The organism is Jeotgalicoccus huakuii, from assembly GCF_036665975.1.
In the GTDB taxonomy this organism is placed as follows: domain Bacteria; phylum Bacillota; class Bacilli; order Staphylococcales; family Salinicoccaceae; genus Jeotgalicoccus; species Jeotgalicoccus marinus.
In genome coordinates this window covers 1-57,671 of the sequence record NZ_JAVIYN010000016.1, presented here as the reverse complement: position 1 = coordinate 57,671, position 57,671 = coordinate 1, and the positions used below count along the sequence as shown (strand labels likewise).

58 protein-coding genes (1 of these 58 running past the window's edge) are annotated in these 57,671 nt (G+C 37.5%); 39 read left to right on the top strand and 19 right to left on the bottom strand.

The window, feature by feature from the left end:
* Both glmS and V6E76_RS09135 read left to right on the top strand, forming a co-directional pair.
* On the top strand, positions 1-991 hold the 3' portion of the coding sequence (gene glmS / locus V6E76_RS09140) for a glutamine--fructose-6-phosphate transaminase (isomerizing) (protein ID WP_026866979.1). Its footprint begins 812 nt before the window's first position; only the last 991 of its 1,803 coding nucleotides appear in the window; its start codon lies beyond the left edge, outside the window; it ends in the stop codon at positions 989-991.
* Positions 992-1,082: 91 nt separating this feature from the next.
* Positions 1,083-1,703 carry an NAD(P)-dependent oxidoreductase gene (locus tag V6E76_RS09135; protein ID WP_198687098.1) on the top strand — a complete coding sequence of 207 codons (621 nt, stop codon included), beginning with the start codon at positions 1,083-1,085 and terminating at the stop codon, positions 1,701-1,703.
* Between the two features lie 162 nt (positions 1,704-1,865).
* On the opposite strand, the gene V6E76_RS09130 is transcribed toward V6E76_RS09135, so the two are convergent.
* Positions 1,866-2,087 (bottom strand): hypothetical protein, encoded by a 222-nt coding sequence (locus V6E76_RS09130; RefSeq protein ID WP_247352200.1) that lies wholly within the window; start codon positions 2,085-2,087, stop codon positions 1,866-1,868.
* A gap of 217 nt (positions 2,088-2,304) precedes the next feature.
* Here V6E76_RS09130 and V6E76_RS09125 point away from each other — a divergent pair, with 217 nt between their 5' ends.
* Positions 2,305-3,024: a tyrosine-protein phosphatase gene (locus tag V6E76_RS09125; RefSeq protein ID WP_247352202.1), complete on the top strand. Its 720-nt coding sequence runs from the start codon at positions 2,305-2,307 to the stop codon at positions 3,022-3,024.
* 482 nt (positions 3,025-3,506) lie between these two features.
* On the opposite strand, the gene V6E76_RS09120 is transcribed toward V6E76_RS09125, so the two are convergent.
* Positions 3,507-4,121 (bottom strand): LysE family transporter, encoded by a 615-nt coding sequence (locus V6E76_RS09120; protein ID WP_247352204.1) that lies wholly within the window; start codon positions 4,119-4,121, stop codon positions 3,507-3,509.
* 316 nt (positions 4,122-4,437) lie between these two features.
* On the opposite strand from V6E76_RS09120, the gene gcvPA reads away from it, so the two are divergent.
* From gcvPA to V6E76_RS09105, 3 genes are all read left to right on the top strand, one after another.
* Complete coding sequence (gene gcvPA / locus V6E76_RS09115) at positions 4,438-5,790, top strand: aminomethyl-transferring glycine dehydrogenase subunit GcvPA (protein WP_247352206.1); 1,353 nt, start codon at positions 4,438-4,440, stop codon at positions 5,788-5,790.
* Entirely contained in the window at positions 5,783-7,246 is a 1,464-nt protein-coding gene (gene gcvPB / locus V6E76_RS09110) for an aminomethyl-transferring glycine dehydrogenase subunit GcvPB (RefSeq protein ID WP_247352208.1), read from the top strand. The genes gcvPA and gcvPB overlap by 8 nt, the downstream gene beginning before the upstream one ends.
* 187 nt (positions 7,247-7,433) lie before the next feature.
* The gene (locus tag V6E76_RS09105) at positions 7,434-8,267 is read left to right on the top strand and encodes a SurA N-terminal domain-containing protein (protein ID WP_247352209.1); all 834 of its coding nucleotides are present in this window, start codon (positions 7,434-7,436) and stop codon (positions 8,265-8,267) included.
* Positions 8,268-8,340: 73 nt separating this feature from the next.
* On the opposite strand, the gene V6E76_RS09100 is transcribed toward V6E76_RS09105, so the two are convergent.
* Both V6E76_RS09100 and V6E76_RS09095 read right to left on the bottom strand, forming a co-directional pair.
* Entirely contained in the window at positions 8,341-8,496 is a 156-nt protein-coding gene (locus tag V6E76_RS09100; RefSeq protein WP_166626206.1) for a hypothetical protein, read from the bottom strand.
* Positions 8,496-9,323 carry a MerR family DNA-binding transcriptional regulator gene (locus V6E76_RS09095; protein WP_247352211.1) on the bottom strand — a complete coding sequence of 276 codons (828 nt, stop codon included), beginning with the start codon at positions 9,321-9,323 and terminating at the stop codon, positions 8,496-8,498. Before V6E76_RS09095 ends, V6E76_RS09100 begins: the two co-directional genes overlap by 1 nt.
* Positions 9,324-9,434: 111 nt before the next feature.
* On the opposite strand from V6E76_RS09095, the gene V6E76_RS09090 reads away from it, so the two are divergent.
* From V6E76_RS09090 to V6E76_RS09070, 5 genes are all read left to right on the top strand, one after another.
* A complete protein-coding gene (locus V6E76_RS09090; RefSeq protein WP_247352213.1) occupies positions 9,435-10,928 on the top strand; it encodes an MDR family MFS transporter in 1,494 nt (497 codons plus the stop codon).
* A 295-nt stretch (positions 10,929-11,223) separates the two neighbouring features.
* Positions 11,224-12,186, top strand: a complete 963-nt coding sequence (locus V6E76_RS09085) for a tRNA dihydrouridine synthase (RefSeq protein WP_247352217.1) — start codon at positions 11,224-11,226, stop codon at positions 12,184-12,186.
* An 82-nt stretch (positions 12,187-12,268) separates the two neighbouring features.
* The gene (locus V6E76_RS09080; RefSeq protein ID WP_247352224.1) at positions 12,269-13,204 is read left to right on the top strand and encodes a DMT family transporter; all 936 of its coding nucleotides are present in this window, start codon (positions 12,269-12,271) and stop codon (positions 13,202-13,204) included.
* Positions 13,205-13,214: 10 nt separating this feature from the next.
* Positions 13,215-14,162, top strand: a complete 948-nt coding sequence (locus V6E76_RS09075) for a VOC family protein (RefSeq protein WP_247352256.1) — start codon at positions 13,215-13,217, stop codon at positions 14,160-14,162.
* A gap of 17 nt (positions 14,163-14,179) precedes the next feature.
* On the top strand, positions 14,180-14,602 hold the full coding sequence (locus V6E76_RS09070; RefSeq protein WP_247352263.1) for a hypothetical protein: 423 nt from the start codon (positions 14,180-14,182) through the stop codon (positions 14,600-14,602).
* A 48-nt stretch (positions 14,603-14,650) separates the two neighbouring features.
* Here the strand turns inward: V6E76_RS09070 and V6E76_RS09065 are convergent, their stop codons facing one another.
* The 3 genes from V6E76_RS09065 to V6E76_RS09055 are packed head-to-tail and all read right to left on the bottom strand — an operon-like array spanning position 14,651 to position 16,581.
* Positions 14,651-15,352: a hypothetical protein gene (locus tag V6E76_RS09065; RefSeq protein ID WP_499797794.1), complete on the bottom strand. Its 702-nt coding sequence runs from the start codon at positions 15,350-15,352 to the stop codon at positions 14,651-14,653.
* Positions 15,339-16,220 carry an ABC transporter ATP-binding protein gene (locus V6E76_RS09060; RefSeq protein WP_035856351.1) on the bottom strand — a complete coding sequence of 294 codons (882 nt, stop codon included), beginning with the start codon at positions 16,218-16,220 and terminating at the stop codon, positions 15,339-15,341. The genes V6E76_RS09065 and V6E76_RS09060 overlap by 14 nt, the downstream gene beginning before the upstream one ends.
* Positions 16,213-16,581 (bottom strand): GntR family transcriptional regulator, encoded by a 369-nt coding sequence (locus tag V6E76_RS09055; RefSeq protein WP_247352280.1) that lies wholly within the window; start codon positions 16,579-16,581, stop codon positions 16,213-16,215. The genes V6E76_RS09060 and V6E76_RS09055 overlap by 8 nt, the downstream gene beginning before the upstream one ends.
* Positions 16,582-16,866: 285 nt before the next feature.
* Between V6E76_RS09055 and V6E76_RS09050 the strand changes: the two genes are divergently transcribed.
* Entirely contained in the window at positions 16,867-18,990 is a 2,124-nt protein-coding gene (locus V6E76_RS09050) for an ATP-dependent Clp protease ATP-binding subunit (RefSeq protein ID WP_247352282.1), read from the top strand.
* 246 nt (positions 18,991-19,236) lie between these two features.
* Here V6E76_RS09050 and ybaK read toward each other — a convergent pair whose 3' ends face one another.
* The gene (ybaK, locus tag V6E76_RS09045) at positions 19,237-19,692 is read right to left on the bottom strand and encodes a Cys-tRNA(Pro) deacylase (protein WP_499797795.1); all 456 of its coding nucleotides are present in this window, start codon (positions 19,690-19,692) and stop codon (positions 19,237-19,239) included.
* Positions 19,693-19,815: 123 nt separating this feature from the next.
* On the opposite strand from ybaK, the gene V6E76_RS09040 reads away from it, so the two are divergent.
* The 3 genes from V6E76_RS09040 (at position 19,816) to V6E76_RS09030 (ending at position 22,247) form a co-directional block, all read left to right on the top strand.
* A complete protein-coding gene (locus tag V6E76_RS09040; protein ID WP_247352286.1) occupies positions 19,816-20,226 on the top strand; it encodes a hypothetical protein in 411 nt (136 codons plus the stop codon).
* A 55-nt stretch (positions 20,227-20,281) separates the two neighbouring features.
* Positions 20,282-21,031 carry a DeoR/GlpR family DNA-binding transcription regulator gene (locus V6E76_RS09035; RefSeq protein ID WP_247352288.1) on the top strand — a complete coding sequence of 250 codons (750 nt, stop codon included), beginning with the start codon at positions 20,282-20,284 and terminating at the stop codon, positions 21,029-21,031.
* Between the two features lie 277 nt (positions 21,032-21,308).
* On the top strand, positions 21,309-22,247 hold the full coding sequence (locus V6E76_RS09030) for a LysM peptidoglycan-binding domain-containing protein (RefSeq protein ID WP_247352290.1): 939 nt from the start codon (positions 21,309-21,311) through the stop codon (positions 22,245-22,247).
* Positions 22,248-22,722: 475 nt separating this feature from the next.
* Here V6E76_RS09030 and V6E76_RS09025 read toward each other — a convergent pair whose 3' ends face one another.
* The 5 genes from V6E76_RS09025 to trhO form a co-directional block, all read right to left on the bottom strand.
* A complete protein-coding gene (locus V6E76_RS09025) occupies positions 22,723-23,721 on the bottom strand; it encodes a sensor histidine kinase (RefSeq protein WP_247352292.1) in 999 nt (332 codons plus the stop codon).
* Entirely contained in the window at positions 23,711-24,376 is a 666-nt protein-coding gene (locus V6E76_RS09020; RefSeq protein WP_247352294.1) for a response regulator transcription factor, read from the bottom strand. The genes V6E76_RS09025 and V6E76_RS09020 overlap by 11 nt, the downstream gene beginning before the upstream one ends.
* A gap of 325 nt (positions 24,377-24,701) precedes the next feature.
* The gene (locus V6E76_RS09015) at positions 24,702-26,012 is read right to left on the bottom strand and encodes an LLM class flavin-dependent oxidoreductase (protein WP_247352299.1); all 1,311 of its coding nucleotides are present in this window, start codon (positions 26,010-26,012) and stop codon (positions 24,702-24,704) included.
* Positions 26,009-27,010 carry an MsnO8 family LLM class oxidoreductase gene (locus V6E76_RS09010; RefSeq protein WP_247352301.1) on the bottom strand — a complete coding sequence of 334 codons (1,002 nt, stop codon included), beginning with the start codon at positions 27,008-27,010 and terminating at the stop codon, positions 26,009-26,011. The genes V6E76_RS09015 and V6E76_RS09010 overlap by 4 nt, the downstream gene beginning before the upstream one ends.
* Before the next feature lie 165 nt (positions 27,011-27,175).
* On the bottom strand, positions 27,176-28,159 hold the full coding sequence (gene trhO, locus V6E76_RS09005) for an oxygen-dependent tRNA uridine(34) hydroxylase TrhO (RefSeq protein ID WP_247352304.1): 984 nt from the start codon (positions 28,157-28,159) through the stop codon (positions 27,176-27,178).
* 170 nt (positions 28,160-28,329) lie between these two features.
* Between trhO and V6E76_RS09000 the strand changes: the two genes are divergently transcribed.
* A complete protein-coding gene (locus V6E76_RS09000) occupies positions 28,330-28,965 on the top strand; it encodes a DsbA family oxidoreductase (protein ID WP_247352306.1) in 636 nt (211 codons plus the stop codon).
* 524 nt (positions 28,966-29,489) lie between these two features.
* Here V6E76_RS09000 and V6E76_RS08995 read toward each other — a convergent pair.
* Entirely contained in the window at positions 29,490-29,771 is a 282-nt protein-coding gene (locus V6E76_RS08995) for a hypothetical protein (RefSeq protein WP_026866950.1), read from the bottom strand.
* 112 nt (positions 29,772-29,883) lie between these two features.
* Here V6E76_RS08995 and V6E76_RS08990 point away from each other — a divergent pair, with 112 nt between their 5' ends.
* From V6E76_RS08990 to V6E76_RS08965, 6 genes are all read left to right on the top strand, one after another.
* Positions 29,884-30,387 carry a GNAT family N-acetyltransferase gene (locus V6E76_RS08990; protein ID WP_247352308.1) on the top strand — a complete coding sequence of 168 codons (504 nt, stop codon included), beginning with the start codon at positions 29,884-29,886 and terminating at the stop codon, positions 30,385-30,387.
* Positions 30,388-30,453: 66 nt separating this feature from the next.
* Complete coding sequence (locus V6E76_RS08985; protein WP_247352310.1) at positions 30,454-31,644, top strand: dicarboxylate/amino acid:cation symporter; 1,191 nt, start codon at positions 30,454-30,456, stop codon at positions 31,642-31,644.
* A gap of 93 nt (positions 31,645-31,737) precedes the next feature.
* Complete coding sequence (locus tag V6E76_RS08980; RefSeq protein ID WP_247352312.1) at positions 31,738-32,889, top strand: MFS transporter; 1,152 nt, start codon at positions 31,738-31,740, stop codon at positions 32,887-32,889.
* A gap of 10 nt (positions 32,890-32,899) precedes the next feature.
* Positions 32,900-33,811, top strand: a complete 912-nt coding sequence (locus V6E76_RS08975) for a Rossmann-fold NAD(P)-binding domain-containing protein (protein ID WP_247352315.1) — start codon at positions 32,900-32,902, stop codon at positions 33,809-33,811.
* A 25-nt stretch (positions 33,812-33,836) separates the two neighbouring features.
* Positions 33,837-34,556, top strand: coding sequence for a YebC/PmpR family DNA-binding transcriptional regulator (locus tag V6E76_RS08970; protein WP_247352316.1), 720 nt, complete (start codon positions 33,837-33,839; stop codon positions 34,554-34,556).
* Positions 34,557-34,613: 57 nt separating this feature from the next.
* Positions 34,614-35,387: an SDR family oxidoreductase gene (locus V6E76_RS08965; RefSeq protein WP_247352319.1), complete on the top strand. Its 774-nt coding sequence runs from the start codon at positions 34,614-34,616 to the stop codon at positions 35,385-35,387.
* 68 nt (positions 35,388-35,455) lie between these two features.
* On the opposite strand, the gene argF is transcribed toward V6E76_RS08965, so the two are convergent.
* On the bottom strand, positions 35,456-36,457 hold the full coding sequence (gene argF / locus V6E76_RS08960) for an ornithine carbamoyltransferase (RefSeq protein WP_247352321.1): 1,002 nt from the start codon (positions 36,455-36,457) through the stop codon (positions 35,456-35,458).
* 203 nt (positions 36,458-36,660) lie between these two features.
* On the opposite strand from argF, the gene V6E76_RS08955 reads away from it, so the two are divergent.
* The 8 genes from V6E76_RS08955 (at position 36,661) to V6E76_RS08920 (ending at position 43,256) form a co-directional block, all read left to right on the top strand.
* On the top strand, positions 36,661-37,053 hold the full coding sequence (locus V6E76_RS08955) for a GntR family transcriptional regulator (RefSeq protein ID WP_247352323.1): 393 nt from the start codon (positions 36,661-36,663) through the stop codon (positions 37,051-37,053).
* Positions 37,037-37,942 (top strand): ABC transporter ATP-binding protein, encoded by a 906-nt coding sequence (locus V6E76_RS08950; protein ID WP_247352325.1) that lies wholly within the window; start codon positions 37,037-37,039, stop codon positions 37,940-37,942. Before V6E76_RS08955 ends, V6E76_RS08950 begins: the two co-directional genes overlap by 17 nt.
* Positions 37,914-39,851, top strand: a complete 1,938-nt coding sequence (locus V6E76_RS08945) for a hypothetical protein (protein WP_247352327.1) — start codon at positions 37,914-37,916, stop codon at positions 39,849-39,851. Before V6E76_RS08950 ends, V6E76_RS08945 begins: the two co-directional genes overlap by 29 nt.
* Positions 39,852-39,948: 97 nt before the next feature.
* The gene (locus tag V6E76_RS08940) at positions 39,949-40,485 is read left to right on the top strand and encodes a DUF402 domain-containing protein (RefSeq protein WP_247352329.1); all 537 of its coding nucleotides are present in this window, start codon (positions 39,949-39,951) and stop codon (positions 40,483-40,485) included.
* Between the two features lie 44 nt (positions 40,486-40,529).
* Positions 40,530-41,387 carry a LysR family transcriptional regulator gene (locus V6E76_RS08935; protein ID WP_247352331.1) on the top strand — a complete coding sequence of 286 codons (858 nt, stop codon included), beginning with the start codon at positions 40,530-40,532 and terminating at the stop codon, positions 41,385-41,387.
* A gap of 17 nt (positions 41,388-41,404) precedes the next feature.
* Positions 41,405-42,610, top strand: coding sequence for an MFS transporter (locus tag V6E76_RS08930; protein ID WP_247352334.1), 1,206 nt, complete (start codon positions 41,405-41,407; stop codon positions 42,608-42,610).
* Positions 42,610-43,092: a DUF456 family protein gene (locus tag V6E76_RS08925; RefSeq protein WP_247352336.1), complete on the top strand. Its 483-nt coding sequence runs from the start codon at positions 42,610-42,612 to the stop codon at positions 43,090-43,092. The genes V6E76_RS08930 and V6E76_RS08925 overlap by 1 nt, the downstream gene beginning before the upstream one ends.
* A gap of 26 nt (positions 43,093-43,118) precedes the next feature.
* Complete coding sequence (locus V6E76_RS08920; RefSeq protein ID WP_247352339.1) at positions 43,119-43,256, top strand: hypothetical protein; 138 nt, start codon at positions 43,119-43,121, stop codon at positions 43,254-43,256.
* Positions 43,257-43,319: 63 nt separating this feature from the next.
* Here V6E76_RS08920 and V6E76_RS08915 read toward each other — a convergent pair whose 3' ends face one another.
* The 4 genes from V6E76_RS08915 to V6E76_RS08900 are packed head-to-tail and all read right to left on the bottom strand — an operon-like array spanning position 43,320 to position 47,271.
* Positions 43,320-44,417, bottom strand: a complete 1,098-nt coding sequence (locus tag V6E76_RS08915; RefSeq protein WP_247352341.1) for an ABC transporter ATP-binding protein — start codon at positions 44,415-44,417, stop codon at positions 43,320-43,322.
* Positions 44,407-45,414: an ABC transporter ATP-binding protein gene (locus tag V6E76_RS08910; RefSeq protein ID WP_247352343.1), complete on the bottom strand. Its 1,008-nt coding sequence runs from the start codon at positions 45,412-45,414 to the stop codon at positions 44,407-44,409. Before V6E76_RS08910 ends, V6E76_RS08915 begins: the two co-directional genes overlap by 11 nt.
* Before the next feature lie 15 nt (positions 45,415-45,429).
* The gene (locus V6E76_RS08905; protein ID WP_026866936.1) at positions 45,430-46,350 is read right to left on the bottom strand and encodes an ABC transporter permease; all 921 of its coding nucleotides are present in this window, start codon (positions 46,348-46,350) and stop codon (positions 45,430-45,432) included.
* A 12-nt stretch (positions 46,351-46,362) separates the two neighbouring features.
* Entirely contained in the window at positions 46,363-47,271 is a 909-nt protein-coding gene (locus V6E76_RS08900) for an ABC transporter permease (RefSeq protein WP_026866935.1), read from the bottom strand.
* 384 nt (positions 47,272-47,655) lie between these two features.
* Between V6E76_RS08900 and V6E76_RS08895 the strand changes: the two genes are divergently transcribed.
* The 9 genes from V6E76_RS08895 (at position 47,656) to V6E76_RS08855 (ending at position 57,641) form a co-directional block, all read left to right on the top strand.
* Positions 47,656-49,323 carry a glutathione ABC transporter substrate-binding protein gene (locus V6E76_RS08895; RefSeq protein WP_247352345.1) on the top strand — a complete coding sequence of 556 codons (1,668 nt, stop codon included), beginning with the start codon at positions 47,656-47,658 and terminating at the stop codon, positions 49,321-49,323.
* A 103-nt stretch (positions 49,324-49,426) separates the two neighbouring features.
* On the top strand, positions 49,427-50,692 hold the full coding sequence (locus V6E76_RS08890) for an alcohol acetyltransferase (RefSeq protein ID WP_247352348.1): 1,266 nt from the start codon (positions 49,427-49,429) through the stop codon (positions 50,690-50,692).
* A gap of 1 nt (position 50,693) precedes the next feature.
* Positions 50,694-51,359: a DUF6320 domain-containing protein gene (locus V6E76_RS08885; protein WP_247352350.1), complete on the top strand. Its 666-nt coding sequence runs from the start codon at positions 50,694-50,696 to the stop codon at positions 51,357-51,359.
* Positions 51,360-51,380: 21 nt separating this feature from the next.
* Entirely contained in the window at positions 51,381-52,349 is a 969-nt protein-coding gene (locus V6E76_RS08880) for an alpha/beta hydrolase (protein ID WP_247352352.1), read from the top strand.
* A gap of 196 nt (positions 52,350-52,545) precedes the next feature.
* Positions 52,546-54,219 (top strand): glutathione ABC transporter substrate-binding protein, encoded by a 1,674-nt coding sequence (locus V6E76_RS08875; RefSeq protein WP_247352355.1) that lies wholly within the window; start codon positions 52,546-52,548, stop codon positions 54,217-54,219.
* Between the two features lie 404 nt (positions 54,220-54,623).
* Entirely contained in the window at positions 54,624-56,306 is a 1,683-nt protein-coding gene (locus tag V6E76_RS08870; protein WP_247352357.1) for a glutathione ABC transporter substrate-binding protein, read from the top strand.
* Positions 56,307-56,429: 123 nt separating this feature from the next.
* Positions 56,430-56,711, top strand: coding sequence for a hypothetical protein (locus V6E76_RS08865; RefSeq protein WP_247352359.1), 282 nt, complete (start codon positions 56,430-56,432; stop codon positions 56,709-56,711).
* 11 nt (positions 56,712-56,722) lie between these two features.
* Positions 56,723-57,058, top strand: coding sequence for a hypothetical protein (locus V6E76_RS08860; protein ID WP_247352360.1), 336 nt, complete (start codon positions 56,723-56,725; stop codon positions 57,056-57,058).
* Between the two features lie 19 nt (positions 57,059-57,077).
* Positions 57,078-57,641, top strand: coding sequence for a GNAT family N-acetyltransferase (locus tag V6E76_RS08855; protein WP_166626235.1), 564 nt, complete (start codon positions 57,078-57,080; stop codon positions 57,639-57,641).
* The last annotated feature ends 30 nt before the right edge of the window (positions 57,642-57,671 follow it).

Genomic DNA, 57,671 nt, shown 5'->3' with positions numbered 1-57,671 from the left:
AGATGAAAATGGGAACTTGAAAATTGATGATGCCATCATCAAACAGCTAAATGATGCAGATCGCTTATATATTATCGCTGCTGGAACGAGTTACCATGCTGGTTTAATTGGTAAAGAATATATCGAGAAATGGGCAGGTGTACCAACCGAAGTACATGTTGCATCTGAGTTTGTGTATAACACACCATTACTTTCAGAAAATCCACTATTCATCTTTATATCACAGTCAGGTGAAACTGCCGACAGTCGTGCAGTATTAGTGGATATTAAAGAAAAAGGTTATCAGGCTCTTACGATTACGAATGTACCTGGATCAACACTTTCACGTGAAGCGGACCAGACTTTAATCTTACATGCAGGTCCAGAGATTGCTGTAGCATCTACTAAAGCTTATGTTGCACAAATAGCAGTACTTTCAATTGTTGCAGCTGTGACAGCAAGAGAACTTGGTAGAAAGAGCGACTTAAACTTGATGTCAGAGCTTGGTAAAGTGACGACAGCGATTACTTCAGTAATCGATGATGCATCAACAATTGAAGGCATTGTTAAAGACTTCTTAGAAACGACTAGAAATGCGTTCTTTATCGGAAGAACAATGGATTATTATGTCGGCTTAGAAGGCGCCTTAAAACTTAAAGAAATCTCCTATATTCAAGCAGAAGGCTTTGCTGGTGGAGAATTGAAACATGGTACAATCGCATTGATTGAAGACGGTACACCAGTCTTTTCACTGGCAACACAAGAGAATGTAAACCTAAACATCCGCGGTAATGCACAAGAAGTTGCAGCACGTGGTGCCAATGTTTGTATGATTGCCATGGAAGGACTAGAACAAGAAGGTGACACTTATGTTATCCCTCACGTTCATGAAATGCTGACACCATTAGTATCTGTAGTAGTTTATCAGTTAATTTCGTACTATGCAGCACTTCACAGAGGTAATGATGTCGATAAACCACGTAACCTCGCTAAATCAGTTACAGTAGAATAGATACAAGAACAAAAGGTTCAGAGTAAATCACTCTGAACCTTTTGTTCATACATGTATATCTAAATATAATGAAAGCAGAGGAGTGAATTTAATGAATATATTAGTTTTAGGTGGCACGGGACGAGTTGGGTGTAAAATAGTTAAACATGCACTTCGTGATCAGCATCATGTGACTACACTAGTCCGTAGTCCAGAAAAGCTACAAATAAATCATAGAAATTTAACAATTATTGCAGGCGATGTATTAAATAAAGAGGATGTCATAAACGTAATGGAAGACATTGATGTGGTTATTAGTGCACTCAATACCGATGGTGGAACTACACTATCAAAAAGTATTCCGTATATTATAGAATCTATGGAAAGAAACGATGTAAAACGCATTATTACCATAGGCACGGCGGGGATTTTACAAAGTAGAGTAAATCCTGAGATACTACGTTATCAATCAAGCGAGTCAAGGCAGAAGTCAACACGTGCTGCTGAGGAACACAATAAAGTCTTTGACGTGCTTAGAAATTCTAACTTGGACTGGACGATTGTTTGTCCTACATATTTACCTGATGAAGAAAGCGTAGGTAAATATAGAATAGAAAGTGGCTTTTTACCGAACGGTGGAGTAAAAATTTCAGTTTCGGATACAGCAGAATTTGCATTTAACCAAATTAATAGTAGAGAGTTTATAAAAAAACGTGTAGGCATTGCTTACTAAAACAATTTTCCAAACCTCATACCTATGGATGTGACTTGTCAGTCGACGGTAAAAAGTTTGCAATAAAAAATAATGCATGATTGAATAGAGATGTTTTAATTATAAAAAGGACTTGATTGCTGTGTGTTTTTACCAAGTGAGGTTAAAAGATTCAGAGTGATGTCACTCTGAATCTTTATTTTTTATAAGGCTATAGATGTATATAATAGGTGCTAAAATATAGGCGGAAATTAGTGTGAATTTAGAATTAGGTATCTTAGTTTGTGAAAATTTGTCTTCAGTTTCTAGACCATTAAATGGGTGTGTTAAGGTTGCGACAATGAAATATATCGTTAAGATGACGTATGGGAAAGCCATGTAGTCAACCCCTACAAATTCTGCCATGATAGTTATGTAAAAAGAAAAAAGAATACATCAATAAATAATATAAGTAGACGAAAAATTCTATCTCCCATTCACGAAACCTCCAATGAATCATTTCAGGTATTATTTTAAAAATGAAAAGCACTAAAGTAAACACATATTTACTAAATAATCGATAGACCTTAACATTCCATTGGTAAAATGATCTTTATGATTAAAATTATTGTGGAGGTTACTAATGAATAACAAAGCACAATTGAACTGGGTGCGTTTACCTTTAACAAACTTGGAAAATTGCCGCGAGCTAGGTGGTTATGAAACAGGGAATGGTAGTCAAACAAAGTGGCACACATTTCTACGATCGGATAATATGGCAAACATCAATGCTGAAGAGATCGAGTTTCTAAAAGATTATGGTGTGAAGACTGTAATCGATTTAAGGGGCGATGATGAAACTTCTATTCATCGTAATCCTTTAAGTACTGAAGACTTTTGTGATTATCATAATATCCCCTTAGCCGTTCAGCCTGTTTCTGAACTAAATGCAGATGTGGCAGAAACGATGGGTGAATTCTATGTGTCAGTTTTAGAAGAATCCAAAACCATTAAGGAAGTATTTGATGTGATTGCGAATTCTGAAGGTGGTTTGATCTTCCATTGTATGGCAGGTAAAGACCGAACAGGTATTATTGCAATGTTATTGCTAGGGCTTGTGGGTGTGAGTAAAAAAGACATTGTGTCGAATTATGAAGTGACGTATACAAACTTAGAGTCTTTCCAGAATATTAAAGGATTACCAGCGAGAATCCCCGAATCTTATTTGTATTCTAATAGAGACTATATTTTAAAGGCTTACAATCATATTATGGATAATTATCAATCGATTGAGAATTATTTACTTAGTAAGGATATTGCTCAAGAGAGTATCGATAAAATTAAAGATAAATTTACTGCGTAGATTAAAAGAGGCAGGTTACTTGTTATGGTAATCTGTCTTTTTATTAAAAGGAGCTGATTTAATGGTGTAGGTCCGCTTTGAAATAAAAACGAAGCGGATGAATGGGTGAAGCTCCGCTTCGAAGATAAAACGAAGCTGATGTAATGGTGAGGCTCCGCTTCGAAAGTAAAACGAAGCTGATGTAATGGTGAGGGTCCGCTTCGAAGTAAAAACGAAGCGGATGAAATGGCGGGTCTCCGCTTCGAAGATAAAACGAATCTGATGTAATGGTGAGGGTCCGCTTCGAAGTAAAAACGAAGCGGATGAAATGGCGGGGCTCCGCTTCTAAGATAAAACGAAGCGGATGTAATGGTGTAGCTCCGCTTCGAAAATAAAACGAAGCTGATGTAATGGTGAGGGTCCGCTTCGAAGTAAAAACGAAGCGGATGAAATGGCGGGTCTCCGCTTCGAAATATAAACGACTTCGCGCAACCTACCATAACCTAAAAGATCAACTCAATAATGTTTTTCAGAATAACCAAGCTGACGATTAAGACAATAATACTTGAGAATTTATTTAGTATTAATATGTACTTCCCTGTTTTGTCAATATTCCCAACAACCCGTCCGACTATAGATAACAAGATAAACCAGAGCCATGACACAATAATGGTTGAAGCGGTGAAGACAACTTTATCCCCACCGTCATAGACTGTGGCACTTGTACCAATGACGCCGATAGTATCCATGATGGCATGCGGATTTAATAAGGAAACAGATAGTGCGAAACCGACTTGTTTCTTACCACTCATCGATTGCTGTTCTTCTAGATGAGTTGGCTTTTCATGCCAAAGTGACCAGGCCATATATATGAGAAAGACAAAACCGATTATATAGATAACTAATTGTAGGGCAGGTAAGGATATCAAGATTAATGAAACGCCGAGTACTGCCATTAATATAAGGAAGGTATCCGCTAGACCTGCTGTTATAACGACAGGTAATGCGCCAGTGAGTTTCTTATGATTTGCGCCTTGATTAAAGACGAAAACGTTTTGTGCGCCGAGCGGTAAAATTAATCCTAGTGCAAGTAAAAATCCATGTAGTATAGGTTGCATAAAGTGATGCTCTCTTTCTATAAGAAGTTAATTCATATTATTATAATGGACTATATATGTTCTGACTACAAAGGGTTCACAATGTAACATAATTATTTGTGCAAAATGTACAAAAGTATAATAACAAATACTTTTAATATCTGTGACTTATCGTTATAATAATGAATGTATGGATAAATATTCAGAAACTAATCATTTTCTGAAAGCGCTCTAAATAGTAGCGTCTCCATGAGTAAATTCTACTTCTGGAGCGAACTCCAGACTAGATACAATAATAATAATATTATTATACAGGAAGAATAGGGAGGAAAATGTAATGGATTTTCGTTTTTTACCAGCTACAGAAGCTGATAAAGCACAGATGTTAGAAAAAATCGGTGTAAAATCCACAGACGAACTTTTTTCTGATATTCCAGAAAAAGTTAGACTGAAGAGAGAGCTAGACCTGAAAGAACCTAAGAATGAGTACGAGCTGAAGAAAGAATTGAACGCCATGGCATCTAAAAATGCTAACCTTCAAGAGTACACTTCATTCCTTGGTGCTGGTGTTTATGACCATTTTATTCCATCAGTCGTAGACCATGTTATTTCTAGACAGGAGTTCTATACTTCTTACACACCATACCAACCGGAAATGACCCAAGGTGAACTTCAGGCAATGTTCGAGTTCCAAACAATGGTTTCTGAAATTACAGGAATGCCTATTGTAAACTCTTCATTATATGATGGTGGTACAGCTGTAGTTGAAGCTATGTATTTGGCTAACGTTCAAACTAAGAAGAGCCGTCTACTTGTTTCAAAAGCATTACATCCTGAGTACCGTGAATTAGTTAAGACAGCATCTAAAGGTAAAAACATTGAAATTGTTGAAATTGACCTTGTAGATGGACGTACGGACCTTGACCAACTTGAAAAAGAAGTGAATGAAGACACAGCAGGTGTTATCGTACAATATCCTAACTTCTTAGGACAAATTGAACCTCTCGATAAAATAAATGAAATTGTTAAATCATCACCAAAAGCGATGATGATCGTTTCAAGTAACCCATTAGCTTTAGGTTACCTTACACCACCTGCAGAGTTCGGTGCAGACATCGTTGTCGGTGATACTCAAGTATTTGGTATTCCTGCTCAACTTGGTGGGCCACACTGTGGTTACTTCGCAACAACTGAAAAGTTAATGCGTAAAGTACCTGGCCGTTTTGTTGGTGAAACAGTTGACGAAGATGGTCAACGTGGATTCGTGCTTGCTTTACAAACACGTGAGCAGCACATCAGACGTGAGAAAGCGACTTCTAACATCACTTCTAACCAAGCATTAAACGCAGTAGCAAGTTCTGCAGCGATGAGTGCTTTAGGTAAGAATGGTGTGAAAGAAATGTCAGAGTTAAACTTACAAAAATCACGTTACACTAAACAACAACTTGCAGACGCAGGTATTAAAGCAGCATTTGACGGTGCATTCTTTAACGAATTTGTTGTTGAGTTAAACAAACCTGTTCAGGAAGTTAATGAACAATTATTCGAAAAAGGAATCGTTGGTGGTTTTGATCTTGGACGTATCTACCCAGAATTTGAGAACCACATGCTAATCGCAACGACTGAGATCCGTTCTAAAGATGAAATCGATGCATTCGCTAAAGAATTGGGGGCAATTAACAATGGCTAATGAAAACTTTCCATTAATTTTTGAACGCAGTAAAGAAGGACGAGTAGGATACCACCTACCAAGCCTTGACGTTCCTGAGACTGATTTAAAAGCTGAAATTGGTGAAGCTTATATTCGTAAAGAGCCAGCTAACCTTCCAGAGGTAGACGAATTAGAATTAATGCGTCACTACACTGGGCTTTCTAACCGAAACTTCGGTATCCACACTGGTTTTTATCCATTAGGATCATGTACGATGAAGTACAACCCAGTAATCAACGAAGATGTTGTTAGACACCCTGGTTTCAGTCATATTCACCCATACCAAGACACTAAAACAATCCAAGGTGCTTTAGAGTTAATGTACGATCTACAAGTTCACCTTGAGGAAATCACTGGTATGCATGAAATCACTTTACAACCTGCAGCAGGTTCACAAGGTGAATGGACTTCACTAATGGTGTTTAAAGCATTCCATGAAGCAAATGGTGAAGGTCATAGAAACGAAATTATTGTTCCTGACTCAGCACACGGTACAAACCCTGCATCTGCAGCAGTTGCTGGATTTAAAGTAGTAGAGGTTAAGTCTAACAGTAAAGGTCTAGTAGACGTAGAAGACCTTAAAAAAGTTGTTAACGAAAACACAGCAGCTCTAATGTTAACGAACCCGAATACTTTAGGGTTATTTGAAACTGAGATCGTTGAAATGGCTGAAATCGTCCACGAAGCTGGCGGTAAAATGTACTATGATGGTGCGAACCTAAACGCGATCATGGGTTACACTCGTCCAGGCGACATGGGCTTTGACGCGGTTCACTTAAACTTACACAAAACATTCACTGGCCCACACGGCGGTGGTGGACCAGGTTCAGGTCCAATTGGTGTAACAGAAGAGCTCGCAAAATTCTTACCAAAACCACAAGTTGTTGAAAACGACGGCGTCTATGAATTAGATTATAACCGTCCAGATTCAATCGGTATGGTTAAGAACTTCTACGGTAACTTTGGAATCAACGTACGTGCATACACTTATATCCGTACACTTGGTGCTGAAGGACTTAAGAAAGCAAGTGAGTATGCAGTTCTTAATGCGAACTACATTATGCGCAGCCTACAAGATAAATACGAACTTCCATTTACACAACACTGTAAACACGAATTCGTACTATCTGGAAATAAACAAAAAGCACAAGGTGTGAGAACATTAGATATCGCTAAACGTCTAATGGACTTTGATATTCACCCGCCAACAGTTTACTTCCCATTAATCGTAGCTGAAGCATTAATGATTGAGCCGACTGAAACTGAATCTAAAGAAACATTAGATCACTTCATCGACACAATGTTACAAATTGCGGATGAAACTGAGAATAACCCAGAGATCATTCATGAAGCACCACACAAAACTTCAGTTAAACGCTTAGATGAAACTAGAGCTTCTCGTAAGCCTGTACTCCGTTGGCAAAAAGAAGCGTAAGTGAATAATAGAAGCAGCAAACACCTTGTCGTGTTTGCTGCTTTTTTATTTCTACATAGAAATTTATGGTCACGAAACAGTCAAAATCGATGAAATTATTTTTATATACACCCCTTTTTACATGATTTTTTAATTTGTGTACGTTAGAATGACCTCTAACACTTTATTAAAAGGAGTTATCTTAAATATGAAAAAATGGATATCGGGATTAACAATAATAGGATCATTATTAGTTGTCTCTGCATGCAGTAATGATGAAGGTGCAGAAGATACAAGTGCAGAAGAAGAAAATGCTACTGAAGAAACAGCTTCGTCAGAAGAATCTGGTGGAGCAGCTGCTGAAGGAGAACAGTCAGCAGAAGGCGAGTCAGCACAAGGTGAAGGCGGAGAAGGCGAACAAGCAGAAATGCCTGAACCAGATTTAGAAGATGTACCTGATGTCGTAGCAGAAGTGAACGGTACACAAATCGAAAAACCTGAGTTCGAAGAAGCGTATAACGCTCAGTTCCAGCAGATGGCAATGATGTCTCAAATGTCTGGTGAAGAGGTCAATCAGGATGATCTTAAAACCCAAGTGGCTGATGGCTTAGTTTCACAAGAGCTACTCGTTCAAGAAGCTGATAATAGAGAACTTGAAGCATCAGAAGAAGAAACGACAGAACTTCTAGATCAGCTCACAGAACAAGCTGGTGTTGAATCACAAGAAGAACTTTACACAATGTTTGAAGAGCAAGGTATGAATCAAGAAGAAGTCGATGAACAAATTCAACTTCAAGTCAGAGTAGATAAACTCATTGCTGAAGAAGCTGGAGAAATCGAACCTTCAGAAGATGAACTAAAAGAATTGTATGATCAGCAAGTCGAACAGTTAGAGCAGATGGAAACTGAAGAAGAGCCGCCTTCATTTGATGAGCTGAAACCTCAACTAGAAGAACAATTGGTCAGTCAAAAAGAAGGTGAAGCTGCTCAAAAATTAGTTGAGACGCTTAAAGAAGATGCAGAAATTGAAATGCATGTTTAATTATTAACATATAAACAAAAGCTATGCAGAACCATTAGGTAATCTGCATAGCTTTTTTTATTGTATAAGAATCTTACCTCACAATTATATAGTAAATAACATAGAACCATGAGAAGATGCCATGGATAATTGCCCATAGTATAGATTGGTGTAAACTCCAAGAAATTGTGACGGCTAATACAGTACCGAATCCAACACCAGTTTTTACAACACTTGTCGATTTACTCATTACATACTCCCTTCTGTCTCTTCAACCGGGACAGTTATTTTTGTCACGTACTGTGATGCATCTTTTACTGCAATACGATCATATACAGGCTCGCAGTATATCTTGTCTTTAATCTCTAGTTGATGATTATTTATAAACGCTTTTATTTTATCGAAAGTTTGATACATTTTACGGTACTCACCTATATGATAAGCGACCACATCTTGACACTTATCTTTTTTAACCAAGGGCAGTTCTTTTGTATACTCTGTTCTAACGAACAAATGCTTGAAATTATTTTCAGTCGATAGATTAAAATCATCTTTTCTTAAGATAACACCAATTGCGTATTTCTCATTCAAAGTATCCATACTTGTATGGTAAAAGTCTGCAATTACCTTTTTGTTGTAGTCTTCATCATCGTATACTAGTTGATGACTCACATATAGGTATTCAATATCTGAGTTTTGTACGACAATCTCAGAGAAATCTTGTTGTTGTGCTTCTTTGGTTAGAGTAATTTTCTTTTCTATTGAATTTTGGATGGACTGTAAGTTTTCAATTTTCTTAGATATCTGTTCAGACTTTTTCTTAAATAAATCAATCATGGACTCAGGGTTTGTATTATTTATAAAGATCTTAATTTCCTTTAGTGGTGTTTCCATTTCTTTTAACGATTCAATTAAGAACATGGTGTCACACTGTGTAATTGAATAATAGCGGAAACCGTTTTGATCCTTATGGATCGGTTCTAGAAGATTGATTTTGTCATAATAAAATAAGGTTTGCTTAGAAACATTACAAAGATTTGCGAAATCACCAGTTGAAAAATATATTTCTGAATTCATTAAATCACCTCTTGCCTATATAGTTACTATATACTTTATATTTAATTAGGTCACTAATTATGCTGTTAGTCGACAAAACGTTTATAGAAAAAAACAGATACGAGGTGTATTATGACGACCGAAAACGTAAAGTATGAGTTTCTTTCAGAAAATCCGAATGTTAAAACCAAGCCTATTATGATTGCTTTAATCATCGGGGCATTTTTTGCGATACTCAATGAAACATTACTAAATATTGCATTAACGACTTTAATGCAAGAATTTGATATTACGCTACCCACAGTTCAGTGGATTGCGACAGGATTTATGTTGGTGATGGCTATAGTTATGCCAATATCGCCACTCTTAATTGGTTGGTTTACCACACGACAGTTATTTATCGGTACCATGGTGACTTTCTTAATCGGTACCATAGTAGCAGGTTCAGCACCAACATTTGGTGTCCTACTATTCGGTAGAATGATTCAAGCTGTTGGTACAGGTTTGATTATGCCAATTATGTTTAACGTATTCTTACTATTATACCCACCTCACAAAAGAGGTAAGATCATGGGGATTGTAGGGCTTGTCATAATGTTTGCACCTGCAATTGGACCAACGCTTTCAGGTGTAATCGTCGAGTATTTAGGTTGGAGATTCCTCTTCTTCCTAGTTGTGCCATTTACCATATTCTCGATTCTATTTGCAATGAAGTTCCTAGTGAACGTTACTGAAATTACAAAACCTAAGATTGACTGGTTATCAATTGTTTTCTCTACAATTGGTCTTGGAGGTACAATATACGGATTCAGTCATGCTGGTGAAAGTGCAAATGGATTTATGACAGCATCTGTATTCATTCCTATAATTATTGGTGTAATCAGTCTTGTACTCTTTGCCATGCGTCAATTTAAACTTGATGAACCGCTTATGGATTTAAGAGTATTTAAGTTTCCAATGTTTGCCCATGCTGTAATCATGTTCATTATTATTATTATGGTTATGTTTGCTTCAGAGCTAATTCTACCTGTATTTATGCAGGGACCAATGGGCTTGACTGCAGCAGCAGCAGGACTTTTACTATTACCTGGTAGTATTCTTAATGGTTTAATGAGTCCATTTATGGGTGCCTTATTTGATAAGGTAGGACCGAAAGTCATGATGGTTCCAGCAACCATTGTCTTGGCAGCAGTTATGTTTATGTACAGTAATCTGACTGCAGATACACCAGAATGGGTCATCATTGTCGGCTTTATGTTGATTATGTTAAGTGTTTCAGCAATGATGATGCCTGCAGAAACGAACGGTTTGAATCAGTTGCCTAAACACATGTATTCACATGGTACTGCACTAATGTCTACTTTACAGCCATTATCCGGTGCAATTGGTGTGTCAGTATTTCTTGGTTTATTGAACTCTAAACAAGCGAGTTACTTAAATGGTGTGGAAGATCCAACCTCACCACAAGCCATTACTGATGCGATGGTTGCAGGAACAGAATTTGTATATTTCGTCATCTTTATTATTACGATTGTTGCATTTATCTTAGCTTTATTTGTTTATAGAGCAAGACCACTTGAAGCTGTTGTACCTGCACCAAAGAAGACAGAAGAAAATAATGACTAATTAGCGAAATCACTCCATATTTACTCTGGAGTGATTTCTTATCATGTATAATTGATATATGGCTAGTTAAAGGAGACTAAGTATGAATAAGTGGTATTTATTATTCTTAACCATAGTGCTCGTAGCACTTCTACTATTTACAGTGTTCTTATCACTGGGTGGAGTGTAGGCTCAAAATCACACCTGCAGATATCGATCTGCAGGTGTTTTCATTGCTTTGTCTAATTAGGTATTATGTGGTAATATTCATCATGGATTATACGAGATATTTTAAAGATAAGAAGGTCAGACATATATGAAAGAAAATTTTTGGCAGACGCTACCGCGTCCATTTTTTGTGCTTGCACCAATGGAAGATGTCACTGATGTTGTCTTTAGACACGTCGTTGCAAAAGCGAGTGCACCTGATGTTTATTTTACAGAGTTTACGAATACGGAAAGTTTTTGCCATCCTGAAGGCATACACAGTGTAAGAGGCAGATTGACTTTTACGGAAGATGAGCAACCAATTGTTGCACATATTTGGGGCGATAAGCCTGAACATTTTAGAGAAATGAGTATCGGCATGGCTGAAATGGGCTTTAAAGGTGTCGATATTAATATGGGATGTCCAGTACCGAATGTAGCGACAAAAGGTCGTGGTTCTGGATTGATATTAAGACCAGAAGTCGCAGCTGAAATTATTCAAGAAGCTAAGGCTGGAGGTATTCCAGTCAGCGTCAAAACCCGTCTTGGTTATACAGATATTGATGAGTGGAGAGATTGGTTAAGGCATGTTCTAGAGCAAGATATTGCAAACTTATCCATTCATTTAAGAACGAGACGTGAAATGAGCAAAGTAGATGCCCACTGGGAATTAATTGGTGAAATCAAAGCGCTTCGTGATGAAGTTGCGCCGAATACACTACTTACAATTAATGGTGATATACCAGATAGAAAGACAGGGCTTGAACTCGTTAGTAAGTATGGTGTGGATGGTGTTATGATTGGTCGAGGTATTTTCCAAAACCCATTCGCTTTTGAAGTTGAGCCAAAAGAGCATAGCCCTGAAGAACTGCTCGATCTATTAAGATTGCACTTAGATCTTTTTGATAAGTATTCAGAAGATGAGCCGAGACTATTTAAGCCGCTCCGTCGTTTCTTTAAAATTTACGTTAAAGGTATACGTGGTGCAGGGGAACTTAGAAATCAACTGATGAGTACAGAAACTACAGATGAGGTACGTGCGCTACTAGATGAGTTTCAAAATAATAAGTAAGACGATTTGTCCCTTTTGGTTTCCAAAAGGGATTTCTTTTTGAAATCGTGATACCATAAAGGAAAATACAGGAGATGAGAACATGATTGGAATATTAGGCATTGTAATAGGTAGTGGAATGTCCTTTCAGTCCGCTGTCAATTCACAACTGAGAAATTACGTTTTCTCTCCTTACATAGCTTCTATGTTGTCATTTTTAGTCGGAACCATTCTCTTAGCTTTGGTTGTACTCTCACAGGGCTTACCATTATTTCCTACGTTTGAGATTATAACAAATCACCCTTGGTGGATATGGCTTGGCGGACTTTGTGGTGTGATTGCATTAACAGGGAATATTATCATCTTCCCTAAGATCGGCAGTATAGAAACTGCAGTGATGCCGATTATTGGAATGATTATTACAAGCATGTTGATTGACCATTTTGGTTGGTTTGAGTCTACGATATTACCATTCAGTTTAAATCGATTTGTTGGCGTAATTTTTATACTGGTCGGCGTGGTATTTGCGGTCGTCCTGAGAGATACCTTAATGAATCGTAAATTAACGAAAGATACAAATAGCAATATTAATAAGAATCCGTGGCGCGCGGTTGGCTTATTTGGCGGTGCCATGCTCGCTGTTCAAGCGGCAGTCAATGGCCAGCTCGGGGTTGCAGTAAATTCACCGTTAACAGGTGCATTCCTATCATTTTTAGTAGGAACAATTATTCTGTTTCTGCTAGTAATTTTTATCGATAAAAACCTGAAGCCCGTGAGTCGTCCATTTACCGAGAAAGCACCTATATGGGTTTGGTTAGGTGGTGTATTTGGTGCCTGCTACGTATCGATTAATATTTTACTAGTCGGTATCATCGGTACTGGTCCAACTGTCGTACTCGTTCTATTTGGACAAATTACAGGCAGTATACTCGTGCAACAATTTGGATTGTTCCGTTCAGTTAAAACACCAACAGCTCCAATCCAAGTGCTTGGTTTAATCGTTATGCTGGTCGGTGTAGTTTTAATCAACTTATTCTAGGAGGATTTATATGAATTCAGTACTCGGGCATCACCATATTTCAATGATGACAAAAGATGCAGAAGAGAATAATCGATTTTATAATGAAGTACTCGGTTTAAGACGTTTAAAAGTAACAGTCAATCAAGATGATCCGTCTATGTATCATATATTTTTTGGCGACAAGAAGGGCACACCAGGTACTGAACTTACCTTTTTTGAAATGCCTAATATCGGACAGACACATAAAGGCACCAATGCGATAACTAGAATTGGCTTATTGGTTAAAGACGAAGCAGCTTTAAATTACTGGCAACAACGTTTTGACGAATATGGGGTAGAGTACGGTGATATCAAACAGTACGCTGGTAAAAGAGGCTTACCGTTTGTAGATCCAGATGGCTTACATTTAGTGCTTCAAGTGGCAGACCAAGTCGACGGGAACTATCTTCCTTGGGCAGACTCAGCAGTCCCTGTAGCACATCAAATTATTAGTATGGGTACTGTTGAGTTGACGGCAAAACGATTGGATAAGCTTGAAAAAACACTGATTGCACTGTTCGATTATGAAAAGGTAGCAGGTGGTGACAACCAACGCCTTTATAGGCCGAAAAATGGTAATCATGAAGGTGAAATTTTAACTGTTTACAAAGATGGACTAAGAGAAAAACCTGGGCGTGGTAGTGTACATCATCTAGCAATTAACGTTCAAAATGATGATGAACTAAAGTACTGGCATGAGATGGTAACTAAGAGGGGCTTTCGCTCAACTGGTGTCATTGACAGACACTTTTTTAAGAGTATGTATTTCAGAGAATCAAACGGCATCATGTTTGAAATTGCAACTTTAGATGGGCCTGGAATGACAGATGATGAAGCAAATCAATCACTAGGTAATCACTTAGACTTGCCGCCATTCCTAGAAGAGAAAAGAACACAAATAGAAGAAGATTTAATCAAACTATCATTTATTGAATAACATGTGAGGAATTTCAAATGACACAACTATTAGATACTTCAAAATTAGAAGATGTAAGCATTCATACAATTACGTATATTGATGACATTGTCGGTCTGGGAGAAAAAAGACTGTCGATTGATCGTAAACATTTTGATGACTTAGAAATTTCAGAGTCAGTATTGAAAATGCACATTAATAGAGCATCACTAGAAGAATTCACTAAGGAAAGAAATAAAGAGCTACTAGAATATGAGAATTACTCAGAATTTGATCATCTTAATAGTATGGTCGCTATGCTAGAGCACGATTTCTTTAGTATCGACAAAGTGAAGTTTTTCTTTAGAGATGAAAACCATCTATCCGGTGAAGCGGTCATCGATACTTCAGATGAAGAACAAGTAAAAATGACTAGTGAGGTCAGTGGTAAATCGCTTATATTAACAATAGAATTACGATAAAAGAAATCCGTACATGTGATCGTGACCACATGTACGGATTTTATCTTACTATTTAATTGAAGGTTTAACGATTTTACGATCTCCACGTTCTAATGGCGCATTTCTCATCATGAAGTATGACAGGACGAGTAGGATTAGTGATCCGCCTGCAAGTATATGAATGAATAATGTGTAGTCTGTCATGATGAATTCAAACAGTGGTCCAAAATCAATATAGAAGTAGATTGAAATTGAAGCGAGTATAACTAGGCCAAGCAGTATCAATGTTCGCATTGTTCCCATATTAAAATTGATAACTTGTGCAAACATTCCGATACCAAATAGAATGAATAGCCATAGGAAATCTATCCAAAAGTACATAAATATATTTGCGTCAGTTAAAATGTCTGCCATGTGAAACACAGAATAAGAATCCTCGAATAAATTTGTCCCTATAAAGTGTAATAAAGTCAGTACGACTGATGCAGCTATTATAAATAAAATGCTTGATAGGTAAGCTGATAACATAAACTGAGTTCTAGTTCCGCCTAAGCCGAGTATGAATCGATACGCTTTAAAGAATATAAATGGCAGTGTCAGAAACACTATATAAAAGGGACCGAAAAGTGCGCCAACACTATTAGCGCCAGATGATAACGAGCTTAAAAAAATAAAGAGAGCAAAAATGGCGACTGTAACAAAAATATTAATATAAAATGTTATGCCAGTTTCTTTTGCGACGATTTTAAAAGGACCATTAAGCGTGTGCATGTAATTTTGCCTCCTTTTTAGTTAAATTGACTAGATAATCTTGGAAGGGAGCTTTTTCTATAGAAACACCGTGAGAAAAAGCTTCTTGCTTTAATGCTTCTGTATACGGTGCATCAATCATAACGTTGAGCTGTTTGCCGAGCTTTCGTTCTTCTAAAATTGTGTACTGTTCTGCAATAGCATTCACAGCATCACTTGTACCGCTTAAGTGAACACCACGTGTCTTAAGTGATTCCGTATCCTGATAGGTTAGAAGCGTATTGTTATCTATAATTGCAATTTTTTCACACAGTGGTTCAACTTCTTCAATATGGTGTGTTGATAAGAGAATCACCCTTGGATCTTCTTCAAATGAATCGAGTAGGATATCGTAGAATTGCTTTCTCATATGCGCATCTAAACCGTTTGATGGCTCATCGAAAATTGTTACGGGTGCTTTACTCGCGAGTCCGATTGCGATAGTTAACATCGTCTTCATACCTTTAGAAAATTTACGAATTTTTTTCTTTCTTGGAAGTTGAAAAATTTCTATTAATTGATCAGCTAAAGCTTGATCCCACTTATCATTAAAATTTGATGCGTAATTTAAGGCGTCATTAACATTCCACAAGTCACTATAAGGGTGGTCTTCTTGCATAAATGCAACATGGTTCATCGCTTCAATATTATTGTAAGGTATTTCACCATCGACATGGACCGTGCCAGAAGTCGGGTGTTCTAAACCTGACAATAGTTTCATAAGGGTTGTTTTACCAGAACCATTCCTTCCCCATAAACCAATAATGACCGGATTATTTTCTATAAGATTGATATCTTTTAAAATATATTTGTTGTCATAAGCAAATGCGACATTGTCTAAATTAATCATTATTATCCTCCTTTAAAAACTTAATCACTTCATCAAGCCCCATATCTAAGCGTTTAGATTCTTCTAACATAGGTTTAATATATTGCTTTCTAAATTCATTTTTTCTCTTCTCTAATAATTTAGACCGGGCATCTTTAGAGACGAATATACCGAGACCACGTTGTTTATAAGCATATCCTTCTTCAACAAGGACACTGAGACCTTTCTGTGCAGTTGCACGGTTAACTTGATAGAATTTCGAAATCTCCGTCGTTGAGGGGATTTGGTCACCTTCTTGGAGTTCACCTTCAATTATGTCGTCCTCTATCATTTCGTGTATTTGTTGGAATATAGGTTTTGAGTCATCTAGTACTGCTTTCACACATGAAGACCTCCTTTTGATGAGTGGTTGATTAGTTGTGTAATCAACTATACATACGAAGATAGATTTTGTAAAGAAAAAGTATAAAAAACTTGAAAGTCAAACAAGGTCAATGTATAATAAAATTATAAGTCAAAGATAGTCAAACTTCTCGGTATGATTATAAATTTGATAAGCACATAATTTGAAGTCACTGATATCAGGCTTTATACTATAAACATAGTCAAATATAGTCAAAGTCAAAACGAACTATGATTGAAAAACTTTTAAAAGGAGGAAACACACATGAAATGTCAAAATTGTGGTATTAACGAAGCAAATGTTAACCTTGCAATGAATTTTAATAACCAAAAAATGCAGGTTCATTTATGTGACAGCTGTTTCCAAGAAATCCAAGGACAAATGATGAACTCTAACGATTTCTTTAAAGGTCAAAATAATGCAATGAATAACAATAAATACTTTAACGGACAAGGAAACAGTGCAACGAGCACTAGAACAAGAGAAGAAAGCAATAGAGACGGACTTTTAGATCAATTAGGTAATAATATTTCCGACGAGGCGAGATCTGGGAAAATTGATCCTGTAATTGGTCGTGACAAAGAAGTTAAGCGTGTCATTGAAACACTTAATAGAAGAAATAAAAACAACCCAGTACTCATTGGTGAACCTGGTGTTGGTAAAACTGCCATTGCTGAAGGCTTAGCACTTAAAATTGTTGAGGGCAACGTTCCTACGAAATTGATGGACAAAGAAATTTACGTTTTAGATGTTGCTTCACTAGTCGCGAACACTTCTATGCGTGGACAGTTTGAAGAACGTATGAAGCAATTAATATCTGAATTAAAAGAACGAAAAGAAGTCATCTTATTTATAGATGAAATTCACCAAATCGTTGGAGCAGGGTCTGCAGAAAGTTCACAAATGGATGCTGGTAACATTCTAAAACCAGCACTTGCTAGAGGTGAACTACAAATCATCGGTGCAACAACGCTAAAAGAATATCGTCAAATTGAAAAAGATGCAGCGCTTGAGCGTCGTCTACAACCGATCATTGTTAAAGAACCAAGTTTAGAAGAGTCTGTATTAATTCTTAAAGGTATTAAAGATCGCTATGAAAAATTCCATGAGGTCAATTACTCTGATGACGTAATTGAGGCTTTTGTTAACCTATCTCATAGATATATTCAAGATCGTTTCTTACCAGATAAGGCAATTGACTTAATGGATGAAGTCGGTGCAAGACTTAACCTTTCAAATGCTGAAAATGATACGGACTCTATTAAACAAAAATTAGACAAAATTGCGAAAGAGAAAGATGAAGCTGCTGAACAAGAAGACTATGAAACTGCAGCACACTTAAAATATCAAGAATTACAACTACAAAAACAATTGGATGCAGCAGAGGATGAACAAAAGACTTTAGATGTTGATGTCACAGATATTCAATTAATTGTTGAAGAGAAAACAGGTATTCCTGTAACAAAAATACAAGCAGAAGAACAAAATCAGATGAGACTTCTAAGTGAAAATCTTAGTGCTAAAGTGATTGGGCAAGAACAGGCAGTAGATAAGGTAGCGAAAGCGGTCAGAAGAAGCCGTGCAGGACTAAAATCTAAATATCGTCCAATAGGTTCCTTCCTATTCGTTGGCCCAACAGGTGTCGGTAAAACTGAATTAACCAAAGCATTAGCTGAGGAAATTTTTGGTACAAGAGACTCTATGATTAGATTAGATATGTCTGAGTACATGGAAAAACATGCTGTCTCTAAAATTATCGGTTCACCTCCAGGTTACGTTGGTCACGAAGAAGCAGGACAATTAACAGAAAAAGTACGTCACAATCCTTATACAATTATTCTTTTAGATGAGATTGAAAAGGCACACCCTGATGTACAAAATATGTTCCTTCAAATTATGGAGGATGGTCAGCTTACTGATTCTCATGGTCGTACTGTTAGCTTCAAAGAAACAGTGATTATCATGACAAGTAACGCTGGTACAGGAGACAATAACGCTAGTGTTGGATTTAATGCGAGTCAACATGAGTCAGTAACGACACTTGAGAACTTAAGTGATTACTTTAAACCTGAATTCTTAAACAGATTTGATGCAATTATTAACTTCAATGAATTGTCTGAAGAAAATCTGATGGAAATTACTGATTTAATGCTTAATGAGTTATCAGAGACACTTAAGGAAAATGATATTAGCATCACTGTTACTGAAGACGCTAAGAAAAAATTAGTGAGCCTCGGTTACGACAAACGCTTTGGTGCAAGACCATTGAGAAGAGTGATTCAAGATAGAATTGAAGACCAACTTACTGATTTAATATTAGAATCTGATGATTTAGAACAAGTCAGAGCTCACATTAAAAATGGTGAAATTGTCGTATCTAAAGCTTAGGTTATTATAGGACTACTGAAATTTTAAATATTGAAAAGGGGTTGGGACAAAAACCATCCTCTTCATAAATAAGCCGGACGTTAGCAATTCTTAAGGCATCGCGTGAGCCTGTAGTCTCACGCAGAATGCTATTCCCCTAGAAGTCTAACGTCCGGCTTTTTTAGTATAATTTATTATTTCCCTATATATTCAGTTTTTTGTCCCAGTATCTTTTTTTTGTTGTTCTATTTTTACTTAGTAATCAAATCACTTATCAGTTATATCTACAAGTGATCCATTAGTAATGCTCAGTAAATCATCAGGTGTCACTTCGACCTGCATTCCTCTTTTACCAGCAGACACAACCATCTTATCAAGTGACTTAGCTTCAATAGCAATAAAGGTAGGAAAGTGTTTCTTCATACCGATAGGTGAGCAACCGCCTCTAATATAACCGGTCGTTTTCTCCAAGTCCTTCATATGCAACATGTCTACTTTCTTATTACCACTTTCCCTTGCAAGTGCCTTTAAATCCAATTCTTTTTTGGCTGGAATACAAGCAACAATTGGCCCTGTGATATTACCAACTGCGACAAGCGTCTTAAATATTATTTGTTCTGACACTTCAAGTGTGTCGACTGAACGATCAGTATCTTTATGGTCCTCTGACCAAGCATATTCGTGAATTAAATAAGGGATTTTCTCTTTATCTAACTGTCGCATGGCATTCGTCTTTTGAACTTTCTTTTTCTTCAAGATGTCATACCTCCGTATTGTTATCTTAGCGCTTAGCATATCATATCTTTTCTAGTATAATAGGTTTGAAGATTTAACAAGGAGATGCCTATGTTTCTAAAATCCCAAGAAGACGAAAGAACACCTATAAAAAAGAAATATCATTTTGATCCGATCAAGGTAATGATTGGTATGGCTATTGGTTTTGTGACCCCGGAAGTTGCTCAGTTTTTATCGGAAAATGTTATAAAGACAAATACCTTAAACAATATCACCAATGTTTCACCAATTGGTCTTGCTGTAATTTTTGGACTTGTTGCTTTGTTTTTAACCTTCCAAGTCGAGCGCATATATGAAGAAGATATAGAGCAGGACAGAAAGAAACAAGTTTCAAAAGGTGAGCAAAATGAGGTAACGGATAAGTTAGCAGAATATCAAGCAGCAAAAAAAGCGGGCGACACAGACCGAATGAAAGAGATTGAAGTTTGGCTAAAAGCACACAAAGTGACATTGAAGAAATAGGACACTTCATAGAGGAGCGTCAATTTTTCTTGGTAAAATGTCTAAGGGGATGAATATGAAAGAGAAAAGAAAACGTTACATTTTAAATAAAGTTTCTGAGAGTCGTGAAGTAACAATAGAAGAATTAGCTGTGGAACTTTCAGTATCTGAGATGACGGTGCGTCGAGACTTAAAGGAACTTGAGGAAAATGAACAAATTATACGGACATCGAATTCAATATTACTGAAGGACTCATTTTTGAATGAAGTGCCTTTTGTTAAAAAGCAACTCGTTAATATTAAAGATAAACGCGTAATTGCTAGAAAGGCACTGGACTTTATACACCCGGATGATACGGTCCTACTAGACGCGGGTACGACCACTTTAGAAATTTGTAAGTTACTCAAAAAACAAAATTTTCAAGTGAGAATTGTGACGAACGATATTAAAGCAGCGGCAGAGCTCATCGATAGCCAACACGAAGTGATAATTTTAGGTGGCAAAGTGCAGAGGAATATTGGCTCAATGTATGGTGTGCAAACCATTGATATTTTGAGATCTATCAAAGTTAATATTTCTTTTGTAGGCACTCAGGCAATGGATGTTGATGAAGGTGTTTATGCGCCAACTATTGAAAAAGCAACCGTGAAGCGCTTGATGATGAAGTGCGGCCAGGTATCTTATTTGGTTGTTGACTCTAGTAAGTTTGGAAGTACAGATTTCTCAAAGGTATGTAACCTCAGAGAATTTTCAGGAATTATTACTGAAGATTCTCTTGATGAAGAGACCATAGAACTTTTAAAGCAACATACAACGGTAATTTAATTATTACAGTCAAATTACGTTATCTTACATGCTTCAGAAGCAAAAATACACACTTAATAGCTAGAACCTTGATATACAAGGCTTCTAGCTATTTTTATATATTATTTTAGGACGGAAAAACATATTTTTGAGAATGTGAATGTTCTGCGATTTTTCACTTTAATTACAAGTTGGTTACAAAGGACAAATTAGCAATATCATGTGCTATAGTAGGACTCATGGAAATCGCACGTGACGCGAATTTAAAAAATACATCCAAATTACGGAGGCTTTATCAATGAAAAAAACTATTATTTCTGCAGCATCACTTACAGCATTATCAGCAGTGGCTGCAGCTAACATATCTGCATCAGAAGTAACGGTAGATTCAGGAGATACACTTTGGAGTTTATCTAGTGAAGCTGGTAAATCAGTTGAGGAAGTTAAATCATTAAACAACTTAACTTCAGACATCATCTTCCCTGGTGACGTTCTTAAGATCGATGGAGAAGCTCCAGCAGCAGCACCGGCTGAAGAAACAACTGAAGAAGTAAGCTCAGACGCGACTACATATACAATTGAAGCAGGCGATACTTTATTCTCAATCGCTAACCAATTTGACGTATCAGTTTCTGAACTACAAGAGTGGAACAACCTTACATCAGACCTAATCTTCGTTGGAAAAACTATCAACGTTGCAGGTGGATCAGAAGAAGCTGAAGAAGCTCCAGCTGTAGAAGAAACATCAGCACCTGCTGTTGAAGAAGTAGAAGTTGAGGAAGTTGAAGAAACTCCTGAAGTTCAAGATGCAGAAGAAGTTGAAGCTCAAGTTGAAGAAGTAGAAGAAACTGAAGAAGTTTCAGAACCAGCACCAGCACCTGCACCAGAAGTATCAGGTGGAAATGCAGCATCAGTTGCTCACTCAGTAGCAGCAGGTAAGAGCTACGTATGGGGAGGAAACTCTGCAACAGCAGTAGACTGCTCAGCATTCACTCAACAGTTCATGAAAGCATTCAACGGTAAAGATATTCCTAGAACAACTTATGGTCAGCAAGCAGCAGGTACACAAGTATCTAACCCACAACCAGGTGACCTAGTATTCTTTAACAACTACTCACACGTAGGTGTTTACATTGGTAATGGCCAAATGGTAGATGCACTTAACCCTTCAGAAGGTGTTGGTGAGCGTGCAGTATCTTACGTACATGGTCACGTTGACGGTTACTACAGATTCTAATAATATTAATATGATGAGAAAAGACTTGGATCCTTTAAGATCCAAGTCTTTTTTGTTGGTTTAAGTGGGATTGGGTGAGACGAAATGTTGTTAGATGAGCTTCGAAATAAAAACGAATCTGATGTAATGGTGGTGCTCCGCTTCGAAATAAAAACGAATCTGATGTAATGGTGGTGCTCCGCTTCGAAATAAAAACGAATCTGATGTACTGGTGGTGCTCCGCTTCGAAAATAAAACGAAGCTGACGTGATGGTGTAGCTCCGCTTCGAAAATAAAACGAAGCTGACGTGATGGTGTAGCTCCGCTTCGAAATAAAAACGAAGCTGACGTAATGGTGTAGCTCCGCTTCGAAATAAAAACGAAGCTGACGTAATGGTGTAGCTCCGCTTCGAAGTAAAAACGAATCTGATGTAATGGCAAACCTGCAACTAGAATCCAAAACGAATACCATTTACCTAGCACTAAACGTCTACATTTACTTCTGTGATAATCGATAAGCTGTACCCGCATTTGTTGACTCAATATCCAATTGAATATTAAGCTTCTGACAAATATTTTTGATTACTGAAAGACCTGTTGTTTCATGATCTCTATCAATTTCAAAACCAACGCCGTAGTCTTTAATTATTAAGGTTTCATCAATAGTTATTTCAATTTGATTCGTAGCTGAATGTTTGAAAATATTAGAGATGATGTTTTCAAATAATCGGTCCAGCCACAGTTCATTGGCTTGCCATATCAGATTATTTTGCACGTCAATTGTATATTCTATATTATTCTTGTTCAGTAAATATGACCACTTGTTAATGGTTTGTTTTAAAGACTTATGGACAGAAATATCTTCTTTAAAAATATAATAGTTATCGATATCAAATAATGCTTCACTTGATATTGAATTCACCAGTTTACTAATGTAATCAACTTTTTGATAGAGTACATCTACCTCTTCTTTTGGTACATTATGATTTTGGCTATACAAATATAATTCAAGATTTAGCGCATTTAATGGTGTGTTAATATCATGAGATAATTGTTTTAAATATTCGCGTTTTAAATCTTCCATCTGTGATAATTCGATTTCTTTTGCTCTTAGTCTGTCGATCATGGTATTGATTGATGCAGCAAGCTTATTCAACTCGTCCTCACTTTCTTCAATGACTGCGAGCTTTTCAGGAAATGCATCGTCTTCTGCAATTTTTCTGACCGTCTGTTCCATTGTATTTATACGATTAATAATCTTCTTAAAGTATCTAGCAGCAATAAACATTAATCCAAACAGAATGCCAAAAAAGACAATATAAAAATAAGTGGTCAGTATACTACCAGAAAAATGACCATCGATACTAAATAATGAGGTAATGCCAAGGTGAGTGAAGAACATTGCATAGGACAACAGGATAAAAACCACTGGGATGGCAGCTATTGATAAGGACATGACGACATAAAATTTGTAGCTTAGATTTTTATTTTTCATGAGCATTCATCCTATATCCTATTCCATGAATAGTAGAAATAATCGTGTTGTCGTGATCATTAGTTTTTTGTCTAATCTTTTTAATATAAACGTTCAAGGAATTATCGTAGATATCTCCATCTGGCCAAACGTATTGTAGTATCTGTTCTTTTGTTAATGTTGTACCGATGTTAGAAAATAAGTAAAAGAACAACCGTTTTTCAATTTTTGTAAAAGGAATTTCATTATCTTCCTGGTCAAAAACTTCAAATTTGTATGGATCTATAGTCAAGTTGAATAGAGTTGTCGGTGTTTTATCGTAAAAGCGATCTAAGATATTGTTAATCCTAGAAATCAACTCGGTCGGATGAAAGGGTTTAGTAATGTAGTCATCCCCAGCACGTAAACCTGTAATCTTACTATCCATGTCGTTTCTTGCTGATAGAAAAATGATTGGCGTATCGATATGCTGATGAATATAATCAGCAATCGATAGGCCATCGTCATATGGCAACATGATATCTAATAAAATAAGGTGAACATCTGTGAGTTGTTCTAAGACATGTTCACCAGTGTGATTCAATTTTACTTTAGCCCCTTGTTGGACTAGTATCTTCTTTAAATTTTTAGCAGAACTGATATCATCTTCAACGATTAAAATATTGAAATCTTTCATTTGTAAACCTCATTTCTGTTGCTATAGATATAAGTTTACTAAAATGAGGAAGGCGATTAAACTAATGAAAGTCACCACTCCAAATATATTTACATAAGTAAACTTTCTCTCTTTAGGTCCCTTCATTAATATTTCCAAGACTAATAACCCCACAGTTATAAAAAATGAAATAATCATGAGGTAAACAATAATCATTAGTAAAATTTCCATCATATTTTCTCCTTTCAAAATTTCTATACTGTGAGTATATAAACCAGTTCTGAAAAATTTATGAATAAGGAGAAAAAAACTATGACCACTTTAAAAGTAGCCATAGTTTGAGCGTTTACTGCTGATATCTATTCTCTTTGAATTTTAAACCGAGTTCATCGCGGAGTGTTTGACCACTGTATTCATTATCATAGTAGCCTCGTTCTACAAGGATTGGAATCACCTTATTAATAAAGTCTTCAAATATTTCACCAAAGACATGAGGGATTAAAACGAAACCGTCTGCTGCACCGTGATCGATCCACTCAATAATTTGATCGGCAATCTCTTCATAGGTACCCATAAAGGCACTTTCTCTCGTCGTTTCTTCCATTGCAACTTGTCGAAGCGTTAAATTATTTTCTTTAGCGCGCTTTTTAATTTCATCTGTCGTAGATCTAAAGCTGTTTTTGCCGACATCACCTAGTTCTGGGAACGGGGCATCAACATTGTATTGACTGAAGTCGTGGTGGTCGAAGTAGCGTCCTAAATAGGTGAGGGCTTCTTCAATTGTTACTAGGTTTTTAATGTATTCATAACGTGCACGAACCTCTTCGTGATCCTTACCAACGATAGGCTGTAGGGTAGGGAAAACTTTAATGTCCCCTGGATTTCTACCACTATCAACAGCTTTTTGTTTCAGTTGTTCATAAGTCTCTTTGGCATGTTCTAGTGTACTCGCATTTGTAAATACCGCATCTGCGTGGCGGGCTGCAAATGCGGAACCTTTTGGTGACGCACCAGCTTGGAAGATAATGGGTTGCCCCTGAGGAGAACGTTCGATATTTAAAGGACCTGCAATATTGAAGAAATCTCCTTCAAAATTTAATTCATGCATCTTATTTTTATCGAAATACTGTCCACTCGCTTTGTCACGAGTAAAGGCATCATCTTCAAATGAGTCCCATAACCCTTGAACTGATCTTAAATGTTCGTCAGCAATATCATAACGTAAACTGTGCTCTGGATGCTTGTCCTTACTGAAGTTGTTGGCACTGCCTTCTAATGGAGATGTCACAACATTCCATCCCGCACGTCCGCCTGATATATGGTCAATCGACATCAGTTGTCTGGCGATTGTATATGGCTCACTGTATGAAGTTGAGACTGTACCGACTAGGCCGATTTTTGAAGTAATTGGTGCCAAAGCAGCTAGTAATGTTAGGGGTTCAAAGCGGCTTAAGAAATGAGGAATGGATTTCTCATTTATATATAAACCATCTGCTACAAATATAAAGGAAAATGCAGCATCTTCAGCCTTTTGGGTTACAGATTTTAAGTAATCGAAGTTGATGCTTGCATCTGCTGGAACATCTTCACTGCGCCAAGCATTCATATGACCTCCTGGGCCATTTAACATTACACCAAATTTTACTTTCTTACTCATATTATCCCTGCCTTTTCTGTTTGTCTTAACTGGTTTGGAGCAAGCGTTTCTATAGTGTAATCTCTAATTTCACTACGACTAGTTGGGAGATGGAACATGAACTCATCAATTTCTATATCCTGGCTCAATTTATTTAAAGCTTCTAGTATTTCTTCTTTGTTTCCAATAATCATATCTGCTTCCTTTTTATTAACTTCTACTTTTTCATCAGTATTTTTAATAAAGTCATTAACTTGATTTTGATTGATAACAGTTAAAGTTTTGCCACTTTGATAAGTAATGGTATAAAGTTCGTTTTCTTTTCTTAACAGTGCTTTATCTTCTTCGTTATCTACCGCTAAGACTGACAGGGCGACAATAATTTCACCTTCTGGATAATGCTTTCTATAGACATTAACCACTTCTTTTAAAAGTCCTGGGTCATTTTTAATAAAATGTGCAAAGATAAAGTTCGCCTTATTTTTAGCAGCAAACTGAGCAGAATCAGGACTACCACCAAGGAGGAAGATGCTTGGGCGACTTGATTTTGTATCTAAAGAAATTTGTAGACTATGAGCATTGTCATGAGTCCCGTCGATATAAGACTTCAACTTTAAGAAACGATCGTTGAAAGTTTCAATATCATCTTTTAATTCTTCTTGTAGGGCCTGTGTAGCTAATGGAGTGCCTCCTGGAGCTTTACCAACACCAAGGTCAACACGTTCAGGTGCGAGATGACTCATGAGTTGAAATTGTTCTGCAACATGAAACGGGTTGTGATGAGATAACATGACCCCACCTGCACCAACCTTAATGCGCTTTGTCTGACTCAATAGGTGAGTAACAAGGACTTCAGGAGATGTTCCAATAATATGATCCATATTATGGTGTTCTGAAACAAAATAACGGCGATAACCTAAGTCATCTGCTTTTTTCGCAAGTTCGGTTGTATGAGCAAGTGACTCCTGTACATTATGATTTTCTAAAAGTGGACTTTGGTTCAAAATACTAAACTGCATATCTTTTCCCTCCGATAATATGTAAATTATCCTAGTGGCAAACTATGAATTAACAGTAATCATAACATGAATTTAGAATTATTCAACAATTAATTCCTAGTAATATACCTGGTATTATACATAAAAAAAGCCCGAAAATCTTAAATAGATTTCCGAGCGAAATACTTAGCCCTTATGGCTTAGCATCGGTTCTGTTTTACTAAAGTCTGTTTGTTTTAATTCTTCTATTCGTGATTGTACAAACTCTGATGACAGATTATGTTCAACAATATAACGATTACGAGGGTGCTCAGCACATTCCATAGAGCAACCACCTAAGTGATATGCTTGGTTTTCCTCTGAGGCTAAAATTTGTGCATTACATTCTGGATTCGCACAATTGATATAGCGTTCACATGGTGTCCCGTCGTAGTGATCTTTACCAACAACAACATGTTCAACTTGGTTAATTGGGACAGTAAGTCTTTCATCGAAAACATACATTTGACCATCCCATAGCTGACCTTTTGCTACTGGATCCTTAGAATAAGTTGCTACACCACCATGAAGTTGTGCAACATTGTCAAAACCTTCTTCTTTTAACCAACCTGAGAATTTCTCACAGCGAATTCCACCTGTGCAGTAGGTTAAAATTTTCTTGCCTACAAATAGATGTCTATTATTTCGAACCCATTCCGGAGTATCTCTAAACGTTTCTACATCTGGCTTGATCGCACCACGGAAGTGACCGACATCATATTCATATATATTTCTTACATCTAATACGACTGTATCGTCTCTTTGCATTTCTTCATAAAATTCAGCAGGGCTTAAATATTCACCCGTTTGCTCACGAGGATCGATGTCCTTGTCCAAACTTAAATTAACAAGTTCAGGTCTCGGACGTACAAACATTTTCTTAAAGGCGTGGCCTTCTGCTTCATCAATTTTAAAGACGATATCTTTAAACAGTGGATGAGCTTTCATATATTCCATGTAACGGTCAGTCTGTTCAATATCACCAGAAACAGTCCCGTTAATTCCTTCATGCGCAACTAAAATACGGCCTTTTAAGCCTAAATCTTTACAAAAACGTAAGTGCTCAGCAGCAAACGTTTCCGGATCTTCCACATCAATATAGTGGTAGTACAGTAAAACACGATATTCCATTTTCATTTTCCACCTATCATAAATATAATTGCAGGTTACACCTGATAGTTTTACAGACAATATTGTACCAGATTTTAGGCAATTTTTGTGAAAAATTTACTACAGGAAAGTGACACTTTAAAGTCTTGCATAAATGTATGGTAAAATTAATGTTAACTAGGAGTGAGATTATGGAAGTTAAAATTTATACAGATATTGCATGTCCTTTTTGCTACATAGGAAAGAAAAATATTGAAAAGGCAAAAGCAGAATTCGATGTTGAAGAAAGTATTAATTTAGATTATTTAAGTTATGAACTCGACAACCAAGCTTCAAAAACACCGACGGGAGATATTTATCAATCCCTTGCCGATAAACACCAAAAACCATTAGATGAGATTCATGATATGGTCGAACGTATCGTGGAAGCAGGTGAAAAAGTCGGTATTGAGTTTAATATGGATAAAGTAGTACCTGCAAATACAAGAAATGCTCACAGATTGTTGAAATTAGCCAAGGAAAATGGCAAAGGTAGTGAAATTTTAGATGCACTCTATGAGAGCTATTTTACTAAAGGTGAGAATGTTAGCAATCAAGAAGTGCTATTGAATATTGGTATCAAAGCAGGACTTGAACAGAGTGAAGTCGAAGAATTACTGAATGATCCGAGTATCTATTTAGAAGAAGTCATTGGTGATTTTAATCTAGCTAAAGTGAATCAGGTGAAGACGTTACCGTATTATATATTTGATGACAAATTTGCCATTGCGGGTGCTAGAGAAGTTGAGCACTATCTAATCGCCTTTAAAAAGACATTACAAGAATAGTTGGAAGTGTAGTTGTCGGTGTGTGGTTTAGCACCGCTTCGAAAGGAAAACGAAGCTGATGTAATGTTGGAGCTCCGCTTCGAAGTAAAAACGAAGCTGATGAACCGGTGGAGCTCGGCTTCGAAATAAAAACGAAGCTGATGTAATGTTGGAGCTCGGCTTCGAAGTAAAAACGAAGCTGATGAACCGGTGGAGCTCGGCTTCGAAATCAAAACGAAGCTGATGAACTGGTGGAGCTGCGCTTCGAAGTAAAAACGAAGCTGATGTAATGGCATAGCTCCGCTTCGAAATAAAAACGAAGCTGATGTAATGTTGGAGCTCCGCTTCGAAATAAAAACGAAGCTGATGTAAGGGTGGAGCTCCGCTTCGAAGTAAAAACGAAGCTGATGTAAGGGTGGAGCTCCTCTTCGAAGTAAAAACGAAGCTGATGTACTGGTGGAGCTCCGCTTCGAAAGACAAAAAACACAAAAAACCTGAGCTTATGTAAGCTCAGGTTTTCTCCCATCCCCATGGTATATATAATTTTAAAAGTCTGTTGATACTTTTGGTGCAGGTTTAATCAGTCTATATAAGTGATAGCCTGCGGCAGCTACTAGTACAAATGGTACGATGACTAGAATTAAGAAGAAAACTGATCCGCCAACTTGACGCATACCGAAGTTTTGGAAGAATTCTCCTGTTGTAACTTCTAGTAATGGTGGTAAGAATGCAAAGTAGTAGATTAAGCCAACAACAACTAAAGTCAGAACATAAAATATCATATTTGTCACATGATATGGGACGGTGTTCTTATCAAATTTGAACATTATAAAACCCCTTACATTTTAGTCTTTAAATTAGTATACAACAATGTATAATTAAATGCATAGCACTTGAGAGATTTTTTTACAAAATGATAGATAGAACGAGGGAGATAATATGGCTTTAAGACTAGCCGTTATGAGCGATGTACCACATATAATGGATATCGTTTCAAGAGTAATACCAGAAATGCATGCTGTTGGTAATTATCAATGGGATGAAAACTATCCTAATGCATCAGTATTTCAAGATGATGTGAAGGCTGAAAGTTTATATGTGTTTGAAGAAGATGGTGTCATCAAAGGTTGCATTACAGCCGATGATAATCACGCCTTTAGTTATGATGATATCCCTTGGGAACTGGCACGAATTGATTGCCTTGCGACTCATAGACTCGCAATAGACCCGAATTTCCAAGGTCAAGGTCTCGCCCAGAAAATTATTCGTGAAATCATTGAGGTAGGTAAACAAAAAGGTTATCTTGGCATACATACTGATACGTCATTAGAGAATAAAGCAATGCAGTACTTGTTTACAAAACTGGGGTTTGAATTTAAGGGTAACTTAAATTTAGATGACAACTTAGATGACTGGTACGTTGCTTACGAAATCGTTTTTTAATTACTTTTTAAAGAATACTTAAGCGCTATAAATTCGAAGTACAATATTTCAAGGGGGATTTACAAAGTGAAGTTATTAGCAAAACTGATTGCTGGTATCGTTGCGGGTATTATTGTAGGTGGGGGTTACTACTTACTCGGTCCAGATGGTACAGCAGGACAGATTATGGAATTCATCGTTAGGTTATTTGTGACATTAGAGTCAATCTTAGGAGCCTTTATATTCTTTACGATTCCATTTATTATTTTATTCTTTATTGCATCAGGGATTTCACAAATCGGTACCGGTTCAGGTAAGGTTGTTGGTGCGACTTTAGGTGTCGCTTACTTATCTACTTTAGGTGCGGGTATTTTAGCTTACATTGTTGCATCTTTCGTGATGCCACGTATAACTGAAGGAAGTTCTGTTCCTGAAGAAGGGACAGGCCTTGAGAGTTTTATTGAGTTTGAATTGACGCCAATTATTGACATCTTACCAGCGCTAGTATTAGCTTTTGCAGTCGGGATTGTCATGAATATCTTAAAGCTCGACTTAATGATAAAATTCTTCGACCAAGGTAAAGACATCACAGAATTCATTATCGAAAAAGTTATCATTAGAATTCTACCGTTTTACATTGCCGGTGTGTTCGCTGGAATGGCAGCAACTGGCACTGTATTCGATACGCTAAAAGTGTTTGGTGTCGTCTTATTAGTTGCGATTATTTTACACTGGGTTTGGTTAACGATTCAATATACGGTTGCAGGTTCAATATTGAAGAGGAATCCATTTGCTATGTTGAAAACAATGCTTCCAGCATACTTTACAGCCCTAGGTACAATGTCATCTGCTGCAACGATTCCTGTCACATTAGAACGTGCGAAGAAAAACGGAATTAGAGAACGTATCGCTGATTTTGTAATACCATTATGTGCAACGATTCATTTATCAGGTTCAACGATCACAATCGTCAGTTGTTCATTAGCAGTTATGACGATATTACCTGAGTATAGTATGCCAGGATTCTTTGAAATGGTTGGCGTCATCTTACTACTTGGTATTGTAATGATTGCAGCACCTGGAGTGCCGGGTGGCGCAATTATGGCAGCGAGTGGTGTCTTAATGACTAACTTAGGCTTCAACGAAGCGGCAGTTGCTTTCATGATTGCACTTTACGTCGCCCAAGATAGCTTTGGTACCGCAACGAACGTTACAGGTGATGGTGCTGTAGCAGCAGTCATCGATGGTTATGAACAAAAATTGAACAAAGACGTATAAATCAAAGGTCAAAGACAGTCTAAAAGGTGATAGACTGTCTTTTTTTGTTATAATAATATAGATAGAATTATCACTATGTTAGAAGGTATTTAAGTGAAAAAGAGAATTATTTTATATTTAGTTATCGTCATTTGTTTTTTAGACTTATTTATTCAGTTGCCGATAATTACCCCCTTTGTTCTAGAACTTGGTGCATCTGAGTTTATGGCAGGGATTGTAGTTGCTACATATTCACTGTTTAATATGGTCGGAAACATGGCGGGCGGTTACATGTCCGATAAGTACGGTCGGAGAAATACACTCCTGTTCGGAATGATTATGCAGGTGTTTTTCGTTTTAATCTACACGATGACACCATCAATTGGTATTCTTCTTCTTGTACGTGCGATTCACGGTTTCTCAAGCGGACTTCTAACACCAGCTGCATTTAGCTTAGTTGCTGATATATCAAAACGTTCGGCAATCGGTAAATCTATGGCCCTAACAGGTGTGGCCATTGGGACTGCTGCTATATTAGGTCCTGCATCGGGCGGAATCATTGCGAGCCTGGTGAACTATGAAACAGTCTATTATGTCTTAGCTATTGTTTATGTCATTGGTACAATCATTGTCTATTCTGCCATCAAAGAAAGTTCGACTGAAGGCAGCCGTGCACATCATAGTCAAACATCGCTTAAGGAATTATTGTTAAGACCATCATTAAATGTGGCTTATATTTCATCATTTACTTTGATGATTTCACAAGGTGCTTTGGCATTTGGTTTACCAATAAAAACGGACCTACTTGATTTGGAAACATCGAGTACAGGTATGATGCTCAGTGTCTTTGGTGTGACAGCGATTATCGTCTTCATATCACCTATAAATAAAATATACACAGCTTACAAGAGTGAAAGCTTAGTTGCACTTGGATTATTAATCTTAAGTGTGAGTATGATGCTCTTACATTTCGTTCCGTCTGCTACCATGATCTTTATCGTCATGGTTATTTACGGAATTGGTTTCGCATTGACATTCCCATCCATGAATAAAATTATTGCTGAATCGTCAGAAATGCACGAACGGGGTAAAGCAAATGGTATCTTTTATTCTTACTTTTCTTTAGGTTCTGTTGCTGGTTCCACAATTGGCGGTTACTTTGCAACAGTCTTTAACCTACCCTTCTTAGGTATTGGTTGTGTCACCATTATTATGATTGTTTTAATGCTTGCCGTAAGGATGAAATGGGTAGATTCAGTACATTAGGAGTGGTTGTATGCAAAAAAAGAAAGTTTTACTAATGGGTGTGAACGGTAGAATTGGTGAGCATTTATATGAAGAACTAAAAGATACCTCTGAACTCTATGCATTTTCAGCAGCACATGAAGAAGATTACTTCGAAGATGTGAACTTTATTAAGAAAGATCTCTTTATCTTACCTGATGTTGAGGATGCTTTGTCCGGTATGGATATCGTTATCTTCTATGAAGACCCTATTATGAGACTGAACCGATTAACTCAAGGGAAATTCAGTGACCTATATATGTTAATCGCAGATAATATTGCGCGTGCAAGTATGGTTAATGAAATTGAACAAATTATATATATAGCGGATGAACTATCCGATGGGAGTATACTTTCTGTCCTAGGTAGTTACGGCACCCCAGTTAATGAAACACAGACACCAATAAGACGCTATGGTAAGAATTTAAATTATCGCATTAAGGACTACAATAGCGTGAGAAGTGTACAGAGGGCACCTATGCCTTCGGGTTGGACTATAGAAAATATAGCTTGGTACTACTTTGGCTGGCTCGATGAGATTGTCTATAATTTTGTAAATACTGTAATAGAAAATAAGACCGTCTATATTCATTTACTGGACAACCCTTCTCCTGTCTTAATATTGAAATTAAACGAAGAATCATCAACTGAAGATATCATTATCTTTGAAATTATCGGCGGTAAATTAAGAAAAAATATAGCTAAGAAAACTCAGCGTTTTGAGTTTAGAAAGCTTGCTGTGACTGATGAATTTATAATGGCCTTACATGACTATGAACCATCTCTACCTTGGCCAATATATAAATTAACACAGGCGCCGATTCACCTTTTAGTGAGTCGAATTTACCAAGTTGAGATGATTATCAATAAGACCGTCCCTGAAAAGAGACCTAAAAACAATTAAATCTACGAAATAAGGAAGATGAACAATGGGAAGAAAATGGAATAATATTAAAGAAAAGAAAGCTCAAAAAGACCAGAACACTAGCCGTGTCTATGCAAAATTCGGCAGAGAAATTTATGTCGCGGCAAAGAAAGGTGAACCTGATCCTGAAGCGAATCAAGCCTTAAAGGTTGTCTTAGAAAGAGCGAAGACTTATTCAGTTCCCAAACACATCATTGATAAAGCAATTGAAAAAGCCAAAAAAGGCGGCGAAGAAGAAAACTTCGATGAATTGAGATACGAAGGTTTTGGACCAAGTGGTTCAATGATCATCGTTGATGCCTTGACCGATAATGTGAATCGTACAGTTTCAGAAGTACGTGCAGCCTTCGGTAAGAACGGCGGAAATATGGGCGTCAGTGGTGCGGTATCTTATATGTTTGATAGTGTATCAGTTTTTGTCTTTGAAGGCTTTGAGGAAGAAGAAGTATTGATGCATTTAATGGAAAAAGAAGTCGATGTTAAAGATGTGACTTTAGAAAATGAGATGACAGTGGTCTACGGTGAACCGCATGCCTTTAACGATATCAAAAATGCACTGGATGAGCTGGGCGTTGAAGACTATAAGGTTGCAGAACTCGCGATGATTGCTCAAAATGAAGTTAACCTAGAAGATGAAGACCAAGAAAAGTTTGAGCATCTCATCGATGTCTTAGAAGACTTAGAAGATGTTTCCAATGTATTTCATAATGTAAACTTAGGCTAGTTTTTAGTTCCAATGGTTGATCTTTAAGTAATAAAAAATATGAAGGGATGAATCAAGATGAATTTTAATTATCAAGGCAAAGTTGCAGTGATTACAGGCTCAAGTAAAGGAATCGGTAGTGAAACAGCAGAACAGATGGTTAAACTTGGTGCGAAAGTTCTACTCGTTGCTAGAGGAGAAGAAGGACTTAAAAAAGCACAAGCGGAAATATCAGAGTTTGGTGAGGTCTCATACATTGCTATTGATATTACCTCAGAGGATGCTGGTGAAAAAATTGTCAATAAGGCAATTGAAGAATATGGGCGTCTAGACGTACTTGTTAATAATGCGGGTAGTTCATTTGCTAAAAGCTTTGAAGATATTGAACTTAGTGACTGGGAACAAGATATCGATTTAAAAGTACTTGCAGCTGTTAAAATTTCTAAAGCAGCCATCCCTCACTTAAAAAAACAAGGCGGTGCGATTTTAAACCTAACTGCAGTTATGGGTAAAACACCTCAGGCAAATTCACTACCAACAACGGTCTCTAGAAGTGCTGGTTTAGCACTGACTAAGGCAATGTCTAAAGACCTTGGCCAATACAATATCCGCGTTAATGCTGTATGTATCGGTTTAATTCGTAGTGATCAAATCGAAAAGCGTTGGCAAAACAATGCACCTGATTTAAGTTGGGATGAATACTCTAAACAAATTGGAGAGAATATCCCACTAGGTAGAATCGGGGATACGAGTGAAGCGGCTAATGTCATTACCTTCTTATGTTCAGATTTAGCATCATATGTTTCGGGAACTGCTGTCAATATTGACGGTGGCAGTGGACACGCTTGGTAAGTGAAAAATATATCCTGTACGAGTCTTAGTTATCCTAAATGGGATATCTAAGACTCGTTTTTTGTATTTTACCGAGGGATGAAAATATGTCCGTTCGTTGCTGCCATAATCGCTTTAATGGAATGTAGACGGTTTTCACCTTGAATAAATTGCTTTGCATAAGGTGCATTAAAGACCTCGTCTGTTACTTCCATTTCATCTAAACCATAGTCTTTTTTTATCTGTTGACTAAAGCCAGTTTTCGTATCATGAAAAGCAGGCAAGCAATGCATGAATATGAACTGCTCATGTACATCTTTAAGCAAGTCTTCATTTACTTGATATTCTTTTAGTAAATTAAGACGTGCTTCAATCTGATCTTCTTCACCCATAGAGACCCAGACATCGGTATAGATAACGTTGGCATCTTTAACTGCACTATGCACGTCACTTGTTAAATTAATCGTTGCTCCTGATTCTTTTGCATATAACGCTGCTTGTTTGCTATAAAATTCATCAGGTAAGAGACATTCAGGCGAAGCGATTGTCATGTCGACACCTAAAATCGCTGCTGTAACTAACAGTGAATTTGCGACGTTGTTACGGCCGTCTCCAACATAGACCACTTTAATACCTTGAAGAGACCCGAAACTTTCTTTAATTGTCATGAAATCCCCAATCATTTGTGTCGGATGACACATGTCCGTTAAGCCGTTCCAAATGGGAACGCCTGCATGAGCAGCTAGTGTTTCAATAGTGTCCTGACTTGCCCCGCGGAATTGAATTCCATCAAACATGCTACCAAGAATCTTTGCAGTATCTTTTACAGATTCCTTATTACCGAGTTGTATATCATTAGTGCCTAGAAATTCAGGATGCGCACCTAGGTCATTAGCAGCTACTGTAAAGGCAGCACGAGTACGTGTAGAAGTTTTCTCGAAAAGTAACGCAATACTTTGGCCTTGTAAGTACTGGTGAGGAATATTGTTTTGTTTTAAAGCTTTTAAATGAATCGCGAAGTCAATGAGGTAGGTCAATTCTTCTTTAGAAAAATCAGTCGTTGTTAAAAAATTTTTACCTTGGAATTGCATAAATACCTCCTGAAAATAGTATATAACTAATTAATATTCTCAATATTGTATAAATATTATTAAATGTTGATTTATATCATAACCAGTAAGTACTTAAAAAGCAAGTTTGAAAGAATAATAATTTATAAATTATAAATTTATAGACAAACTAGTGTATTAACTGTACTATAATATATAATACAGTTAGTTGGAGGGGGTAAATCATGTTTGAAATTGATCTTAAAAGCCGACAACCCTTGTATGAGCAAATTGTTGATAATATAAAGCAACAGATCATTAAAGGCGTGCTTCAAGCTAACGAGCAGTTACCTTCCGTTAGATCATTGGCAGCTGAGCTTACAATAAATCCTAATACCATTCAAAAAGCATATAGGGAATTGGAAAGGCTAGGCTATGTGAGTTCATTACCTGGACGTGGAAGTTTTGTTAATGAAATAACGAATCAAGTGAATCAAGAGAGAATAAGGGTGATTTTAGAATCGCTTAAAGCGCCGATTGGTGAGCTTGTGTTTCTTGAGGTATCGAGTGACGAGGTAAAGGAATTTGTCGATGGGATTTATAAGGAAAAGGAGGATGGTTATGAAGCTGAATATTAATCAAGCGACAAAGTATTTTGGAAAAAAAGTAGCTGTGGATCGTATAGAAATGGATATCGCACCAGGAACCATACATGGTTTACTTGGCTCAAATGGTGCGGGTAAGACGACCTTGATGAAAATTATGGCGGGTGTTTACAAGGCGGACAAAGGAAGTGTCACTTATGATGGTGCTGATATTTTTGAGAGTCCCAAAGTAAAAAATGATGTGATTCTCCTTCATGATATTCCATTCTTTTTTAAGGGTGCAACTTTGAAAAAGATGGCTAATTTTTATCAGGCAATGTATACGAACTGGTCATCTGAGCGCTTTGTACAGTTGTCCCAACACTTTGGCCTCGCTCCAAATACTCAACTAAATCAGCTATCAAAGGGAATGAAACGCCAGGCATCTTTTATATTAGCATTCTCTAGTCGACCGAAAGTACTTCTGTTAGATGAGCCTTTTGATGGCTTAGATCCAATTATGAGAAGACAAGTTAAAAATATTATGATGCAAGATATCGCTAATCATAAGATGACGGTCATTGCTTCAAGTCACAACCTAAGAGAAATGGAGGACTTATGTGACTCAGTTTCTATCATGCATCATGGTAAGATTCTATTTAATCAAGACTTGTCTGAAATTAGAGGGAGTCATTGTAAATTACAGATTGCCTTTAAAACGCTACCTGACAATAAATTTTATGAAGATTTAAACGTTGTACATTCGAGTCAAAAGGGACGAATTATCACATGTATTATTAAAGGGAATCTCTCTAAAGTAGAAGAAAAAGTGAGTAAGTATAACCCATTAATGTACGATATATTGCCATTAACACTAGAAGAAATATTCACTTATGAAATGGGGGAAATGGGTTATGAAATCTCAAATGTCATTGTTGAATAAAAATCTACTGGGTCATTTCACGGGTCTTATATTTTGGATGACAGTGGTCTACATGGTCATGAATATTATCGCCTTACCACTCATCATTTGGATAGACGCTATGAATAATAACATGATTGTGGGCAGTACAGTTAGAAGTACTCTTTTCGAGTTGTCTGCTGGACAACAAATGATTGGTTTAGCCTTTTCGACGCTTGTCGGTATGTTTCTAATAAACTACTTGTATAAGGAAGATTCATCAGATTTTATACATTCCTTACCCATAAAGCGCTCAAACCTACTTATTCATGTTCTGATAGTAGGATTTCTAGCCATTGTCATCCCTCTCTTGGTAAATGGTTTAATACTTGTGGCAGAAAGTATGACAATTGCTACGAATATTACACTTTTAGAAATAGGGAAATGGTTAGTATATTCAATTTTTACACATCTAGTGATGTTTTCTATCGCCCTTTTCACAGGCTATTTAGTCAACGGATCATTCTTACATTTACAAATAATAATTTTGATTTTATTTTTACCGATTGTCTTATGGACACTCATTCATGGTACTGCAAGCCTACTCTTTGACGGTATATCAACTGATATAACAACTTATATCCAACCAGTCTTAGATGCGACTTTTCCTATATTGGCAGTGAATCAACTATACATGGGGTTAAACGTTGGGCTGAGTTTGATTTTCGGCATACTAGCAATTATCCTTATTATCTTATCTTTTGTCCTATATAAGTACAGAAGAAATGAGAGTGTGCATTTGAGTTTTAACTTTATATGGTTGAGAAACCTGCTCATTGCTCTAACAACAATTACGGGCATGTTAGCACTGGGTGTTGTTGTATCCTTTTTATTACAACAATCAGTTATTATCTCTATTATTAGTTTTAGCGTCGGTGCATTGGTGTCATACCTTGTCATTGAAATGCTCTTTCAAAACAGCGTTAAAATACAATTTCAGTGGCGTTCACTGATTCTAACTATAGTATTGATTATCATTTTTTGGATTATTTTTGTTTTCGCCTTCACACGATATGTGGATGATATACCGGAGACAAATGAGGTTGAGAGTATCAGTTTAAATAATGATGCCATGATGATGGACCAAGCAACTCGTAAATATCTTGAAGCTGGTTATGGTTTTGACGATTCGAAAGGTGCGATTCAAACGGCGAGAAAAATACACGAAATTGCTAGTGAAGAACGACGTCGTCCAGATTTTTCAAAAGAGATGGAAGCGACAATCAATCTGCAGTATAAAATGATGGACGGGAGTATAAAGACCTATCAATTTAATACTTTAAATCCTGATTCAGAGGCAGTTCAGTTAATGGATCGTCAGCGTTTTAGTGAATATCAAAAGCATGAAGATGTACTTGCTTATGCTAAACAAACGCCTAAACTTATGGGTATTAGCAGTAATGAATATAATGTCGATTTAGATAAAGATATAGTTGACAGTTACAAAGCATCTCTCGCTGAACTTTCACTTTACCATCCGGTCATTGTTAACGAGACAGGGCAAATTGGCCTGAATCTAAACTATGTAGATGATTCTATTTATGGAACAAGCTCGATTTATAATCCTGCAATAATAGGAAATGTTGAGAATAAAGATGAGGTTTTAAGTCTACTAGGTATTGATAAGACAAGTGTATTGTACACAGTTAATCTTGAAGAGAATGAATACGAGGCGTTTGTAACCGACTATGAGACTTTAACAATAGATGAGTTAGATGAGAAATATGAATTAACAGAAGTTGATGGAAATGACTTTGTTACAGACTTTTCAAAACAAGACATCGATCCAACTAGTGGTAAATTCCTCTTATACAGTTACCCTGGATTTATTGAGGATCCACAGGCAGAGTATGAAACATATATGAATTACAGTCTCCTATCGATTCGCTAAAATATAAGCAAAAGTTATAGAGATAGCAAATATAAATGCCTATCTCTATACTTTTGTTTAATTTTTTTTGTATAATTACCATTAGGAGATGAATGCCATGAAGTTGAAGTATCTAGATAAGAAAAAATGGCGACGCTTAGTGCGTTCAAAATACGATGAAACCGTACTGACTTACAAAGGTGAAAAAATCCTGGTCGGTATGATTCACATGCACAAGGTACGTGAACCCCTTGTGGTACCAGTCGTCGGTAAAGATACACTCGTGGCAGCCAACAATTATAAATGGATGCAACTCCTACCTGAAAATAAAAATTACAGTCTTACGGTCATGTACGATGAACGTTGGACAGAGATACAGTATTATTTCGACATTAATTATTCACACACATTAGAACCTGGAAAAGCGAGACGGGAAGATATGTATCTTGATGTTTTGGCCTTACCAGATGGGCGATATGAACTTGTCGATGAAGAAGATATCAAACGTGCTTTAAAAAAGGGAAAGATTACTAAAAAAGAAAGAGATTTTGCCTATCAGGTCGCAAATGATTTAATGCATGAAATCGACAGTAATTTTTCACAGTTTAAGGCGCTAGCAGATTTTGCACTAACTGAACTTAAAAAATTAATGTAGCCATTCCGGAAACCGTGAATGGCTTCTTAAATGGAGGTAGTATCGTGAAAGTAGATGATTACCGTTTACTTGCAACACTGAGTGAAGCCAAAACTCTACGTAAAGCTGCAGAAAAATTATATATATCACAACCGGCAGTCAGCCAACGATTGAAATCCATCGAAGATGAGTGGGGCGTGCAGATTTTTATTAGAACAAAAAAAGCACTATACACGACAGGTGTTGGAGAAAAAATTATAGAGCATGCAAAAAAGGTTGTCGACGAAGAAAGCCGTGTAAAAGATTATATTCTAGCGAATGAGGGTGAAGTAGAAGGGAATATTTCAATTGGTGTGTCATCACTAATTGGGTACTCGATATTACCTGATATTCTCTATAAGTATTTAAATGATTTCCCGAGTGTAAATGTAAAAATAAATGTAGGTTCCACTCAAGAAATTATCGCTAACCAAGGTGAATATCACTTGTCAATTGTACGTGGCTCTCGGGTGTTGAATAAGGAAAATGAGCTTTTATATAGAGACCGTCATTATCTAGTGACCCCGAAAGATGCGAACTTTGAAGACTTAACAATCATTGAGTTCCAGGCGGATCCTGCCTATATCACTCATATTAAAAATTTCTTTGAAGCACGCTTTAACACGAAGTATGAACCACAAATCTTTGTGGATCAGATTACAACGTGTCGTGAACTACTACGTAAAAAAGTTGGCATTACCGTGTTACCAGAACTTGTACTTGAAGGTTTGGACCTTGAAAATTATCATATTGAAGAAGTCATGGTTGAAGATAGTCCGCTGATAAGGGAAACATTTTTATCTTACGATAAAAGTGTCTTGATGTTACCGCAAGTCGCATCTTTCGTAGAATTGATTAAAAATGAAAGCAAGCTAAGAGACTAAAATAAGGTGGACACGCAATGATTAAAGACTTATTCCAAATTCAAAATTATAAATTATTTTTAATGAATATGACGATGCTCGGTATGGCTGTTGCAATCACAGCCCCGTTCCTCGTTATTTTCATGACTGAACATCATGGTATGTCATCATCAGCTTACGGTATATTTATGGCATCAGCTGCTGTTGGGAGTTTTATCGTTAATACGATTATCGGGCGCTTTAGTGACCGGCTAACATTCGACCGTAAATATTTAATTATCGCAGCTTTATTAATGCAAATTTGTGCATTTTTAAGTTTTTTAATCATCCCAAACACTTGGATTTTAATTATTGCTTATATTCTATTCTTCTCACTAGGTGCACCGGCCATGCCGCAGCTCTATGCCTCAGCAAGAGAATCTATTAACCAGTATCGTTCTAGCATCGCCGTAATGGCAAATACGATTTTGCGTTCAATGTTTAGCTTTGGATTCTTATTTGGACCTTTAGTCGGTTCCATTTTACTTGCACGTTATGATTTTACAGGATTGTTCTTTGGTACAGTGATCATGTTTTTAGTTGTATTTATGTCGAGTTTCTTGATTAAGAATTCTGCAGCCCCTGCAGAATCTACTGCAATAGAAATTACGAGTTATGAAGAGGTCGAAAGTCCGAACATAATGAAGAGCCTCACTTTATTCGTGCCTTTTATAGCCTTTATTTTTCTTCATGTCGGACAGTGGATGTACCTCTTAAATATGCCACTCTTTGTAACAGGATATTTAGGTGAAGCAGATAGTGCTGTTGGTATCCTTGCGAGTCTTTGTGCAGGCTTAGAAGTTCCCTTGATGATTTTAATGGGCTATGTCGCATCAAGAGTATCATCTAAAACACTGTTAATCATTGCTGGTTTTATCGGCAGCATGTATTTCTTATCAATCGGTATTTTTGAAAGTTATACAATGATGTTAATTGGACAACTTCCATTAGCGTTATTTTTAGCAATCTTACTAGGACTTGGGATTTCATACTTCCAAGACCTATTACCACAATTCCCTGGTTATGCATCGACGCTATTTGCCAATGCAATGATTGTCGGGCAGTTACTTGGTAACCTACTGGGTGGATTTGCCAATGACCTTCTAGGCGTTGAAAATTCATTCTACATTAGTGCAGCATTCTTGTTTACAGCATTTATATTATTCTTCTTTACTAAAAAAGAAGTTAGAAAAGGAGATATTTGATGGATATTATTTTATGGATAATCGTCATAGTCAGCTTCATCTTAGGCTTTCTAGGCGTCATTTACCCGGTCATCCCGTCTGTTATTATGTTTTGGGTCGGCTTTTTAGTCTATACTTTCTTCGTCGGAGACGAGTTATCGTGGATGTTCTGGCTCATCGCTGGTGCCCTAACCATTGTGACTTTCATCAGTGATATTGCTGCCAACTCTTACTTTGTTAAAAAGTTTGGGGGAAGTAAGCGAGGCGAACTTGCAGCCATTATTGGTGCCATCGTCGGAATGTTTATTTACCCACCATTTGGTGTATTATTCGTACCATTTGTCTTTGTATTTATCGTCGAATTCGTGCAGATAAAGGATATGTCAAAAGCCTTTAAGGCAGCAATAGGCTCATTCTTAGCCTTCATATCCAGTGCAGTGTTTGATGTGATTATCTACATCTTCCTAGTACTATTCTTCGTACTCGATGTCTTTGTATATTAAGCTTTTAGGTTAAGGCGTGTACCTTTATGGTGCACGTCTTTATTTATGCAGATATAGTGCTTGCTGTCGGTGATAAGTGTGATGAAACCAAGGACTTATCACCAAAAAGTGGTCAGCCGGTGATAGGTGTTGTCAGAAACATCAACTTATCACCAGCGCCTTAAGTAAATATCCTTCAAATACAAAAAAACGCAAAGCCCTTAGGCTTTGCGGGATAATCATATATCTTATGACTTAGTATATTCGTCTTGTTCAGAATGAACTGCTTCTTCACTTTCATCATCAAGGACTTCACGTACATTGTACATTTCGTACTGAGCCTCGTGTTTACCACTTTCGATATCTAAGGCATAGTGACAAGCGACTTCATGATGACCTTCGTAGCCTTCGCCTTTTTGCTCTAGAGCAGGATCAGCCGTACGGCAGTGATCTGTCGCGAAAGGGCAACGTGTGTGGAAGCGACAACCTGTTGGAGGATCGATTGGAGAAGGCACGTCACCACGTAAGAAGATACGCTGTGATTTATTTCTCGGATCGGGCACAGGGATCGCTGATAATAAAGCTTTTGTGTACGGGTGCTGTGGATTTTCAAAAATCGCATCCGTATCCCCAATTTCAACGATTTTACCTAAATACATAACAACGATACGGTCTGCAATGTGTCTGACAACACCTAAGTCATGTGAGATGAATAGGTAAGTTAGACCGAATTCTTTTTGCAGGCGTTTTAATAAGTTTAATACTTGCGCCTGGATGGAAACGTCTAGTGCGGATACTGCCTCATCACAGATGATGAGCTTAGGATTAACAGATAAAGCTCTCGCAATACCGATACGTTGACGTTGACCACCTGAGAATTCGTGTGGATAACGGTCGATTTGGTGTCTCTGTAAACCAACAGTTTCCATCAGTTCAATAATTTTTTGTGTGCGTTCTTTACGAGGCACAACTTTTTGAATGTCCATTGCTTCCCATAGTGTTTGTCTAACCGTTTTGCGTGGGTTAAGTGACGCGTATGGATCCTGGAAGATGATTTGCATATCTTTTCTCATTTTACGCATTTCATCTTTAGACATTGATAAAACATCTTGACCTAAGAATTCAACCTTACCATTTGTTGGTTCATCAAGGCGTAGGATTGCACGGCCAGTTGTGGATTTACCACAACCTGATTCACCTACAACTGCAACTGTTTCACCTTCTTTGATTTGGAAGGTAATACCATCTACTGCTTTAACATGGTTGATTGTTCGACCGAGAAAGCCCCCTTTAATAGGGAAATGCTGTTCTAAATTCTCGACATTTAATAAAGTTTTACTTGGCATTCAGTTGCACCTCCTTATCTCCATCCCATTGATCTGTATGAATCCAGCATCTCACTTCGTTACCCTCTCCAACACTTTCTAATTCAGGGAGTGTGTTACAAATGTCTGATGCGAATGGACAACGTGGTGCGAAACGGCAGCCTGTAGGCATTTCGTCTGGAGCAGGGACGTTACCCTTGATTGGAATGAGTTCATCTTGTGTTTTGTCATGTCGTGGTAGTGAGTTTAAGAGACCGACTGTATAAGGATGTTTAGGATTCTCAAACAAGGTATAGATGTCTGCGTATTCTACAACCTTACCTGCATACATTACGGCAACGTAGTCACAAGTTTCTGCTACGACACCAAGGTCATGAGTAATCATTACAACACTCATACCGATTTCTTCTTGTAGTTCTTTAATAAGTTCTAAAATTTGAGCTTGGATTGTTACGTCTAGAGCGGTTGTTGGCTCATCGGCAATAAGTAATTCAGGTTTACAAGCAAGTGCCATGGCAATCATGACACGTTGTCTCATCCCGCCTGATAGTTCGAAAGGATACTGATCCACACGTTTTTCAGGTGAAGGAATACCGACAAGTTCGAGCATTTCAATCGCACGTTTTGTACCTTCTTTTTTACCTAAGCCTTGGTGTATCTTAAATGATTCTCTCAGCTGTTGACCGATTGTAAATGTCGGGTTTAGTGATGTCATTGGTTCCTGGAAAATCATAGATATTTCATTACCACGTACTTGACGCATACGTGCATTTTTTGCTTCTGTTAGTTCTTCGTCTTTATATTTGATACTCCCACTCTTGATCTTACCTGGTTCTTCAATCAGTCTTAAAATCGATAGGGCAGTAATACTTTTACCAGAACCACTCTCACCAACGATACCTAAAGTTTTACCCTTAGGTACTTGGAATGTTACTCCATCTACTGCCTTTACTTCATTGTCACCAACAAAGAAGGAAGTACGGAGATCGTTTATATCGAGAATTATATCTTCTGACATGAATTCCTCTCCTCCTTAGTTTAAGTCTACGCGCTTGTTGAGCAATCTGTATGAAATATCGACAATGAGGTTAACGATAACGAAAACAACTGCGATAACAAGTATTGCACCCTGAACGACAGGGAAGTCACGTTGTAAGATTGAATCGATAATCAGTCGACCGAGTCCGTTGATTGCAAATACACTCTCTGTGAGTACTGAACCAGCTAAGAAGCTACCGAACTGAATACCAACAACAGTGATAACAGGAATCAAAGCATTTTTCAGTGCGTGGCGGAGAATTACAGTACCCTCTTTAACGCCCTTGGCACGAGCGGTACGGATGTAATCTTGGTCGATAACGTCGAGCATAGAACTACGTGTCATACGCGCGATAATTGCAGCACCTGCAGTACCGAGTGTAATGACTGGTAAGACGTTTTGTTCCAAGCTCCCCCAACCAGTAGGTTTAAAGATTGGGAATTCGATTGCAAACCACTGGATGAGCATGAGACCTAACCAGAAATTTGGCATTGATAAACCAAATAAAGCGATAACCATCATTGCAACATCTTCGAATGAATATTTTCTAACTGCTGAAATAATCCCAACAAGGAGACCCCAGAAGATAGAGAAGATCATAGAAATCACTGATAATTCTAGTGTGATTGCAAAACGTGCTTTAATATGATCGAATACTGGAATGTTGTCTCGAATAGAAGAACCGAAGTCCAACTGAACAACATTACCTAAGAAACGGAAGTATTGTTCATATAGTGGATCATTTAATCCTAATCTTGCTTCTATCGCTTTTACCGTTGCTTCAGGTGCACTTTCTCCGGCCATGATAACTGCTGGGTTACCAGGAGTGAGATGCATCAGACTGAAGACGAGAACTGTAACACCGAGTAGCACCGGGATAAGCTGAAGTAATCTTCGTATAATAAACTGTGTCATGAAATCCCCCTCCTATTTTTTAGACTTCGGATCAAGCGCATCTCTTAAGCCGTCCCCAAATAAGTTAAACGCAAGAACGACAATTACAATCATGATACCTGGGAAGAATGTAATGTGAGCTGCTTGATACATGTAGTTACGACCATCATTTAACATGGCACCCCATTCAGGCGTTGGTGGTTGAACACCGAGACCTAGGAATGATAGACCCGCTGCAGAAAGAATCGCTGTCGCAACAAAGATTGTCGTATTAACGATGATTGGTGACATTATGTTAGGTAGAATATGCTGGAAAATAATCTTACCATCACGCGCACCTAAAGCCCTTACAGCATCGACGTACTCAAGTTTCTTAGTCGTCAATGTGGACCCACGGACAATACGTGCAAACTGCGGTAGGGCACCGATTGCGATGGCGATTGTAACATTGATTGTACTACCACCTAGTACACTGACAATTGCAAGAGCAAGTAGGATACCAGGGAAAGCAAGTAAAACGTCCATGAGACGCATAATTACAGTGTCGACCCATCCACCGTAATAGCCGGCAATAATACCGATTGGTACACCGACCAATGCAGCCATAAATGTTGCTGCGAAACCGACGCCTAAGGTTATGTACATACCATGTAGGATACGATAAAAGATATCGCGCCCAAGGTGATCTGTACCGAACCAATACTGTCCAGAAGGACCAAGTAATTTATCGGTAAGGTTAGTGGCGTTAGAATTCACCCCTAAAAAATTATAGTTAGAATCCAGTGCCCCAAAAATTGAGACAAGTAAGAAAAACACCAATACGTAGAAACCAGTGAGTGCTGCTTTATTTTTCTTCAATTTCGTAAAGAAATCTTTAAAGTTCTCAACACGGCGATTAGCGGGTTTCTTTGCTGGAACCTGACTAGGTTGAATGTTAGACATTTAGTATAAACCCCCTCTAAGACAAAATATTAAGATAAGTCACTGTATTTTGATAAATACCTTTTAATAATACATCGACGTCTCGACTATAACAAGAAGATAGTGAATAAGTCTATACTTTTTACTGCCAAGATTCCTAAAATTATACACAATTGAAAACGGTAACACTCATATGACAGGCTTTATTTGCTATTATTCAGAAAATTGTTATTGATAACTTTCAATTCGTAGTTTATGACTAGGGTTTAAATTTAAGGGTTATTTAAATATTAGGTTATTTGATTTTTGTATGAGCAAGCATCTTGATTAATCAATCCCGAGTGGTATAATATGATTTACGCTAAAACATAGTGTAGTAATATGAATTGTAAATGGAGGATAGTAATGAAAAAATTTAAATACATAATATTTGCTATGACCCTACTAATGCTCGCAGCATGTACAGATGATTCTGAAGTAATGGAAGAGGAGAATGCAGCTTCAGATTCATCGGGTGGAGATCTAGTGGCATCTTATGCAAGTGACGCTTCATCACTTGATCCCGCAGGTCAAAATGATTTACCGTCTGACCAGAGAAGAAATGTCATCTACGAAGGCCTCTTTTACTTAGATGAGGACCTAAATCCACAGCCTCGTCTTGCGACTGACTATGAGCAAACAGATGATACGACTTGGGTATTTAACTTAAGAGAAGGTGTAAAATTCCATGATGGGACAGACTTCAATGCTGACGCCGTAAAAGCAAGCTTTGAAAGAATTATGGATCCGGCAGTCGCATCAGCGCGTGCCAACATTTTTGAAATGATTTCAGAAATCAATGTAATCGATGAATACACGATTGAAATTGTAACTGAATATCCTTTCGCACCATTTTTAAATTACTTAGCACATGATGGTGCAGGTATTGTATCAAAAGAAGTAATAGATGAAGATTATCAAAATGCAATTGATCAAAGTGACCGAGATATCAGCTTAGATGAATTTTATGAACTAAGAGAAGCTGGTGGTGAGGAATACGAAGCGGTCGCTCAAGCAGTAGGTAATAATACTGGTGCGATTATTGAGCAAAAGCCAATTGGTACAGGCTATATGCAATTCCAATCGAGAACACCAGGGGAAGAGATTGTTGTCGAACGCTTTGATGATTATTGGGATGAGCCTGCCAAACTAGATACTGTGACCTTTAAAGTTGTCGTTGAGGATGCATCAAGAATTGCAGAACTTGAAAGTGGCCAATCTCACTTTATCCAAGGATTTGATAATGGTCAGTGGGAACGTATAGAAAATCATCCAGAGATGGAAACATATCCGGTTTATAATCTGTCGAATGAGTACATCGGTATGAACACTCAAGAAGGTCCACTTGAGGATAAACGTGTACGTCAGGCGATTGCACATATGGTTGATAAGGAAGAAATTATGGAAGGTATCTACTTCGGTGTCGGTCGTGAAATGAAAGGTGCGATTCAACAAGAACTACTTGGATATAACGAAAACTTAGAAGATCTAGATTATGACCCAGAACGTGCCAAGGAATTGCTTAGTGAAGCAGGATATGAGGACGGCTTTGATTTAACTGTAATGACGAATGATTCACCAGAGCGTGTAGACCTTGCTGTATTGATGCAAGAAAAACTAAAAGAGATTGGTATTAATTTAGAAATTGAGCAATTAGAGTGGGGTGCGTATCTAGAAGCTGTGTCTAATGGAGAACATGACCTCTTCATTCTAGGTTGGCCGAACCCAGTTGGAGATCCAGACCAATCATTCTGGCCATTAGTGCATTCTTCAATGCAAGGTGCGAGTGGTAACCGTTCCTTCTATGAAAATGAAGAAGTGGATAGTCTACTTGAACAAGGCCGGCAAGAGCTAGATGAAGGTAAACGTGAAGAAATTTACCAAAGAGTGGATGAGATCTTAATCGAAGACCAACCTTTTGTTTCAATTCGACAAGCACAAAGTGCCAATGCAGCTCGAACTGAAGTACAGGGCTTAGAAATTAATAACTTTAACAAACCTGACTTCAGAAACGTCACTTTAGAGAGTGAATAAATTTACCTATATTATAGTAAGAAGTAGAACCTTTGACGGTTTTACTTCTTTTTTATTGCTCTAAGATATACAATTTGTATAAGAGAAAATGGAGGGTTAAAAGATGAGTCAGTGGTATAAGATTGATAATACAGGTAAGATTTTTCATGCTGTTTCAAGTTCGTCTAATTCTGCTGTCTACAGAGTTTCAGCCACTTTATATGAAAAGATTGATCCAGAAGTGCTTCAAGAAGCGCTAGACATCGTCGCAATACGCTTTCCAACTTTAATGGTCAGGGTAAGAAAAGGTTTATTTTGGGATTTTTTAGAGGCGAACGATGACAGTCTGTTAGTCAAAGAAGAAACAGATTACCCATGTGCCCCGATTGATCGAAAGGAAAATAATGCCTTTTTAATTCGAGTCCTATATTTCAATAAGAGAATATCTGTAGAAGTATTTCACTCTGTAACAGATGGTGGGGGTGCCCAGGAATTTCTAAAAACACTGGTCTATCAGTACTTAAATTTGATGGGTAAAAACATTATGACGGACGGTACAATCCTGTTACCTGAAGATGAGGTAGACAAAGAAGAGTCGGAAGATAGCTTTGTTCGATACGTCAATCATAGTGAACCAGCTAAAAGCCAAGACAAAGATCAAAAAGCCTATCAACTATCCGGCACTGAGTTAAGCCCAAGAGGTATTAATCTTGTGCAGGGTATTATGGATGCTGGTGCACTCAATACCTTTGCCAAAAGTCACGGGACCTCTTTAACGGGACTCTTAACCAGTGTATTGATTATGACGATCTATGAAGAAAGAAAGAAAAATAGTGATGCTTATATTAGTGTGGCAATACCGGTGAACCTTAGAAAGGTGTTTCCTTCTAAGACCATGAGAAATTTCTTTTCTGTATCAAACATCGGTGTTCAAGTAAAAAAAGATATGACAATAGATGAAATTATAGAAGCTGTCACAAGAGAACTTATTAAGAAAACAGAAAAATCTTTTCTGCAGAGGGGGATTAATCACTTTGTCTCCTTCCAAAAGAATCTACTACTAAGAATTGTTCCGGTCTTTATAAAGTATCCTATTATGCGTTTTGCCTTTAATAGTGTGGGTGAAAATCGAAAGACACTGACTCTGACGAATCTAGGTAATATAAAAGTACCGGATGATATGCGTCCCTTTATTGATTGGATGGATATCGTTTTATATCCAACAAAAAGGAGCCCGATCAACTGTGGGGCGGCAACGATTAATAATAAGTTAACAATGACTTTTGCAAGATCTATTGATGAAAATGAATTTATAAAAGCTTTTTTTAAAAACCTTACGCGAATGACGGGACTAGAAGTAACCGTGCATTCCAATGGATGGGGAGAGTAAGATGAATCGCTGTTCAGAATGTGAGATTAATACGAAACAAAGAGCATGTCCGCTCTGTCATAAGTTACTTTCAACGACAGACTTACCAAAAGAAGAACGGGCCTATCCTGCTTATGATCAGAAAAGATTTAAAGTTAAAGACCGACTCGCAAAATTTGCAGTTTTCGGTGGCATCCTAGCGACGATTATTTGTCTCTTAGTCAATATTATCGTTATGCCACGGTTCTTATGGGTATTCTATGTAGCAGTGGCGGTGTTCTACTTACTTGTGTCTTTAAATCACACCATCCTATCACCTTCACATTTGGGTGGTAAGATTATTGCCCAAGTCGTCAGCTTGACGATTTTACTTTTAGTCATTGATGCCATGACCGGTTCCTTACAGTGGTCTGTTGATTATGTTATGCCACTGATAATACTGGCAGGTATCGTGTTAATTTGTATGCTGATTATAAAGGTAAGAATGAAGTGGACAGGCTATATTAGTTTCCTGTTGATGATGATTGGATTGGGTTATCTACCATTGATTCTCTATTTTACAGGCGTGTCACACGTTCTTTGGCCGGCAGTATCAGCTGCATCACTTGGTACTGTATCTTTTATACTGATGCTCTTAATTGCCAACGAAAGCTTTATGACTCAACTAATGAGACGATTTCATTTATAAAATATTGAAAGGCGTGAATGCATGAAGGTCTTACTGAGGACGATTACAACAATAACAGCGATATTTGGTGTGCTCACTTATATTTACCGTGCCATATTTGTCAATCACCGTAGTGTGGGGAGTGAGCTCGCAGAGGATGTTATCAGGGTGGCAACCTTTGATAATACGACAGCGGATGAAGAATTACTCGTAAGAAAAGAAAAAGAAAATAGTGAGGAATATGAGATACCAGCGAGTTTATTCAGATCAAATATTGACCATTATTTTGTTTCAGATATGAAAGTTTACACAGTATCTCCGGACGAACAAGAGTCTCATAGGCGTGTACTATATTTACATGGTGGAGGTTACATCAATCAACCCTCACCATTTCACTGGCGCTTCATCAATAAACTAGTTAAAGAAACCGGCTTAGAATTTATTGTCCCCATATATCCGAAAGTACCAGTGCATACATATGAAAAAGCTTATGAACAAGTACAAGCACTCTATGAACAATTGATTAGTGAGAACGATGACTTAATTATCATGGGCGACTCAGCAGGTGGCGGTTTAACCTTGGGACTAGTGCAGTACTTATACCAACAAGGTAAAACACTACCAAAAGCACAGATCGTCATCTGTCCGTGGATGGACGTATCTTTGAATAATCCTGAGATTGAGAACTTTATCGAAGTGGAACCGATGCTTAAAAGAGAAAAGTTACAAGTTATTGGTAAACTTTGGAGAGGAAACGCGGACCATAATAATTATAAAGTGTCTCCTGTGTTTGGGAATGTCAAAGACCTACCGAAAGTGTATATTTTTGCAGGTACAAGGGAAATTTTAGTGCCCGATATTAGAAAATATGTCGATCGACTCGAGGATGAAGGTGCGGATTTTGAATACTTTGAGTTCGAAGAGCAAAACCACGTTTTTCCCTTGTATCCAGTTAAAGAGGGGATAGAGGCCAGGCGGATGATTGAAAATATTTTAATAGATCTATCATAAGTAACCGGTGATAATACCGGTTAAACTTTTAATAATAATTATTTAAAATGAAAAAGCAGACGGTGGCCACTTCATAAAAGTAAACGCATTCAATTTTTCTAATATTCAAAATAAATGTTGTAGTAAAATCATTTATAGTGTAAAATTCTGAATATTAAAAGAAGTGTTTAACTTCTCGGGAAATAGGGGGTTTCAAATGAGAAAGTTTAGTTTATTAACCATATTAGGAACTTTATTACTTATCCTTGCTGCTTGTAGTGATGACAGTAATGTTGATGAAGCAACAGGTGGCGGTGAAGAAGGTGGAGCTGAAGGCGGTACAATGACCTTGGCTATTCCTTCTGATGCGGTGTCGATGGATCCACATGGTAGTAATGATGTACCATCAGAACAAATTCGTGACACGATTTATGAACCATTAGTGACACAAAATGAAGATTTAGAAATTGTACCTGTACTCGCTGAAGAATTTGAACAAGTTGATGATACGACTTGGGAATTTAAATTACGTGAAGGTGTGACATTCCATGATGGCTCTGAATTCAATGCAGAGGTCGTCAAAGCAAATATCGAACGCCTAAAAGACCCAGCTAAAGCATCAGCGAGAGCCTTCTTACTCGATATGGTGACTGAAGTTAATGTCATTGACGATTACACTGTTCAATTAGTTACTGAATATCCATTTGCCCCATTAGCAAATAATTTAACTCATGGAGCAGGTAAAATGATTTCAAAAGATTTAATTGATGCAGATTACCAGAATGCATTAGATGAAGCGGGTAGTGATGTAACACTTGAGGAATATTATGAACTACGTGCTGCTGGTGGAGAAGAACACGAAGCGATTGCAAATGAAATTAGTTCATATGTTGGTCAGCTTGTTGAAAGTGAGCCAGTTGGTACGAACTACTTCCAGTTTGAAAGTCGTAGTCCTGGTGAAGTGACTTCTGTTGTCAGATATGATGACTACTGGGATGGGGAACCTGCACTGCTTGACGGTGTAGATTTCAAAGTTGTTTCAGAACCAGGCTCAAGACTTGCTGAGCTAGAATCTGGAACTTCAGATGCAATTCTCTCAACACTATCTAGTAATATTGAAAGAGTTGAAGGAAACTCTGACGTAACACTGCTAAGAAATGAATCAGTATCAATAGACTATATTGGTTTCAATACTGAAAAAGAACCTTTCAATGATCCAAAAGTCCGTCAAGCTATTACACATGCTTTTGATAGCCAAGCAGTATTAGATGGTGTGTATAATGGATCAGGTACTCCAGCATCTGCACCACTCGCACCAGGTGTACTTGGCTATTCTGAAGACCTTGAAGGCTTAGAATACGATATGGACAAAGCACAAGAATTATTAGACGAAGCTGGCGTTGAAGATCTAACAATTAACTTGATGGTGAATGATGATAACCCAGAACGTGTCGATGTCGCACTATGGTTACAAGAATCACTAAGTGAGCTAGGTATTACAGTCAACGTCGAGCAAGTTGAATGGGGTGCATACTTAGAAGCAACAGGTGCCGGGGAACATGATATGTTCATCCTAGGATGGAGCAACTCAACGGGTGACCCAGATAATGGTATTTCACCACTATTCCATAGTGATAACATCGGTCCAGATGGTAACCGTTCGTTCTACAGTAATCCCGAACTTGATGCTCTATTAGATGAAGCGCGTCAAGAAACAGATGAGGATACACGTGCTGGCATGTATGAAGAAGCACAACAAATTTTAGTCGACGAAGCACCAGCCATCTTTATTAGACACGGTGAAAACCTAAATGCACATAATAATAACGTACAAAACTTTGAAGGCGACTCTTACAACATCTTCAACTTCAAAGAAACAACAATTCAATAAGGAATTTAATTTAATGACAACCCTCATTGGTGTGAGGGTTGTTTTTTGTTGGGATTAGATTGGAAATAGGGCTTAGCTGGAACATGAGGGCATGACGAGTTCCATGAAACAAAATAGCAGGAACATGAGAAATATAGAAGTGCAAAACAAACTAAAATATCACTATCATAAATGCACAGTTAACCCTCATTATGGATAAAAACTAATAAAATAAATTGAAAGCGCTTCACCTAACAAGAAAATAATGGTATGCTAACTACTGATTGGATTTTTGTTAATAGAAGGGTAAATATTCTCAAAATTCCATCTTGTATGAAAAATCCTTATCATATAATATGTTAAGAGTGTAATTTTAAGATTTAAAATTATCTTAAAATTTAAAATTTTAGAGGGGGAATTACATAATGAAGCATTTAAAACAACTGCTGACAATTGGGATTGCAGCAATGTTTGCTTTAGTTTTAGCTGCTTGTACAAGCGATAGCGACGTGGATCCTGAGGGTGAAGAGGGCGCTAGCGAAGGTACACCTGCAGGTGGACAAGATCTTGTCATCTCTGAAATGAGTGACATTGTATCAATGGATCCACATGGTAATAACGATGTTCCATCATCGAATGTTCGTTACAATCTTTACGATGGTTTAACTCAGTTAAACGAAGATATGGAAGTTGAACCAAACTTAGCAACAGAATGGGAACAAGTTGATGACACTACATGGAGTTTTACACTTCGTGATGATGTGACTTTCCACGACGGCACAGCGTTTAATGCTGATGTTGTTGTTGCAAACTTAGACCGTGTACTAGACCCAGCAATGGCGTCACCACGTATGTTCCTTTACGAAATGATTACTGATGTTGAAGCGGTAGATGAGTATACAGTTGAAATTACGACTGAATATCCGTTTGCGCCATTACTTGCACACCTTGCTCACGATGGTGGGGGTATGATCAGTAAAGACGTTATCGATGCTGACTACCAAGCTGCACTCGATGAAGCTGGTGAAGATATGACAGCTGAAGAGTACTATGAGTTAAGAGACAGTGGTGAGGCAGAAGAAGTACAAGATTCGATTTCTGAACACCTTGGTCAATACGTTACGGATAACCCAGTTGGTACAGGTGCATTTAAATTACAATCTCGTGCACCAGGTGAAAATGTTGTGCTCGAAAGAAATGATGATTACTTTGGTGAACCTGCACAATTAGATACTGTAACTTTCAAAGTTGTACCAGAAACAGCTTCACGTTTAGCTGAAATTGAATCCGGCTCATCTCATGTTGCTGGAACAATTGAATCAAGTAATGTTGACCGTGTAGAAAATGGTGAAAACACTGCTTTAGAAGAAACTGAATCTATGTCACTTTCATACATCGGTTTCAATACTGAAAAAGAACCACTTAATGATCCAAAAGTACGTCAGGCGATTTCATACGCGATTGACCGTGAATCAATTATCGAAGGGGTTTACGACGGTGTGGGTACACCTGCAAAAGGACCATTAGCACCAGGTGTATTCGGATATGATGAAAACGTTGAAGGGATTTCATATGACCCAGAACGTGCTAAAGAATTATTAGCTGAAGCGGGTTATGAAGATGGAATTGACCTTTCAATCTGGACTAACGATAGCCCAGAACGTGTGAATACAGCAGTCTATCTACAAGAATCACTTCAGGAAATTGGAATTAACTTAACTGTTGAGCAACTTGAATGGGGTGCATACTTAGAACAAACTGCAGCTGGTGAGCATGATATGTTCATCCTAGGTTGGTCAACAGCTACAGGTGACGCGGACTACGGAACTTATCCATTGTTCCACTCATCAATGCATGGTGACCCAGGTAACCGTTCATTCTTCTCAGATGATGAAGTTGATGAATTACTAGAAGCGGGTCGTCGTGAATCTGATGAAGAGGCACGTCTAGAAATCTATTCAGAATTACAAGATAAACTCGTTGAAACAGCTCCAATGGCTTACATCCACCACCAGAGTTACCTAACAGGTTTAAACTCTAGTGTTCAAGGATTCAACGTCGACGCTCAGGGTATTTATCACTTAAATGAAGTTACAATCGAAAACTAAAGTTTCTCAAAGCATACACAGTAAATTTTACTGTGTATGTTTTTTTATAACTTTTTACGATAAATTTCAAAAATAGCTCTTGAATGGTATAATATCGGGTAAGAATAAGTATAGGTGACTGATATGAAAAAAATGATTTTGTTATTCAGTGTGCTAATGCTTGCTGCTTGTAGTGGTGAGGCTAGCCAGGCTGAAAAAGATTTAGATAAGGTGAAATCAGAAATTGCAGAACTTGAAGATCAGATTAATGATGTCCAAGGGGATAATGAAGCACTACAACAACAAGTAGATGCCAAAGAATCTGAGCTAGACGAGTTAGAATCAAACAACCAAGAAGAACAGGATGAAAGTGAAGCATCTGAAGAAAACGAAGAAACAGAAGAAAATACTGATTCAGAAGAGTGAGGATGAGCGTAATGCATGAAGAAAAGTTCTATTTAATAGAAGGAAAAGAAATGACAATAAAGGAACTTGCTAAAGAGTTAGAAGCAGCGACTGGTACTGAGCTAGAAGATGTTGAAGGTTCAATCGATCGAGTTGTCGTAAAGAAACCTGCGCCAGAGCGTGGTTTTGAAGCATTTACTGTTACTTTTAAACTCAAGCATACTGTAGATTTTATTGATGCTGTAATTACAACAAATAATACAAAAAAACGTTTAGCTGAATATGATTTAGAAAATGGTGTATTCACTGTGCGTTTAATTTCTTATGTTAGAAAAGAAGCACCCATACAGAATGAATCAGAACTATAATATGTTAGGCTGAAGCTAAATGAAATACATCAAAACTAAAAGACTGATACTAAGAGATTGGCAGGAAAGTGATTTGAAGCCTTTTATCAAGATGAATTTAGATCCTGATGTGCGGCGCTACTTTCCTAATCTGCAAACGCCAGAGGAATCTGTCAATTATGCCAAAGCGAGCCAAAAGTCAATTTTGGATAGAGGCTTTGGTCTTTTTGCGGTGGAAAGAAAAGATACTGGAGAATTCATTGGTTTTACAGGTATACGTGTACTAGAGGCTGATGGTAGTTTAGACTTTGAATTTTTACCTTGTATTGAGATCGGTTGGCGCCTAGCAAAAAAACATTGGAATCAAGGTTTTGCAACAGAGGCAGCACGAGGTGTAATGAAGTTTGTAGAGAGACAGACGGATATTAAAGAAGTCTACGCTTTTACTGCTAAGAAAAATATTCCATCCATTAACATAATGGAGAAACTTGGTATGGAGGTTGTTACGGAGTTTGAACATCCAAGCATTATGGATGGCCATTCTCTAAAACCGCACATTTTATATAAAGTAAGCACAAAAAAAGGGCGAAGACTCAAGATGTAAAATCATCTTGGACTTCGCTCTTTTATTTTA

Bases quoted from the DNA above. Each gene is read 5' to 3' on its own strand.
- V6E76_RS09135 (WP_198687098.1), top strand. From the start codon at position 1,083: ATGAATATATTAGTTTTAGGTGGCACGGGACGAGTTGGGTGTAAAATA.
- V6E76_RS09130 (WP_247352200.1), bottom strand. From the start codon at position 2,087: ATGGCAGAATTTGTAGGGGTTGACTACATGGCTTTCCCATACGTCATC.
- V6E76_RS09125 (WP_247352202.1), top strand. From the start codon at position 2,305: ATGAATAACAAAGCACAATTGAACTGGGTGCGTTTACCTTTAACAAAC.
- V6E76_RS09120 (WP_247352204.1), bottom strand. From the start codon at position 4,121: ATGCAACCTATACTACATGGATTTTTACTTGCACTAGGATTAATTTTA.
- gcvPA (WP_247352206.1), top strand. From the start codon at position 4,438: ATGGATTTTCGTTTTTTACCAGCTACAGAAGCTGATAAAGCACAGATG.
- gcvPB (WP_247352208.1), top strand. From the start codon at position 5,783: ATGGCTAATGAAAACTTTCCATTAATTTTTGAACGCAGTAAAGAAGGA.
- V6E76_RS09105 (WP_247352209.1), top strand. From the start codon at position 7,434: ATGAAAAAATGGATATCGGGATTAACAATAATAGGATCATTATTAGTT.
- V6E76_RS09100 (WP_166626206.1), bottom strand. From the start codon at position 8,496: ATGAGTAAATCGACAAGTGTTGTAAAAACTGGTGTTGGATTCGGTACT.
- V6E76_RS09095 (WP_247352211.1), bottom strand. From the start codon at position 9,323: ATGAATTCAGAAATATATTTTTCAACTGGTGATTTCGCAAATCTTTGT.
- V6E76_RS09090 (WP_247352213.1), top strand. From the start codon at position 9,435: ATGACGACCGAAAACGTAAAGTATGAGTTTCTTTCAGAAAATCCGAAT.
- V6E76_RS09085 (WP_247352217.1), top strand. From the start codon at position 11,224: ATGAAAGAAAATTTTTGGCAGACGCTACCGCGTCCATTTTTTGTGCTT.
- V6E76_RS09080 (WP_247352224.1), top strand. From the start codon at position 12,269: ATGATTGGAATATTAGGCATTGTAATAGGTAGTGGAATGTCCTTTCAG.
- V6E76_RS09075 (WP_247352256.1), top strand. From the start codon at position 13,215: ATGAATTCAGTACTCGGGCATCACCATATTTCAATGATGACAAAAGAT.
- V6E76_RS09070 (WP_247352263.1), top strand. From the start codon at position 14,180: ATGACACAACTATTAGATACTTCAAAATTAGAAGATGTAAGCATTCAT.
- V6E76_RS09065 (WP_499797794.1), bottom strand. From the start codon at position 15,352: ATGCACACGCTTAATGGTCCTTTTAAAATCGTCGCAAAAGAAACTGGC.
- V6E76_RS09060 (WP_035856351.1), bottom strand. From the start codon at position 16,220: ATGATTAATTTAGACAATGTCGCATTTGCTTATGACAACAAATATATT.
- V6E76_RS09050 (WP_247352282.1), top strand. From the start codon at position 16,867: ATGAAATGTCAAAATTGTGGTATTAACGAAGCAAATGTTAACCTTGCA.
- ybaK (WP_499797795.1), bottom strand. From the start codon at position 19,692: ATGCGACAGTTAGATAAAGAGAAAATCCCTTATTTAATTCACGAATAT.
- V6E76_RS09040 (WP_247352286.1), top strand. From the start codon at position 19,816: ATGTTTCTAAAATCCCAAGAAGACGAAAGAACACCTATAAAAAAGAAA.
- V6E76_RS09035 (WP_247352288.1), top strand. From the start codon at position 20,282: ATGAAAGAGAAAAGAAAACGTTACATTTTAAATAAAGTTTCTGAGAGT.
- V6E76_RS09030 (WP_247352290.1), top strand. From the start codon at position 21,309: ATGAAAAAAACTATTATTTCTGCAGCATCACTTACAGCATTATCAGCA.
- V6E76_RS09025 (WP_247352292.1), bottom strand. From the start codon at position 23,721: ATGAAAAATAAAAATCTAAGCTACAAATTTTATGTCGTCATGTCCTTA.
- V6E76_RS09020 (WP_247352294.1), bottom strand. From the start codon at position 24,376: ATGAAAGATTTCAATATTTTAATCGTTGAAGATGATATCAGTTCTGCT.
- V6E76_RS09015 (WP_247352299.1), bottom strand. From the start codon at position 26,012: ATGAGTAAGAAAGTAAAATTTGGTGTAATGTTAAATGGCCCAGGAGGT.
- V6E76_RS09010 (WP_247352301.1), bottom strand. From the start codon at position 27,010: ATGCAGTTTAGTATTTTGAACCAAAGTCCACTTTTAGAAAATCATAAT.
- trhO (WP_247352304.1), bottom strand. From the start codon at position 28,159: ATGGAATATCGTGTTTTACTGTACTACCACTATATTGATGTGGAAGAT.
- V6E76_RS09000 (WP_247352306.1), top strand. From the start codon at position 28,330: ATGGAAGTTAAAATTTATACAGATATTGCATGTCCTTTTTGCTACATA.
- V6E76_RS08995 (WP_026866950.1), bottom strand. From the start codon at position 29,771: ATGTTCAAATTTGATAAGAACACCGTCCCATATCATGTGACAAATATG.
- V6E76_RS08990 (WP_247352308.1), top strand. From the start codon at position 29,884: ATGGCTTTAAGACTAGCCGTTATGAGCGATGTACCACATATAATGGAT.
- V6E76_RS08975 (WP_247352315.1), top strand. From the start codon at position 32,900: ATGCAAAAAAAGAAAGTTTTACTAATGGGTGTGAACGGTAGAATTGGT.
- V6E76_RS08970 (WP_247352316.1), top strand. From the start codon at position 33,837: ATGGGAAGAAAATGGAATAATATTAAAGAAAAGAAAGCTCAAAAAGAC.
- V6E76_RS08965 (WP_247352319.1), top strand. From the start codon at position 34,614: ATGAATTTTAATTATCAAGGCAAAGTTGCAGTGATTACAGGCTCAAGT.
- argF (WP_247352321.1), bottom strand. From the start codon at position 36,457: ATGCAATTCCAAGGTAAAAATTTTTTAACAACGACTGATTTTTCTAAA.
- V6E76_RS08955 (WP_247352323.1), top strand. From the start codon at position 36,661: ATGTTTGAAATTGATCTTAAAAGCCGACAACCCTTGTATGAGCAAATT.
- V6E76_RS08950 (WP_247352325.1), top strand. From the start codon at position 37,037: ATGAAGCTGAATATTAATCAAGCGACAAAGTATTTTGGAAAAAAAGTA.
- V6E76_RS08945 (WP_247352327.1), top strand. From the start codon at position 37,914: ATGAAATCTCAAATGTCATTGTTGAATAAAAATCTACTGGGTCATTTC.
- V6E76_RS08940 (WP_247352329.1), top strand. From the start codon at position 39,949: ATGAAGTTGAAGTATCTAGATAAGAAAAAATGGCGACGCTTAGTGCGT.
- V6E76_RS08930 (WP_247352334.1), top strand. From the start codon at position 41,405: ATGATTAAAGACTTATTCCAAATTCAAAATTATAAATTATTTTTAATG.
- V6E76_RS08925 (WP_247352336.1), top strand. From the start codon at position 42,610: ATGGATATTATTTTATGGATAATCGTCATAGTCAGCTTCATCTTAGGC.
- V6E76_RS08920 (WP_247352339.1), top strand. From the start codon at position 43,119: ATGGTGCACGTCTTTATTTATGCAGATATAGTGCTTGCTGTCGGTGAT.
- V6E76_RS08915 (WP_247352341.1), bottom strand. From the start codon at position 44,417: ATGCCAAGTAAAACTTTATTAAATGTCGAGAATTTAGAACAGCATTTC.
- V6E76_RS08910 (WP_247352343.1), bottom strand. From the start codon at position 45,414: ATGTCAGAAGATATAATTCTCGATATAAACGATCTCCGTACTTCCTTC.
- V6E76_RS08905 (WP_026866936.1), bottom strand. From the start codon at position 46,350: ATGACACAGTTTATTATACGAAGATTACTTCAGCTTATCCCGGTGCTA.
- V6E76_RS08900 (WP_026866935.1), bottom strand. From the start codon at position 47,271: ATGTCTAACATTCAACCTAGTCAGGTTCCAGCAAAGAAACCCGCTAAT.
- V6E76_RS08895 (WP_247352345.1), top strand. From the start codon at position 47,656: ATGAAAAAATTTAAATACATAATATTTGCTATGACCCTACTAATGCTC.
- V6E76_RS08890 (WP_247352348.1), top strand. From the start codon at position 49,427: ATGAGTCAGTGGTATAAGATTGATAATACAGGTAAGATTTTTCATGCT.
- V6E76_RS08885 (WP_247352350.1), top strand. From the start codon at position 50,694: ATGAATCGCTGTTCAGAATGTGAGATTAATACGAAACAAAGAGCATGT.
- V6E76_RS08880 (WP_247352352.1), top strand. From the start codon at position 51,381: ATGAAGGTCTTACTGAGGACGATTACAACAATAACAGCGATATTTGGT.
- V6E76_RS08875 (WP_247352355.1), top strand. From the start codon at position 52,546: ATGAGAAAGTTTAGTTTATTAACCATATTAGGAACTTTATTACTTATC.
- V6E76_RS08870 (WP_247352357.1), top strand. From the start codon at position 54,624: ATGAAGCATTTAAAACAACTGCTGACAATTGGGATTGCAGCAATGTTT.
- V6E76_RS08865 (WP_247352359.1), top strand. From the start codon at position 56,430: ATGAAAAAAATGATTTTGTTATTCAGTGTGCTAATGCTTGCTGCTTGT.
- V6E76_RS08860 (WP_247352360.1), top strand. From the start codon at position 56,723: ATGCATGAAGAAAAGTTCTATTTAATAGAAGGAAAAGAAATGACAATA.
- V6E76_RS08855 (WP_166626235.1), top strand. From the start codon at position 57,078: ATGAAATACATCAAAACTAAAAGACTGATACTAAGAGATTGGCAGGAA.